58 protein-coding genes, 2 tRNA genes and 1 other annotated feature (2 of these 61 cut by a window edge) are annotated in these 57080 nt (G+C 41.6%); of the genes, 34 read left to right on the forward strand and 26 right to left on the reverse strand.

Annotated elements, in window-relative coordinates; all coding sequences use genetic code 11:
• Both AN390_RS14710 and AN390_RS14715 read left to right on the forward strand, forming a co-directional pair.
• Nucleotides 1-3168, forward strand: the 3' portion of a protein-coding gene (locus AN390_RS14710) for a translocation/assembly module TamB domain-containing protein (protein ID WP_055255225.1). Its footprint begins 516 nt before the window's first position; only the last 3168 of its 3684 coding nucleotides appear in the window; its start codon lies beyond the left edge, outside the window; it ends in the stop codon at nucleotides 3166-3168.
• 20 nt (nucleotides 3169-3188) lie between these two features.
• Nucleotides 3189-4070 carry a peptidylprolyl isomerase gene (locus AN390_RS14715; RefSeq protein ID WP_055255226.1) on the forward strand — a complete coding sequence of 294 codons (882 nt, stop codon included), beginning with the start codon at nucleotides 3189-3191 and terminating at the stop codon, nucleotides 4068-4070.
• A 65-nt stretch (nucleotides 4071-4135) separates the two neighbouring features.
• Here the strand turns inward: AN390_RS14715 and queF are convergent, their stop codons facing one another.
• The gene (gene queF, locus AN390_RS14720; RefSeq protein WP_055255227.1) at nucleotides 4136-4981 is read right to left on the reverse strand and encodes an NADPH-dependent 7-cyano-7-deazaguanine reductase QueF; all 846 of its coding nucleotides are present in this window, start codon (nucleotides 4979-4981) and stop codon (nucleotides 4136-4138) included.
• Between the two features lie 59 nt (nucleotides 4982-5040).
• Between queF and syd the strand changes: the two genes are divergently transcribed.
• Complete coding sequence (gene syd, locus AN390_RS14725; protein WP_055255228.1) at nucleotides 5041-5580, forward strand: SecY-interacting protein; 540 nt, start codon at nucleotides 5041-5043, stop codon at nucleotides 5578-5580.
• Nucleotides 5581-5805: 225 nt separating this feature from the next.
• Here the strand turns inward: syd and AN390_RS14730 are convergent, their stop codons facing one another.
• The 3 genes from AN390_RS14730 to AN390_RS14740 all read right to left on the reverse strand — a co-directional run bounded on the left by AN390_RS14730 (nucleotide 5806) and on the right by AN390_RS14740 (nucleotide 7367).
• A complete protein-coding gene (locus AN390_RS14730) occupies nucleotides 5806-6579 on the reverse strand; it encodes a Zn-ribbon-containing protein (RefSeq protein WP_004585968.1) in 774 nt (257 codons plus the stop codon).
• Between the two features lie 13 nt (nucleotides 6580-6592).
• Complete coding sequence (locus tag AN390_RS14735) at nucleotides 6593-6856, reverse strand: hypothetical protein (protein ID WP_004585969.1); 264 nt, start codon at nucleotides 6854-6856, stop codon at nucleotides 6593-6595.
• 271 nt (nucleotides 6857-7127) lie between these two features.
• Nucleotides 7128-7367: a DUF2789 domain-containing protein gene (locus AN390_RS14740; protein ID WP_055255229.1), complete on the reverse strand. Its 240-nt coding sequence runs from the start codon at nucleotides 7365-7367 to the stop codon at nucleotides 7128-7130.
• A gap of 211 nt (nucleotides 7368-7578) precedes the next feature.
• Here AN390_RS14740 and AN390_RS14745 point away from each other — a divergent pair, with 211 nt between their 5' ends.
• Nucleotides 7579-8223: a GNAT family N-acetyltransferase gene (locus tag AN390_RS14745; protein WP_055255230.1), complete on the forward strand. Its 645-nt coding sequence runs from the start codon at nucleotides 7579-7581 to the stop codon at nucleotides 8221-8223.
• Between the two features lie 741 nt (nucleotides 8224-8964).
• Here the strand turns inward: AN390_RS14745 and AN390_RS14750 are convergent.
• Together AN390_RS14750 and AN390_RS14755 are read right to left on the reverse strand one after the other, a co-directional pair.
• The gene (locus tag AN390_RS14750; RefSeq protein WP_004585972.1) at nucleotides 8965-9264 is read right to left on the reverse strand and encodes a DUF3301 domain-containing protein; all 300 of its coding nucleotides are present in this window, start codon (nucleotides 9262-9264) and stop codon (nucleotides 8965-8967) included.
• Entirely contained in the window at nucleotides 9264-10292 is a 1029-nt protein-coding gene (locus AN390_RS14755) for a DUF3549 family protein (protein ID WP_024033692.1), read from the reverse strand. The genes AN390_RS14750 and AN390_RS14755 overlap by 1 nt, the downstream gene beginning before the upstream one ends.
• A gap of 105 nt (nucleotides 10293-10397) precedes the next feature.
• Between AN390_RS14755 and AN390_RS14760 the strand changes: the two genes are divergently transcribed.
• The 3 genes from AN390_RS14760 to AN390_RS14770 are packed head-to-tail and all read left to right on the forward strand — an operon-like array spanning nucleotide 10398 to nucleotide 11924.
• Complete coding sequence (locus tag AN390_RS14760; RefSeq protein ID WP_004585974.1) at nucleotides 10398-10718, forward strand: YqcC family protein; 321 nt, start codon at nucleotides 10398-10400, stop codon at nucleotides 10716-10718.
• A complete protein-coding gene (gene truC, locus AN390_RS14765) occupies nucleotides 10711-11475 on the forward strand; it encodes a tRNA pseudouridine(65) synthase TruC (RefSeq protein ID WP_055255231.1) in 765 nt (254 codons plus the stop codon). Before AN390_RS14760 ends, truC begins: the two co-directional genes overlap by 8 nt.
• On the forward strand, nucleotides 11475-11924 hold the full coding sequence (locus tag AN390_RS14770; protein WP_024033689.1) for a flavodoxin: 450 nt from the start codon (nucleotides 11475-11477) through the stop codon (nucleotides 11922-11924). The genes truC and AN390_RS14770 overlap by 1 nt, the downstream gene beginning before the upstream one ends.
• A 274-nt stretch (nucleotides 11925-12198) precedes the next feature.
• Here AN390_RS14770 and AN390_RS14775 read toward each other — a convergent pair whose 3' ends face one another.
• Both AN390_RS14775 and gloB read right to left on the reverse strand, forming a co-directional pair.
• Nucleotides 12199-13776, reverse strand: a complete 1578-nt coding sequence (locus tag AN390_RS14775; protein WP_055255232.1) for a LysM peptidoglycan-binding domain-containing protein — start codon at nucleotides 13774-13776, stop codon at nucleotides 12199-12201.
• A gap of 184 nt (nucleotides 13777-13960) precedes the next feature.
• A complete protein-coding gene (gene gloB, locus AN390_RS14780) occupies nucleotides 13961-14734 on the reverse strand; it encodes a hydroxyacylglutathione hydrolase (protein ID WP_055255233.1) in 774 nt (257 codons plus the stop codon).
• A gap of 53 nt (nucleotides 14735-14787) precedes the next feature.
• On the opposite strand from gloB, the gene AN390_RS14785 reads away from it, so the two are divergent.
• Nucleotides 14788-15564, forward strand: coding sequence for a class I SAM-dependent methyltransferase (locus tag AN390_RS14785; RefSeq protein WP_055255234.1), 777 nt, complete (start codon nucleotides 14788-14790; stop codon nucleotides 15562-15564).
• Nucleotides 15565-15642: 78 nt separating this feature from the next.
• Here AN390_RS14785 and rnhA read toward each other — a convergent pair whose 3' ends face one another.
• Nucleotides 15643-16107, reverse strand: coding sequence for a ribonuclease HI (rnhA, locus tag AN390_RS14790; protein WP_004585980.1), 465 nt, complete (start codon nucleotides 16105-16107; stop codon nucleotides 15643-15645).
• Between the two features lie 68 nt (nucleotides 16108-16175).
• Between rnhA and dnaQ the strand changes: the two genes are divergently transcribed.
• The 6 genes from dnaQ to AN390_RS14815 all read left to right on the forward strand — a co-directional run bounded on the left by dnaQ (nucleotide 16176) and on the right by AN390_RS14815 (nucleotide 19791).
• Nucleotides 16176-16889, forward strand: a complete 714-nt coding sequence (gene dnaQ, locus AN390_RS14795) for a DNA polymerase III subunit epsilon (RefSeq protein ID WP_004585981.1) — start codon at nucleotides 16176-16178, stop codon at nucleotides 16887-16889.
• A gap of 8 nt (nucleotides 16890-16897) precedes the next feature.
• Nucleotides 16898-18268: a TIGR03503 family protein gene (locus tag AN390_RS14800; RefSeq protein WP_055255235.1), complete on the forward strand. Its 1371-nt coding sequence runs from the start codon at nucleotides 16898-16900 to the stop codon at nucleotides 18266-18268.
• 98 nt (nucleotides 18269-18366) lie between these two features.
• Nucleotides 18367-18447: transfer RNA gene (locus AN390_RS14805), tRNA-Asp, on the forward strand.
• Nucleotides 18448-18500: 53 nt separating this feature from the next.
• A tRNA-Asp gene (locus tag AN390_RS14810) sits at nucleotides 18501-18577 on the forward strand.
• 233 nt (nucleotides 18578-18810) lie between these two features.
• A complete protein-coding gene (locus AN390_RS19750; RefSeq protein WP_223230549.1) occupies nucleotides 18811-18957 on the forward strand; it encodes a helix-turn-helix domain-containing protein in 147 nt (48 codons plus the stop codon).
• A 267-nt stretch (nucleotides 18958-19224) separates the two neighbouring features.
• Nucleotides 19225-19791, forward strand: a complete 567-nt coding sequence (locus tag AN390_RS14815) for a transcriptional regulator (protein WP_236695111.1) — start codon at nucleotides 19225-19227, stop codon at nucleotides 19789-19791.
• Between the two features lie 68 nt (nucleotides 19792-19859).
• On the opposite strand, the gene AN390_RS14820 is transcribed toward AN390_RS14815, so the two are convergent.
• Nucleotides 19860-21782: a S9 family peptidase gene (locus AN390_RS14820; protein ID WP_055255236.1), complete on the reverse strand. Its 1923-nt coding sequence runs from the start codon at nucleotides 21780-21782 to the stop codon at nucleotides 19860-19862.
• A gap of 167 nt (nucleotides 21783-21949) precedes the next feature.
• Here AN390_RS14820 and AN390_RS14825 point away from each other — a divergent pair, with 167 nt between their 5' ends.
• Together AN390_RS14825 and AN390_RS14830 are read left to right on the forward strand one after the other, a co-directional pair.
• Nucleotides 21950-22540: an ATP-binding cassette domain-containing protein gene (locus AN390_RS14825; protein ID WP_055255237.1), complete on the forward strand. Its 591-nt coding sequence runs from the start codon at nucleotides 21950-21952 to the stop codon at nucleotides 22538-22540.
• Nucleotides 22537-23649, forward strand: coding sequence for a DUF6136 family protein (locus AN390_RS14830; RefSeq protein ID WP_055255238.1), 1113 nt, complete (start codon nucleotides 22537-22539; stop codon nucleotides 23647-23649). The genes AN390_RS14825 and AN390_RS14830 overlap by 4 nt, the downstream gene beginning before the upstream one ends.
• Before the next feature lie 4 nt (nucleotides 23650-23653).
• Here the strand turns inward: AN390_RS14830 and fadE are convergent, their stop codons facing one another.
• Nucleotides 23654-26110 (reverse strand): acyl-CoA dehydrogenase FadE, encoded by a 2457-nt coding sequence (gene fadE / locus AN390_RS14835; RefSeq protein ID WP_029772579.1) that lies wholly within the window; start codon nucleotides 26108-26110, stop codon nucleotides 23654-23656.
• Between the two features lie 297 nt (nucleotides 26111-26407).
• On the opposite strand from fadE, the gene AN390_RS14840 reads away from it, so the two are divergent.
• The gene (locus tag AN390_RS14840; protein WP_004587229.1) at nucleotides 26408-27172 is read left to right on the forward strand and encodes a class II glutamine amidotransferase; all 765 of its coding nucleotides are present in this window, start codon (nucleotides 26408-26410) and stop codon (nucleotides 27170-27172) included.
• A 73-nt stretch (nucleotides 27173-27245) separates the two neighbouring features.
• Here AN390_RS14840 and AN390_RS14845 read toward each other — a convergent pair whose 3' ends face one another.
• From AN390_RS14845 to cmoA, 5 genes are all read right to left on the reverse strand, one after another.
• On the reverse strand, nucleotides 27246-27983 hold the full coding sequence (locus AN390_RS14845; protein WP_055255258.1) for a DUF3108 domain-containing protein: 738 nt from the start codon (nucleotides 27981-27983) through the stop codon (nucleotides 27246-27248).
• Nucleotides 27984-27999: 16 nt separating this feature from the next.
• Nucleotides 28000-28647, reverse strand: a complete 648-nt coding sequence (gene purN / locus AN390_RS14850; protein ID WP_004588939.1) for a phosphoribosylglycinamide formyltransferase — start codon at nucleotides 28645-28647, stop codon at nucleotides 28000-28002.
• Complete coding sequence (purM, locus tag AN390_RS14855) at nucleotides 28647-29699, reverse strand: phosphoribosylformylglycinamidine cyclo-ligase (protein ID WP_029772582.1); 1053 nt, start codon at nucleotides 29697-29699, stop codon at nucleotides 28647-28649. Before purM ends, purN begins: the two co-directional genes overlap by 1 nt.
• Nucleotides 29700-29880: 181 nt before the next feature.
• Nucleotides 29881-30849 carry a tRNA 5-methoxyuridine(34)/uridine 5-oxyacetic acid(34) synthase CmoB gene (cmoB, locus tag AN390_RS14860; protein WP_054982276.1) on the reverse strand — a complete coding sequence of 323 codons (969 nt, stop codon included), beginning with the start codon at nucleotides 30847-30849 and terminating at the stop codon, nucleotides 29881-29883.
• A gap of 12 nt (nucleotides 30850-30861) precedes the next feature.
• Nucleotides 30862-31587: a carboxy-S-adenosyl-L-methionine synthase CmoA gene (gene cmoA / locus AN390_RS14865; RefSeq protein ID WP_055255239.1), complete on the reverse strand. Its 726-nt coding sequence runs from the start codon at nucleotides 31585-31587 to the stop codon at nucleotides 30862-30864.
• Between the two features lie 116 nt (nucleotides 31588-31703).
• Between cmoA and AN390_RS14870 the strand changes: the two genes are divergently transcribed.
• Entirely contained in the window at nucleotides 31704-32393 is a 690-nt protein-coding gene (locus tag AN390_RS14870) for a DUF3334 family protein (protein ID WP_004588943.1), read from the forward strand.
• A gap of 187 nt (nucleotides 32394-32580) precedes the next feature.
• On the opposite strand, the gene AN390_RS14875 is transcribed toward AN390_RS14870, so the two are convergent.
• Nucleotides 32581-33078, reverse strand: coding sequence for a M48 family metallopeptidase (locus tag AN390_RS14875; RefSeq protein WP_055255240.1), 498 nt, complete (start codon nucleotides 33076-33078; stop codon nucleotides 32581-32583).
• A 13-nt stretch (nucleotides 33079-33091) separates the two neighbouring features.
• Complete coding sequence (locus tag AN390_RS14880; RefSeq protein WP_055255241.1) at nucleotides 33092-33940, reverse strand: DUF72 domain-containing protein; 849 nt, start codon at nucleotides 33938-33940, stop codon at nucleotides 33092-33094.
• A gap of 247 nt (nucleotides 33941-34187) precedes the next feature.
• Between AN390_RS14880 and aspS the strand changes: the two genes are divergently transcribed.
• The 3 genes from aspS (at nucleotide 34188) to AN390_RS14895 (ending at nucleotide 37012) form a co-directional block, all read left to right on the forward strand.
• A complete protein-coding gene (gene aspS / locus AN390_RS14885) occupies nucleotides 34188-35966 on the forward strand; it encodes an aspartate--tRNA ligase (protein ID WP_029772588.1) in 1779 nt (592 codons plus the stop codon).
• Between the two features lie 189 nt (nucleotides 35967-36155).
• Complete coding sequence (locus AN390_RS14890) at nucleotides 36156-36386, forward strand: hypothetical protein (protein ID WP_024033669.1); 231 nt, start codon at nucleotides 36156-36158, stop codon at nucleotides 36384-36386.
• 29 nt (nucleotides 36387-36415) lie between these two features.
• Nucleotides 36416-37012, forward strand: a complete 597-nt coding sequence (locus AN390_RS14895; protein ID WP_055255242.1) for a pentapeptide repeat-containing protein — start codon at nucleotides 36416-36418, stop codon at nucleotides 37010-37012.
• Between the two features lie 90 nt (nucleotides 37013-37102).
• Here the strand turns inward: AN390_RS14895 and AN390_RS14900 are convergent, their stop codons facing one another.
• Nucleotides 37103-37426, reverse strand: a complete 324-nt coding sequence (locus AN390_RS14900) for a hypothetical protein (RefSeq protein WP_004588950.1) — start codon at nucleotides 37424-37426, stop codon at nucleotides 37103-37105.
• Between the two features lie 125 nt (nucleotides 37427-37551).
• Between AN390_RS14900 and AN390_RS14905 the strand changes: the two genes are divergently transcribed.
• Entirely contained in the window at nucleotides 37552-38319 is a 768-nt protein-coding gene (locus AN390_RS14905) for an alpha/beta hydrolase (RefSeq protein WP_055255259.1), read from the forward strand.
• A gap of 3 nt (nucleotides 38320-38322) precedes the next feature.
• Entirely contained in the window at nucleotides 38323-38541 is a 219-nt protein-coding gene (locus AN390_RS14910) for a hypothetical protein (RefSeq protein ID WP_055255243.1), read from the forward strand.
• Between the two features lies 1 nt (nucleotide 38542).
• Here AN390_RS14910 and AN390_RS14915 read toward each other — a convergent pair.
• Nucleotides 38543-39762, reverse strand: a protein-coding gene (locus AN390_RS14915) for an IS3 family transposase (protein WP_223230517.1) whose coding sequence is annotated in 2 segments (ribosomal slippage) — nucleotides 38543-39474 and nucleotides 39474-39762 — 1221 coding nt in all. Because the reading frame shifts where the segments join, the coding sequence is not laid out codon by codon here.
• Nucleotides 39368-39484 (reverse strand) — a sequence feature (AL1L pseudoknot). (Overlaps the previous gene by 117 nt.)
• A 124-nt stretch (nucleotides 39763-39886) precedes the next feature.
• Between AN390_RS14915 and AN390_RS14925 the strand changes: the two genes are divergently transcribed.
• Nucleotides 39887-40159, forward strand: a complete 273-nt coding sequence (locus tag AN390_RS14925; protein ID WP_055255244.1) for a hypothetical protein — start codon at nucleotides 39887-39889, stop codon at nucleotides 40157-40159.
• Between the two features lie 51 nt (nucleotides 40160-40210).
• On the opposite strand, the gene AN390_RS14930 is transcribed toward AN390_RS14925, so the two are convergent.
• Nucleotides 40211-41413 carry a bifunctional alpha/beta hydrolase/OsmC family protein gene (locus AN390_RS14930; protein ID WP_055255245.1) on the reverse strand — a complete coding sequence of 401 codons (1203 nt, stop codon included), beginning with the start codon at nucleotides 41411-41413 and terminating at the stop codon, nucleotides 40211-40213.
• Nucleotides 41414-41680: 267 nt separating this feature from the next.
• Between AN390_RS14930 and AN390_RS14935 the strand changes: the two genes are divergently transcribed.
• A complete protein-coding gene (locus tag AN390_RS14935) occupies nucleotides 41681-42520 on the forward strand; it encodes an isopenicillin N synthase family oxygenase (protein WP_004589526.1) in 840 nt (279 codons plus the stop codon).
• A gap of 273 nt (nucleotides 42521-42793) precedes the next feature.
• Here the strand turns inward: AN390_RS14935 and AN390_RS14940 are convergent, their stop codons facing one another.
• The gene (locus AN390_RS14940; RefSeq protein WP_054983884.1) at nucleotides 42794-43216 is read right to left on the reverse strand and encodes a DUF1801 domain-containing protein; all 423 of its coding nucleotides are present in this window, start codon (nucleotides 43214-43216) and stop codon (nucleotides 42794-42796) included.
• A gap of 136 nt (nucleotides 43217-43352) precedes the next feature.
• On the opposite strand from AN390_RS14940, the gene AN390_RS14945 reads away from it, so the two are divergent.
• Nucleotides 43353-44744 (forward strand): DEAD/DEAH box helicase, encoded by a 1392-nt coding sequence (locus tag AN390_RS14945; protein WP_055255246.1) that lies wholly within the window; start codon nucleotides 43353-43355, stop codon nucleotides 44742-44744.
• A gap of 103 nt (nucleotides 44745-44847) precedes the next feature.
• On the opposite strand, the gene AN390_RS14950 is transcribed toward AN390_RS14945, so the two are convergent.
• Nucleotides 44848-45591 (reverse strand): DUF3307 domain-containing protein, encoded by a 744-nt coding sequence (locus tag AN390_RS14950; RefSeq protein WP_055255247.1) that lies wholly within the window; start codon nucleotides 45589-45591, stop codon nucleotides 44848-44850.
• Nucleotides 45591-46214 (reverse strand): hypothetical protein, encoded by a 624-nt coding sequence (locus AN390_RS14955; protein WP_055255248.1) that lies wholly within the window; start codon nucleotides 46212-46214, stop codon nucleotides 45591-45593. Before AN390_RS14955 ends, AN390_RS14950 begins: the two co-directional genes overlap by 1 nt.
• 166 nt (nucleotides 46215-46380) lie before the next feature.
• On the opposite strand from AN390_RS14955, the gene AN390_RS14960 reads away from it, so the two are divergent.
• The 7 genes from AN390_RS14960 (at nucleotide 46381) to AN390_RS14990 (ending at nucleotide 52415) form a co-directional block, all read left to right on the forward strand.
• Nucleotides 46381-46884, forward strand: coding sequence for an NYN domain-containing protein (locus AN390_RS14960; RefSeq protein ID WP_004589523.1), 504 nt, complete (start codon nucleotides 46381-46383; stop codon nucleotides 46882-46884).
• 152 nt (nucleotides 46885-47036) lie between these two features.
• Nucleotides 47037-47960, forward strand: coding sequence for an NAD(+) diphosphatase (gene nudC / locus AN390_RS14965; protein ID WP_055255249.1), 924 nt, complete (start codon nucleotides 47037-47039; stop codon nucleotides 47958-47960).
• Between the two features lie 9 nt (nucleotides 47961-47969).
• On the forward strand, nucleotides 47970-49151 hold the full coding sequence (locus tag AN390_RS14970; protein ID WP_055255250.1) for a cystathionine beta-lyase: 1182 nt from the start codon (nucleotides 47970-47972) through the stop codon (nucleotides 49149-49151).
• A 163-nt stretch (nucleotides 49152-49314) separates the two neighbouring features.
• A complete protein-coding gene (locus AN390_RS14975) occupies nucleotides 49315-50142 on the forward strand; it encodes an ABC transporter permease (RefSeq protein ID WP_055255251.1) in 828 nt (275 codons plus the stop codon).
• Nucleotides 50139-51047: an ABC transporter ATP-binding protein gene (locus AN390_RS14980; protein ID WP_024033654.1), complete on the forward strand. Its 909-nt coding sequence runs from the start codon at nucleotides 50139-50141 to the stop codon at nucleotides 51045-51047. The genes AN390_RS14975 and AN390_RS14980 overlap by 4 nt, the downstream gene beginning before the upstream one ends.
• Entirely contained in the window at nucleotides 51047-51421 is a 375-nt protein-coding gene (locus AN390_RS14985; RefSeq protein ID WP_055255252.1) for a PH domain-containing protein, read from the forward strand. Before AN390_RS14980 ends, AN390_RS14985 begins: the two co-directional genes overlap by 1 nt.
• A 199-nt stretch (nucleotides 51422-51620) precedes the next feature.
• Nucleotides 51621-52415, forward strand: a complete 795-nt coding sequence (locus AN390_RS14990; RefSeq protein ID WP_055255253.1) for a putative porin — start codon at nucleotides 51621-51623, stop codon at nucleotides 52413-52415.
• Between the two features lie 89 nt (nucleotides 52416-52504).
• Here AN390_RS14990 and AN390_RS14995 read toward each other — a convergent pair whose 3' ends face one another.
• The gene (locus AN390_RS14995) at nucleotides 52505-54352 is read right to left on the reverse strand and encodes a M2 family metallopeptidase (protein WP_055255254.1); all 1848 of its coding nucleotides are present in this window, start codon (nucleotides 54350-54352) and stop codon (nucleotides 52505-52507) included.
• A gap of 167 nt (nucleotides 54353-54519) precedes the next feature.
• On the opposite strand from AN390_RS14995, the gene AN390_RS15000 reads away from it, so the two are divergent.
• A complete protein-coding gene (locus AN390_RS15000) occupies nucleotides 54520-56796 on the forward strand; it encodes an acyl-CoA dehydrogenase (protein ID WP_055255255.1) in 2277 nt (758 codons plus the stop codon).
• 66 nt (nucleotides 56797-56862) lie between these two features.
• On the opposite strand, the gene AN390_RS15005 is transcribed toward AN390_RS15000, so the two are convergent.
• Nucleotides 56863-57080 carry the 3' portion of a hypothetical protein gene (locus AN390_RS15005; RefSeq protein ID WP_029773124.1) on the reverse strand. It continues 217 nt past the right edge of the window, so 218 of the gene's 435 nt are visible here — the last part of the coding sequence; the start codon falls outside the window, past its right edge; it ends in the stop codon at nucleotides 56863-56865.

Below are 57080 nucleotides of genomic sequence, written 5' to 3' on the forward strand. Positions count from 1 at the left end.
TTGGTAAAGCTTAAAGAGCAACCCGCTTCATCTAATCAAGCAACGGCTAATCAAGGCCAGGCGCTAACAGCGCTGCCTGCGTTACCTGATATAGAATTTACATCGCCCCTTAATTTACGGGTAGAGCAGTTTGACGTTAAAAAGGTGGATATTGAGCAAGGTGAGCAAACTCACACAATCGAAAATATAGCGCTTGTATTAAATGTAGAAGATGAAAAAGTTAACTTACAAACGCTTAGCGCGCAGTACCAACAATGGCAATTAAATACAGAGTTAACTAGTGAGCTTGCAGGTAATTTACCAATAAACGCTAAAGTAGCGCTAAACAGCGACTTGCACCAAGCGAATTTAGCGTTAAGTGGTGACCTATCTGATTTAAATATAAATTTACACACGACTGGTCAGTACCCATTAAATTTAACGGCAACGGCTAATTTAAAACAAAAAAATTATCCGTTTGAACTTACCGGTAAAGTTGAGCAATGGTTGATTGACGCTCAAAGTAACGAGCTAAAAGTAAATAATGTTGATTTATCAGCCTCGGGTAATGCGGATGATTACACGCTAAGTTTAAAGGCGCATAGCCAATTAGGTGCCTATCCAGCTGTAGTACTAAACACGCAATTAAACGGCTCGCTTAGCCAAGCGCAGCTAAGTACCTTAAGCCTAAACGCAAACGATAGTAGTGCAATATTTAAAGGTAATGTTAATTGGCAAAAGGGCATACAAGCCGACTTTACCGGTTCGTTAAATAGCTTAAAAGCACAATACTTAACAGATGCGCTTACAAGTAATATCTCTGGCCAGCTAGAAGGGCGCTTTAACAGCGAAGGGCAAAACTGGCACTTGCAAATGGATAATACACAACTTGCAGGTAAACTGAACCAAACACCGCTTGAATTTGCCTCAAACTTTACACTTAACAATACGCTAAAAGCCAACATAGACAGCCTATATTTAAGTAGCGGTGCCAATAAATTAACCTTGAGCGGGCAAGTTGACGACACCTGGCAGGTTGACGGAAAAGTAACATTGACAGGAAATGAGCAAACTAATCTGCCATTCGTTGCAAACGGTAAGGCCGATTTAAAAGTTAGAGGACCCCGTTTAACCCCCGCCGTTGATTTATCGTTATTACTCGATAACTTTATGTATAACGACATAAACGTTAATAAACTCACCCTTAAAGGCCAGCTCGATACAGCCGCAGATTGGCAAACCGATGTGAGCTTAAACGTAGGCTCAGCAATGGTTGCTGATCAGGTAATTAATAGTGTTGAGCTAACTGCCACTGGCGATAAAACCGACCATCAGCTGGTTGCCGCCATAGATGCAGAGCAAGGCGCTGCTGAGCTTGAAGTAACCGGTAAGCTCAATAATGACGTGTGGAATGGCTCGCTCAGTAATATAACGCTAAGTGACAAAAAGCTCAGCTTTAGTAATAGTAAAAAAATTGCGGTGATGTTTAATACCCAAACCAGCGATTTTGATGTGAGTGCGCATTGCTGGCGCTCAAACAAAAGTGAGCTATGTATTAACACCCTTGCGCAAACTAAAAACTTGGGTCAATTTAATGCTACGTTGAGCAATTTAGCGCTTGAAGAGCTTAAACACTTTTTACCAGATAACATGCGTACGCGTGGCGATATAAGCGGCGACTTTGCTGCAAATTGGAACGAGGGCGCTTTAAAAACACTTCGCGCTAATTTAAATGCGCACGACCTTGTTGCTGTTCTTACCTCTGAGGAAGACCGGTTTAGATTACCCATCGAAACGCTAAAAGTTAGTGCCTACACTGACTCTCAAACGGGTAAGCTAGAGGCCGATTTACGTTCAAGTGTGCTAGGTAAAATAGCCACCGAAATTAATATTGATGGTATTCAAAATCAGCAAACATTAAACGGTCACCTTAATATAAATAAAATATTGCTATCAGACTTACATCCCTTTCTCGAAACCCTTGAGCAATTAAAAGGCGATATAACAGGAAACGTGGCAGTAGCCGGCACTTTGCAAGACCCTCTATTAAATGGTGAACTAAATGTCAGTGATATCAATTTAGAAGGTGAGCAGTTGCCGGTGGTGTTACAAAAATCTAACGTAAACATTTTATTTGATAAAACCACCGCCACAATTAAAGGTAATTTAAACGACACCCAAGGCGGTAAAATCAACCTAACCGGCGACGTAGATTGGCAAGGCGCCCAGCCTGAGGTAAATGTAAGCGTTAACGGCGAGCAGTTTTTTGTACGTGCGCAGCAAGGCGTGACGTTTAAAGTATCGCCTGATTTAACCATTGGACTTGCAAATAATGCATTAAAGCTGTCTGGCGAAGTGATTGTGCCTTATGGCAGGGTAATGATTGAAGAGCTGCCAGAGGGCGCCGTTCAAGTGAGCGACGATGAGATTATTGTTGATCAACAAACTGAAACGGCAGAAAACGTGCCGTTTGATTACGATGTAAATTTAAAAGTGATTGTTAAAAACGATGTAAAAATAGAATCGTTTGGTCTTGAGTCGAAAATAGCGGGCGATTTAGCCATCAAAATGAGCCAAGGTGCCCCTATAATTGCCACCGGCGAGCTAAATTTAATTGATGGTACGTATTTAGCTTTTGGCCAAGATTTAATTATTAGTACTGGGCAAATAGGGTTTAGTGGCTCAATTGAGCAACCATTTTTAAATATTAAAGCCATACGTAATCCAGACACCACAGCAAACGATGTTGTGGCAGGTGTTACGCTTACTGGTAACGTTGAACAACCTACCTTAAAAGTGTTTTCTGAGCCGGCAATGGATCAAGCACAAGCGCTGGCCTATTTACTTAATGGGCAGCCGCTAGGCGAGGGCGACAGTTCAAGCGATGCCATGCTTACTCAGTTATTGCTCTCACAAGGGGTGAGCCGCAGTGAAGGCGTTGTATCTAAAGTTGGCGAAACCATTGGTTTATCTGATGTAAGCTTAAGTTCAACGGGCTCTGGCGATAACACTAAGCTTGAAATATCTGGCTATGTAGCGCCTAGCTTACAAGTTAAATACAGCGTAGGGGTATTTGACTCGCTCAGCGAGGTCGCTATTCGCTATCAGCTGCTTTCGCAGTTTTATGTAGAGATCACCAGTGGTTTAAATCAAAATGTTGATTTACTCTATAAGTTTGATTGGGACTAAATAGGCAGTATAAGGATTATATGAAAGGACTATATTTAGCAGCACTAATAACAGGGTTAACTGGCTGCGCCCAATACACAGAGCAACACGCGGGCACTCAACAAACCCCAACCCGTAGCGCAAGCGAGGTAATAAAGCATGCTAAAGCGCACGAATGGCGAAATGTAGACAGGCAAAATGTTTTAAAAATTACGCTGCCTACAGGGGCGGCTTATGTTGAGCTTAACCCACAGCTTGCAGCTAAACATACTGCGCACATAAAACAACTTGCACGAGAAGGCTTTTATAAAAATACCCGTGTTTATCGTTTTGTTGAAGGGTTTGTGGCACAAGGAGGCGACAGCTCAGGCAATAAAGCAATTAAAACGGCTAATAAAACTGTGCCTGCAGAGTTTTACCATAGCACCGCACAGCCGCTTAAAATTACAGAGCTACAAGGCGATGGTTACGCGCCTGTAACGGGGTTTTTAAACGGTTTTGCTGTCGCACAAAACGCCTCTAATACACAAACTTGGCAGGTACATTGCCACGGTGTGTTTGCCATGGCGCGTGGCAATGAGATAAACAGTGCAAGCACTGAATTTTTTGTCACCATTGGCCAAGCTCCGCGCTACCTTGATAAAAATATTACCGTATTTGGAAGAGTGCTTGAAGGTATGCAGCACTTTAATCGTTTACAGCGTAAGCCTGTTGCTAATACGCCATTTAACCCAATTACAAACATTGAGGTATTAGCCGATATTAAGCGTGATAAAAGCACCTTTAATGTTATGAAAACAGACTCGCAATCATTTAGAGAATTGATTGAGGCGCGAAAAAATCATACCGAACCTTGGTTTGTATACGCCCATAATTATGTTGATGTGTGCGCTATGCCTATTCCGACTAAGCGCATTGATTAACTTATAACGGGTATAAAAAAGGAGCTTAAGCTCCTTTTTTATGGTGATATTTAAGTCGATTGGTATTACTGGCGATTAATTTTTACCGCAAAAGGCGTATCGTTATAGTGCGTTGAGCGATACGGATTTATATCCAGCCCACCGCGGCGTGTATAACGCGCATAGACTTCAAGCTCTTTAATGTTTAGCTGCGTGGTTAAATCACTATAAATACGCTCTACACATTGCTCATGAAACTCATTGTGGGTTCTAAATGAAATTAAATAACGCAAGAGTGCCTCATGGCATATTTGCTCACCAGTGTAACGAATAATTATACTGGCCCAATCTGGCTGCGAGGTAATTAAGCAGTTAGATTTAAGCAAATGGCTATGCAGGGTCTCAGTAACTAGGGTGTCACTTTTTGATTTAAGTGAGTAGGCGTCAATATCGTAGTTATCTATTTCAATATCTAAATCGTCAATACATTGCCCAGGTAATGGCGTGCAAGGTAAGCAGTTATAGTCATCAGGTGCGTATAACGTTACCGCTACATCGCTATTTACCGCATTTGATAAGTCTTCAATTAAATGCTGTTTTACCACCTCAATACTTTCAAAGCGGGTTTGATTAAAGCTATTTAAGTAAAGTTTAAACGACTTAGACTCAATAATATGGCTGCTTTGGCACGCAAAAGTAAACAGCGCCACGGCAACCTGCGGTTTACCTTTAGCGTTTAACCACGAAAGCTCATAACCTGTCCAAATATCTTGGCCTTTAAAGGGCAACTCGGCTTCGTCAATATTTAAAGCATCACGATTTAACTTGCGGGCAATAGGAAAAAGCAAGCTAGGCGAATATACATCTACATATTCAGTAGATTGTCCTAACACACTACCTTTAAGGTCTGGAGAATTGCTGTAATCTGTCATGTTTGCTCTTAAATAGTTACAATAGGGACATTATATCTAATTTAAATGAGTTTCGCAGTATGTCTGTTGCAATGCAAATGGCCCAACTTCACACGCAATTTTGTGAAAAAACCGTTAATAATACCGCTAAATATCCGCTTATGGCACACGATGAACAATGGCCTAGCCCTTGCGAGTTTGGCGAGGTAGACGCACAAGGCAATATTCAATGGAAAAGTGCTTTGCAAACCCCCGCAGGTTCATTATCAGATTTAGCTAGCGCGCTTGAGCTGAACTTCCCAGCAGGGGTTGATGAGTTTTATGGGCACATGTATGGCGGTAGCATTTTAGCCAGCATAGATGGTCATCGTGTGGAGTTATTACAAGCTTGGAATAAAGATGATTTTGACCTGCTGCAACAAAATATTACCGGTCATGTATTAATGAAACGAAAATTAAAGCAGCCAGAAACCCTATTCATTGGTTTAACTGAGCAAGATGACTTACTGGTTACCGTGCAGGTAAATACCGGTGAGGTATGTTTAGAGTACGTAGGTAAAAAGCCTCATCATGTACTTGCACCCAATATAGAATCTTTTTTAAAAGCGCTTGAGGTTTAGATTAATTAAACCAATGTGCAGTAATCGTTAATTATTGTGCAGGATAAGCCCTGTGCAAGATGCGTTAAAGGTTGCTTAGTTATTACAGCGAAAAGAGCGATATTGTAGCCTTACTCGCGGCCTTTACTTAATTTAATTGAGCATTAAAAAATCAGCTTAGTGCAATGCATTAAGCTGATTTTGTACAAGGTGTGTAACTTTATTTTGCAAAGTGCAGGCTTTTAGTTACTGAAAATCCCACGAAACATTAGATACCAACCCACATGGCTCACACCTAAAATCAAATAACCCAAACCAAGGCTCTGGCAATTTCCACTCACTATTGCAGCTAGGGCATTTACGCTCAAGTTCTGAGGCTTTATCTACACCGCCTACACGGTATAAATAATAATAAACCGGTTTTTGAGTTAAAAAGCGGATACGTTTAGCAATGTCTTTACCGCGGCGGTATAAGTCACTTTGTGTGCTTGATATTTCTTCAAGCGCTGGAAATTCACACCGAGTAGCGCCGTTAATTTGTATTTGATCGCAGGCTTGCCAATCTTCTTGCCATTTTATGAGTGTTTTATAATCCCCATTAGCAATGGCCGGAATAGTAAACAATGGCACGGGTAAAAAGTCATCACCACAATACAGTGGGCTACAGGTATGCACATAGGTTGTGTATAAAATATAGCTTGAAGGCGATTTACAGGTATCGGCACCGTTTGAGTGAATGTCTTGGCCGATAACTTTTATTTTAGGGGCGAGTAAACCTGCACTGTGCAGCTTCTCAATACTGTGTTTTACAAAAGGGCTATTATTTAATGGGTGCATGGCGTCTTCGGTTGGGCACATTACACGGGTAATAAAATAGCCATCTTTTAGTACAGTTGGGAATTCTTCACCCATAATTTGGCCGTTAAAACGCAGTGCATTAACTAATCGGTTAATGGCTTGCTCGGCGTGCTCTAGGGTGGTGTCTTGGTAGCAGTCAAACGTTAAATCAACAACGAACATTTATAGTCTCAAATTATTTTTGCTCTAACAGGGCTAGCAACCTATCGAGTTTTTTCTCAATGCGATCGAGTTGAGATGTTTTAGGCTCAACGATGCTCTGCTCAGGGTTTTTCATTAAATTATGAATTGAATCAGGGTTATTTTTATATTGGCTTACTGCGGCAATAATAACCGGCATAGGCACAGGTTGTGCTAAACGGCTTTTAGTTAGGGCAACAGTAGGGGTTTTGCCTTCATCAAGAAGGACTTTAATTGCATCAAATACAACTGCATTCATTAGATTTGTAACTCTTTAATATATAAGCGCAGCAAGTGTTTGCTGCGCGGGTGCTATAGTAGCAACAATACCAAGGCGCATAAAGCCTTGGTATAAGCAGAGGGGGGGATTATACCAATTCGCAATATTACTTAATCATTTTGCGGGGCTAAACGGGTCGCTACCTGTGTTAAAAATTTTACATTTAGAACAAGCAAATAGTTAATTTTTGCTTAGCTATAAACACGTTTATCGAGCCTCAAAATAGGTCGCATAATTAAGCAAATTAGTATTACTTACCTTCTTGGCGAAGCCTCACATCAAGTTCATCAATTACTTCACTCCACGCGCCATCTTCTGCTAGCGATTCTGCTAAAAAATGCTGCTGTGATTCATCCCAAAAAGGAGCTTGTTGTAAAAGCGTTGTGTCTTCTAGTGTGTGAGAAGCAATAAAATCGTCAATCTGTTGTTCTGAGCTAGGTAAACCCAATTGTGCAAACAACGTTTTCATATCGTGTTTTGTCGTATCCATATTATTACTCCATCTGATTAAATTAAACCAAGCTTAGAGCCAGACTATAGGCTTTGCTAGTTAAACTCTCGCTGAATTGACGGTATTTTTGCTTTAGGTATATAGTTAACTTGCAGTATAGATAAACATCTTCGCCATACAATTGCTAATTACTTTATATACGGTAAATAGTTTGGCAACGTTGAGGGTAGTAAAGCAAAAAGGATACACAATGACAGTCACCTCTAATGAGCACACATTAAGCGTACAATACCTTGCCCCTGAAGATATAAGCACTGCAGGGAGTTTAATCTATCAGGCCTATCATGATGATCCGCTACTTCAAAATTTATTAGGTTATGATCAACATAATATGGCTGCCTACGAGAAAAAATTACGCTCAGTGATACGCGAAGAGCTCAGTGCTTTTTGGCAAGAAAAACTGCCATTAATAGGCTTGTACCGCGATGATAAATTAAAAGCAGTGGCGTGTGTATTTGAGTCGAGCAGCCAATTACAACCAGAGCGTTATTGGCATTGGCGCTTAAAGTTAATGCTGAGCGCAGGGTATTTGCAAACCAACCAACTAATAGAAAAAGAGCAAACAATACGCACTGCGCTTAATGAGATTGGCGATTACTACTATTTAGCGTTTATTGCGGTAGACCCGCACGTGCAAGGCCACGGGCTTGGGCGATACCTGTTACGAGGCTTAGATGATTTAGCAACTCAAAACACAGGGGCTAAAGGGCTTGCCGTTTTTGTTACACGCCAAGAGCATAATACGTTTTTTAAATCAGAAGGATTTAGCACTTTTAAAGCACTTGCCTTTAATAAAGTATCCGGAGAGCTTCTTTTTAAACCATATGCAAAGTAAGTCTGTAAGCGATAAGCGCCATTACGGACATATGCCCGTGAGATATATCTTACATTGGCGTGCGCATTATCAGTTACGGTCGTTCACAAATGCAGCTTTAGAAGGGTAAGATTTTGTTTTATATGTGGTTTTATATTTTTTCATATATATTACGAAAAATTAATTTTGTTTACCTAGTAGGATGAAACCCAAACTCGCGTAGTATTTAACTTGTCAAGACGACATAGCTTAATGACTAAGCTACTGCCAAGGATACGGAATAGGCAACATAGCAGATGCTAGCAGGAAGCATAAAGGACAAGTTAAAAAGGACGCAAGGACGAACTAGGAAGTGCATGAAGCGCTTAGTAGTTGGAACTACTTAAGGATATTTACGGATGAGGCTACAGGAAGTAGCAGGAGCGTTAGTTTACGCAGGATGGCCAAGGCGGCAAGTGGAAAATGCAGGATGCATTTAAAGTGGCAGGAGCTACTTAAAAGGATGACCAAGGATGATGCTACAGCAAGTAGCCAAGCGTTAGTTTACGTGGGTTAGCCAGGATGGTTATGGATTTTGCAGGATGCAATGTTGAGGGTAAATAGGGTTGTTTACTCGTTCAGGGGATGATAATACGGATTTTGGGTCAAGGATAACAAGCAGGATGCTGTAAGAGTGGGGCGTAACTTTTGTTACGCCTTAGTTTTATGTATTAACTTATTTTAGTGGTTTCACTTTAACCCCACCGGTTTTAACGATTAAAGTTAAATTTTGTGTGGCGGCACAACAACGCTTTTTAGCATTTCATTTTCCATAATTAAAATACCTTGATAGGCATTTTCGCCATCACTTGAAAACTCAAACATAAATTCGCTTTTGATCCCCGGTTTGCCATTTTTTAAAATGCCAAAGCGGCGTTTTGTGCACGCTACGCTCATTAACTGAACCTGTAATTGCTCAGCTTGGCGCGCGGCATGACTGTTAGCAGCTTCTGCTACTTTTCGGTTTAGCCAAAATAAGTAAATTACAGCGCCAATGGCGATAAACGTCCACAAAGTAGCCATTAAGAGAACAACCTTCCAATTGCGCGAGCGAGCGTTTCGCTGCGGTTTTCTTTACGTAATAAGCCTAGTAAGTGTGGGCGTATAGTGGGTATTGCAACTAAATCAGCAAAGATACTGGGAAATAGCTCGGCAATTTGCTGGTGGTGCGCACAATTATCCATAAAAATATGTAAGCGTTCAGGCTCTTCTAGTTGAGAAAAGCATCGCCCTGCAATCGTTAAAAGTACATCTGAATCAGTGCCAACAGATGAGCTTAATGCAGCATCTACTAGTTGTGTACACAGCCCTTGGGCTTGGCCTTTTGAAAGCGAGCGCAGTGCGGCAGTTAGTGCAATTGTATCGTTATTTTCAATGGCAGTGTGGCCATAGGCGACTAAAAGCTCACTGAGTGATGGCGGTATTTCTACATGTTCAAGCATGGCGCTCAAAGGCTGCAATACCTCTAGTGGTAAATGCGGCCAAGCTTTTTGCAAGTTTGCTAAGTTGTTGTCGTTATTTAAGCGCAGTGCAAAATCGGCAATCCCTTGTAGCGCAACGCTTTGCCAATCATCAAAACCTAAAGCGCCACTAAAGTACAGCTGCGTGTGCTCGTAATATTTAGAGGCTGGTTGCTTTAACAATACTTTAAGTTGGGCGTTAAAAGCCGCTAATTTATTTGCATTAGGGGTAAACACATAAGGGTTATTATCTAGCTTACCATCGGCTTGCTCGCCGGTAATCTCGCTGCCTAGGGCTTCAATTACCATATTAGCGAAATGATCGCGGCTCGCGCTCACTAATTTACTTTGCTCATCAAGTGGAAACTTTAAAAACCATACATAAGGTTCTTTACTTGCTTTGCTATCCCAAAATTGAATAGCCAGCCATGCATGCCCCGCAAGCGGATAAGGATAAGGAACTTGCGCTTGCTCAATAGCTAAAAACTGTTTTTTATCAAGCTTAGTAATATGCCTACCAATATCAAAAGCACGCCATTGTGTACCGGCGCCATCTAAAAGTTGGCCAAGTGTCGCTATGTGTTCGCTCATCGTTATCTCAATTGTTTTTACTGCAAAATTACCTTAATTATACGCCATAGCAGGCATTGAGGGAACAGGGTATAATTGCCCTATAACGTAAAAAGAAGAGTGGTTATGTATCAGCAAACGCAGGCTTATTTAAACCAATTAAGCACACTTTTAAAAAAACATAAGCTGTGGCAAAGCACGCCAATAGAGGCGCATAAATTACAATCTCAAGTGCCTTTTTGTCACGATACCATGGCATTTGAGCAATGGTTACAGTTTGTATTTATTGAAAAAATGCAGCAATTAATAACGCTCAGCCAACCATTGCCGCAAAATTTTGCCATTGCGCCTATGGCAGAGATGGCGTTAGTGGATAAAACCGGCAGCGGCGAAATTATAACGCTACTTAGTGAACTTGATGCTTTTTTAGGTAAACCCCATGACTGAAAAGGGTGAACCTGTAGAGTACGGCGAGCTTAATATTCTTTACCAAGACGAATACTTTGTTGCCATAGATAAGCCCGCAGGCTTATTGGTTCATCGCTCTTTTTTAGATAAACACGAAACTCAATTTGCAATGCAGATGCTGCGCGACCAATTAGGGCAACATGTATTTCCGGTGCACAGGCTAGATAGACCAACATCAGGTGTGCTGCTATTTGCTTTAAGTTCAGAATCTGCCCGAGACATGAACAAGCTATTTATTGAAGGCACTATAACAAAACGTTATTTAGCGCTTGTACGTGGTTTTGCGCCTGAATCGGTGTTTTTAGATAAACCGTTAAAAGAAGAGCTTGATAAAATAGCTGACAAATTTGCCACGCAAGATAAAGCGCCACAAGCGGCGCAAACGAAATTTAATTGTCTGCATCAAGCCACGCTACCAATTCCTATTGGTAAATACCCCACGGTGCGTTACTCGCTCGTAGAGTGTTTCCCAAAAACGGGGCGAAAGCATCAAATTAGGCGCCACCTTAATCATTTATCAATACCTATTATTGGTGATGTAAACCATGGTGATAACCAGCATAATCAATTTTTTAGGGAGCATTTTGCACTGAGGCGGTTAATGCTATTTGCAACGCAGCTTAGTTTTGTGCACCCTTACACGCATAAACCCATCGTAATTAAAGCGCCACTAGGTGAAGACATGCTTTGTATATGTAAGCAACTAGGTTGGCCACAGCAAGAAAAGGATTATTAATGGCACATATTAGTATTTTTGTAGGCAGCGTTAACGGCGGTGCAGAACGTTTAAGCTACGACGTTGCAAATACAATTGAAAAAGCGGGGCACACTGCGAGCGTTATTAGTGAGGCCTCACTTGATGATATTAAAAACGCCTCACATATATTAGTTGTTACCTCTACCACAGGGCAAGGCGATGTACCTAGCAATTTAGCAGGGCTCTACTTTGCTATGAATAGCACATTTCCGATGCTAACTGATAAGCCATTTGGTGTTATAGCCATGGGCGATAGATGCTACGGCGATACGTTTTGCGGTGCAGGGCGCAGCTTTGATGAGCTACTTCGTGACTTGCAAGCTAAGCCAGTAGGAAACCGTTTAGAAATAGATGCCTGCGAAGACTTTGAGCCATGGCCTGTAGCAGAGCCGTGGTTAAAAGCATGGCTTGAAAAATTACCAGCTTAGTCACATCAATGCGCAATAATGCTTAATCATTTTGCGGGGTTAAACGTGTCGCTACCTGTGTTAAAAAATGCTCATTTACGACTGCATGGATGCAGAAGGTAGAGCCATGCAGGAGCAATTGCCGAGAACAACTAAATAGCGAATTTATTGCCTAGCTATTAACACCTTTTTCCGGCCTCAAAATAGAGCATTTAATTAAGCGAATTGGTATTAACTGCTTATATGTACAAAAAAAGGAGCGCATGCGCTCCTTTTTTAATTATTAAACCGTTGGTTAACTACTTCTTACATCAACCTTAAGCTTTAACTTTTGGCCTGGCTGTAAATACTTTTGGCCGGCTAAGTTATTCCACTTAATAATTTCGTTTACGGTTAAATTAAATTTAGACGCAATACGTGCAAGCGAGTCACCACGGCGTACTTTGTACGTAATGGTGCGATTAGTACTTGCAGTTGCTTGTGGTTTACTCGCTGATTTATAAACAATGAGCTTTTGATTTAAGCGCAATACTGAGTTTTTCTTCAGTTTATTCCACGAGGCCAGCTCATCCATGGTGACATCGTATTCGCGACTAATGTCCCACAGGGTGTCGCCACTTTTAACCGTGTGCGACAGCTTAGTACGGGTAGCTTTATTAGCAGCTAAACGCATTTGCTTAGGTAAATGTTCGCTATTAATTGCCCCATCGGTTAAGGGTACTAATAACTGTTGGCCAATACGTATGGTGTTTGACTTTAATTTATTAAGCGAGCGAATAGCACTGGTGCTGGTGGTAAACTTTTTAGCAATAACCGATAGGCTATCTCCGCGCGCTACAGTGTATTGCTGCCAGCGTAAGCGGTCTTTAACATCTGTTTGCGCCAGCTTTTGGCTGAATTGTTCCGCTTTATCGGTGGGTAATAGTAAAAAGTGCGGACCGTTAGGGTCGGTCGCCCAGCGGTTAAAGCCTGGGTTTAGCCTGTATAATTCAGTAAGAGTCATATCGGCCATATCTGCGGCCAGCGCTAGGTCAATTTGCGTGCCTACATCAACCACTTCTACAACTTGCGCGTTGATAACCGGTTTCCACTTTACATTAAACTCATCAGCGCGTTTTAATAAATCGGCAAGGGCTAAAAGCTTTGGTACATACGCGGTGGTTTCGCTTGGTAAGTCGAGAGACCAAAAGTCTGTTGGTAAATGCTTTTTACGATTTTTTTTAATCGCACGCATTAAACGCCCTTCGCCTGAATTATAAGCGGCAATGGCGTTTAACCAATCGCCTTCAAGGGTTTTGTGTAAATACGATAAGTAATCAAGGGCAGCACGCGTAGATTGCACTATGTCGCGTCGGCCGTCGTACCACCAGTTTTGTTTTAAATCAAAACGCTCGCCAGTGGCTGGCATAAATTGCCAAATACCCGAAGCACTGCGATTAGAGTAGCCAAATGGGTCAAATGCGCTTTCTACAATAGGTAAAAGGGCGATTTCGATAGGCATTTCGCGCTTTTCTACTTCTTCAACAATAAAATGTAAGTAAGGTTCTGCGCGTTTTGAAATGCGGTCTAAATAAGCTTGATGACGCGCATAGTAATTACGCTCGGTAACAACAGGGCGGTTTTGCGGTACATCAATAGACAGTTGGTAGCGAATGCGCTCCCACACATCATCAAAAACGGGGGCGTCTTCGCTCTGCTCAACGTGTTGATATTGGGCGTTTACCATTAATGCATTGTTAATATCGTTAGGGCTTGCGCCTTCTAAGCGCTTATTTGCTTGGGTAGCAGCTTGTGCGTCTGAATCTACGGTTGTTAATGTTTGACAACCACTTAGCGCAAGCGCCAAGGCAATTAATAGAGGAGATTTATTCATATATACCAATACATCAGGTAAAAAAACTCGGCGAATACTACCCGTTATGAGTCAACATTGCCACTTAACGACCAACTTTAACATGTTGATAAAACCATTCGCTATTTTTAAACCAATGGTTTTACCTAGGATATAGCTAACCACGATGCTGCAAAATTAATTACAACAGGTCAACATATCTTAACTAAAAGTTGTCTTTGAATCGTCTCAGACTTGCAAAGTTTTCCCATGGTTCATTGTTTTTTGTAACCAACACAAATTCTTTTGGAATTAATTCTGTAATAGTAGGTAGGTCGCTGCGCATAAACGGATTAACTTTAAGCTCTTGGCCTATTGTACTTGGCAGTGTAATTTCGCCCTTAGCACGCTGTGCATCTACTTTATCGCTGTATTGGAGTAGCTCAGGGTTACGCGGCTCAACGGCTTTTGCAAATGCTAAATTGGCTTGTGTATATTCATGCGTGCAATACACTTTGCAGGTTTTAGGTAGCTCACGCAGCTTATTAAACGACTCCCACATTTGCTCAGGCGTCCCTTCAAATAATCGCCCGCAGCCCCCACTAAAAAGGGTATCGCCTGTAAAAGCCAACTCTTCATGAATATAACAAATGTGATCAAGGGTATGGCCAGGGGTGGTAATAATGTTAAAACGCGTACCCAATACCTCAATGCTATCGCCATCAACCAGTGTATTGGTGATCCCCGCAAACGGACTGTTAATAGGACCGTACACTGCAATGTTTGAAAACTGTTTTACAAGCTCGGCTACGCCACCGGTATGATCGCTATGATGATGGGTAATTAAAATGCCACCAAGCTGTAAGTTATGCTCTGCTAAATGCGCTATAACGGGCTGGGCGTCGCCTGGGTCAACCACCCACGCTAGGTCGCTATTATGGGTAGTTAAACACCAAATATAATTGTCAGAAAATGCTTTAATTGCTTTAACTTGCACCATATTAATTTGCTCTATAAAGTGACGGGTAACACCTAGTATAACGAGCTATAAAAATGAAACCAGCCCTTAGTTTTCAAGAAGGACCCAAACCGCTGTCATGGCAGCAGTTCCCTCATGGGGATTATTTACGTGCTGACATTGAACAAAAAATGGATCAATGGCTGCCGCGTATGTTTGGTTACCATATGCTTAAATTAGGTAATTTAAGTGGCGAGCTTAATACCAGCATAAGCACTATAAAACACCAAGTATGTGTTGCCGAAGAGGGGCCTTACACAGGTGTAATAGCCGATATAGACGAACTGCCTTTTTATGAGCACAGTGTTGATGCGTGTATTTTAAGCCACTGCTTAGAGTATCACTCAGACCCACATCACATATTACGCGAGGCGCATCGCACACTTATACCCGGTGGTTACATTGTTATAACCGGATTTAATCCGTTTAGTTTATGTGGATTGGCACAAATGTTGCCCTTTAGCGGCCAAAAGCTGCCGTGGACGGGGCGTTTTTTTACGCCTGCGCGGGTAAAAGATTGGCTTAATTTATTGGGGTTTGAAATTATTAGCGATGAGCGCTTTATTTACTCATCTCTTGCGCGGGGTAACAGGCTTTCGCGGTTTGCATTTTGGCGCAGCTTTGCCAAACAGTATTTAAAACCTATGGGGAGTGTGTATATGCTGGTGGCGCGAAAACGCGTGGCTCCGCTTACGCCTATAAAACCTAAGTGGCATGCAAGGCCGCAGTTTTCACCTGTAAAAGGGGCAGGGCTTAGGCAAACCTCAAAGCAGCACTTTAAACAGTGTGAGCAAAAAAATAATAATAGTTAAAAAATGTAAGTAGGCACTTTTTAACCCAGCCATGAGCCTTACACTCATGGCATTAAAAAGTGCGAAAGCTTTAACGGGTTAAGGCTGATACCCTACATCATCAAGTAGGTTGCTACTGCCTGCAGCGTCACGTGCTAAATCGTCAACTATTTCGTTATATTTATGCCCGCTATGTCCCTTTACCCATTTCCATGTAACCGTGTGCTCGCTACAAGCGCTATCAAGTCGCTTCCATAAATCAACATTTTTAACCGGCTTTTTTGCTGATGTTTGCCAGCCCCTTTTTTTCCAATTTGCAATCCACGACTCAATACCCTGCTTAACATATTGGCTATCTGTGGTGAGGTTAACGGTGCAAGGGCGGGTGAGTGATTCAAGGGCAACAATGGCAGCGAGCATTTCCATACGGTTGTTTGTGGTGAGCTTATACCCTTGGCTTAATTTTTTTTCGTGGCCGTTATAAATCATAAAAATACCATAACCACCAGGGCCCGGATTACCTAAACATGAGCCATCGGTGTAAATCTCTACGGTTTTTTGCACTGTTTTACCTTGATATTATGTACAATAAAGTGATTATAGAAAGATACCAGAGTCAGGCTAAATTCGATATGGCACGTAGACAAATAGTTTTAGATACAGAAACCACCGGCATCGACCCCAAACAGGGGCACCGCATTATAGAAATTGGGTGTGTAGAATTAATAAACCGACGTTTAACCGGTAATAATTTTCATGTTTACATTAACCCACAACGCAGCATTGAAGAAGAAGCAATAGATGTTCACGGTATTACCAACGAGTTTTTACGTGATAAACCACTTTACCGCGATATAGCGCAAGAGTTTTTTGACTACATTAAAGGTGCAGAGCTTGTAATACATAACGCCCCGTTCGATGTGGGCCATATGGATAACGAGTTTGCGCTGCTTAACCAAGGCTACCCAAATACGCACGAGTACTGCCAAGTTCTCGACACCCTTAAAATGGCGCGTGACTTGCATCCTGGTCAAAAGAACAACCTAGATGCTTTGTGCCGCCGTTACGATATAGACAACGCAAAACGAACATTACACGGCGCATTACTGGATTCTGAAATTTTAGCCGATGTTTACCTAGCCATGACTGGCGGGCAAACCAAGCTAAACTTAAACCAAAATAAAGATGACGGCAGCGAGCAACAGACTGGTGGCATAAGACGCTTAAGTAGTGACCGAGCACCTTTAGTTGTATTGCGCGCAAACGACGCTGAGCAAAGCGCACACGAAGCACGACTCGATCTTGTAGACAAAGAAGGCGGCCACTGTTTATGGCGCGCTGAATAAGGCCAACTATGAAAACGATGTATTTTATAACTGTACTGTGCGCCACCTCGCTGTTTAGCGCCAGTGCGTTTGCCGTTAAGCAAGTAGAGCTACTTAAACGCGACGGCGAACAAAATGAAATACCGCTGCTAGATAACCGTTTTCGTATAGACAGCCAATTAGACGAAATAACCTTACTATTTTTTAGAAAGCCAGGTTCGCCCGCGGTTATTTTAGTCAGGCCCGATGGCAGCAAGTACTTTGCCACTAACGCCGTTAAAGATCCCAACCTCGATTGGTTTGATGAGCTTAGTTACGACTTAATCACCATAAAAAAACCGATGGCTGGTCCATGGCAAGTTATTGGCCGCATTTTGCCCGACAGCCGCATTGTGGTGTTAGGGGAAGTATCTTTAAAAGCACAGCCACTACCTCCTATGTTATTTAGAGGCGAGACAATAAAAATAACGGGCGAAATTTTAAATGATGATGAGCCTATCGATGCTAACTTATTCACAGATGTAGTTAGCCTAAACGTTGACTTTGTAAGTACCAACGATGAAAGCTATGCAAACTTTGGTGCAGGCACTCAAGAAGTTGCCGAATTTAAAGACGATGGCCGCGGCTTTGATGAACGCCCTAACGATGGAGTGTTTACTGGCGAATTTAAATTAGACTTTCCTGCAGGGCAGTGGACACCAGAACTCTATATAGCGACCCCCTTATTACAGCGACGCATTGTGCAAGACCCTATCATTGTGCATGAACCGCCATTCAAATCTGAGGTCGCACTGGCAGAGCTTGATACTGACGATCACCAGCTAACTATTAATATAGATAGCAACATAGTTAAACCCGAAACCGTTATTGTGCAGGGAAAAATTTATTACCCTAACAATGAAGAGCAAATGTTTACAATTGACGCGCAAGCGGGTGATACACGCCAACTAGCAATTAAAAACTATGATTGGGGAAGATACAGCGTTGAACTGTCTGTTTTTGGCACTAATATAAACGGTCGTGAGTTTATGGCCACAATACCAACATACAAATTTGAGATAGAAAGGCCAATAGAAGCAGTACCAGAAATAGACCCTGCTACGCTTATTGATCAAAATCTAGCCTTGGAAGCTGAGCCCGTTGAAGAAAAAATGGCCACTTCTACATTGGTGACTTTAATCGTGGGCTGTAATTTACTCATTTTATTGTTAGGGTGGTTAGCAATTCGTATTTTTGTACAGAAAAAGCCAATCAAATTTAACTTTAAACCGCCTTTTTTAAACAAAAAGAAAGTAAACGATGAGAGCAACGCCGATGCAGAAAAAAATCAAGTCGGCAAAAATGGCTCAAAAAGTGACAAATCAGGTGAAATTTTAAACCTTTCGATGTCAGATGACTAAAAAACCTGTAAAAAAACAAAAAAGCCCTTGACGAAGTAGGGGCTGATTCGTATCATTCACGCCGCTGCAAAGGGAGACCTAAGCAGAAACGAAAATGCGGAGTGGTAGTTCAGTTGGTTAGAATACCGGCCTGTCACGCCGGGGNGGGGTCGCGGGTTCGAGTCCCGTCCACTCCGCCATTTGATATCGTAACAAAATTAGTAAGTGCATTACCCCATGCACATACCACTGCGGAGTGGTAGTTCAGTTGGTTAGAATACCGGCCTGTCACGCCGGGGGTCGCGGGTTCGAGTCCCGTCCACTCCGCCACTTGTTATTTCCTCAATAGCAAGCTTATAAAATCCTTGGTTAAATAATTTTATAAATTACCCTTTGGCTATCAGCTATCAGCTATCAGCTATCAGCTATCAGCTATCAGCTATCAATAATCGACTACTTAATGCTAACCTGCTAATATTCCTGCCTATTCTTTAATATTCAGCTTCTTATATCTGCATGAATAGCCAAGAATCTAGTCTCACTTTAAAAAAGGAAGCACTAAAATGAGCACACTAGGTCAACAAGTAAAGCAGCTAAGAAATAATAAAAAATTGAGCCAACCTGAATTTGCCCAGCAAGTAGGGATAGAGCAAAATCATACCCAAACTACCTCAAGATGCGAGTTTCAGTTGGAATTAAAAGCGATTTAGGCAAGGCATTGATAGCAATTAATAGTGGTTCTATTGTTAAAATCAATAACGCAGTATCAATCGCTTTTAAACCAACCCTTTGGGCGTTTCACAGGCACTTACTCTCATCGTTGTTACTTCTTAAAAGGGACTGCCATTGTTGCAAAGTAACGCCTTGATATTAAGCCCCTGTGAGACGCTGAATTCTGCATCTTGAGGTGGTTTGGGTATATATCAAAACTTGAAAACGATAAATCAATTCCCTCGAATGAAATATTTAGAGCCTTATTGATAGCATTAGATCTTTCAATTGATGAGTTTATGAAGCCGCTTGTATCAAGTCATGATAAAGCCAGGCTTATGCAGATACCGGATGTTGAGCAGTGGTATAAAAATAAAGCTGTGAGCACTTCAGTAACTCAGCGTAAATTGATTTATTTAGCAATGTTTTTAATTTCGTTTGGGTGTGCACTATTTTATGCAGGCCATAAAAATTATGTGTTTAACGAACATTTTTATGAGTATCGCTCAATTGGAATTATTAAAAATGATGAACCACTCAATGTTTTCAATCATTGGAAAGATTATATAATAGATCCCAGTGCTGAAAAGCGTACAGCAAAACTTAAAGAGATGCTTGCAAGGCGTGTTGAACTTTTTAAATTAATGGATGAGTATATCGGTGAATCATTTGTCGAAGAAGTAACGGGTGGTAAACGTGTTTATACAACAAATGCTGTCCCACGCTACATATCACATGCAGGTAATACCTGGCTTGAGTTTATTGGATTATTTGCAGCTGTTTTAGGTTTAGCTCTGGCGGTATTAGAACCAAAACTAACGCGTCACGCATAAAAAGCTGTATGCGAACAAGCACACAGCTTTTATCTTAAATTTAGCCCATAGTTGTATGGGCTTAAGCGCTATTTTAGATAGGTATCTAAAAAGTTTAAGTAAGCGTTAGAGGCTGTTATACGGTTTTCTTTTTTAGTAAAACCATGCCCTTCATCATCAAACAATACATACTCTACTGGCACGCCATTGGCTTTGACTGCGGCAACGAGCTCATCGCTTTCAACTTGTAAAACACGTGGATCGTTAGCGCCTTGTATTACCATTAAAGGTTTAGTGATATTTTTAGCATGAAATAGTGGCGATATAGCCCGATGACGCTCACCATCTGTTGCAGGGTCGCCCATTTCATCGTACAACGCCTTTTTAAAACTCTCCCACCAGGGTGGAATTGAGTTTAGCGTTCTTACCCAGTTAGTAACCCCAAAAATATTAATACCGACTTTGAATTCTTCCGGCTCAAAAGCAAGGGCTGCAGCAGTCATAAAGCCGCCGTAGCTGCCCCCTATGATGCCAATTTTATCGGCATCAACCCACTCTAAACTCTGCAGGTGCTTTTTACCGTACACAATATCTTGTAAGTCGTCAGTGCCGTGCTTTTTATCGTCCAAATGAAAAAATGTTTTGCCATACCCTGAACTCCCCCGGTTGTTAACTGCAAAAATAGCATAGCCATGATTAACTAAATGTTGTTGCATTGCTCTGTAACCAGTACGGCTTTGCCCACCAGGGCCACCATGCACCCACACCAGCGCAGGTACTTTATTGTTTCTGTTGGCTTGTTTTGGTTTATACAACACGCCTGGTATTTCTAGAGTATCAAAACTTTTAAAGCGTACAATGGTGCTCTCTACTAAGTCGTTTTGATCTATGTCTTTACTTAATGTGTTAGTAAGCTGCTTAGCTTTATTACTACCGACTTGCCAAACAAATAAATTGCTTGGTGAGGTGTCTGAGTTTAAATAAAACGCCATGGTTTTCTCGTCACTTGAGAAATTCACACCGTGTAAATTACCATTGGGTAGGGCGGGCATAGCAACTTGTTTACCTGTCAGAGTATCTAAAATAGACACTTTGGTACTGGCATCGGCATTGACACCACTTACTTGGTAGCGACCAGATTTAGAAAAATAGATAAAGGTTACATCCCACTCATCTTCTAAGGCCGGCGTGTGTTTACCTGTGGCTAACTCATAGCGCCACATTTGTGAAAACTCGCCTTTTGCGTCTGTAGAGTAATATAAATATTTACCATCAGCAGAGAAGGTTTCAGGCGTATATTGTGCGGGATCATCATGCTGGGATATAAGTTGTGGCTTGAGGGTTTTTTTATAAGTGTCGAGAATGTATGTATCACTGTCTTTATTGCTATTATTTTTAGATAAAGCAATAAAGTGTCCATCGGGGCTAATGGCGCCAACATCTAATCCGAGCTCATTTTGATAAACAGGAGACACTTTATAGGTTTCACTATCTACACGATATAAATCCATAAATTTGGCATCACGCTGATTACTTGAGATAAAAAACTGGCTGCCGTCTTTTGTAAAGCCTGCAAAGCCAGCTCGTGTTTCATCGCCAGGGGTTAAATCTTTGATTGAACCGTCAACTTCACGCACGTAAACATGGTACCGTTCGTTACCGCCTGAGTCTTTGGTAAACAATATACGCTCATCATTAGGGAAATAGCGCACTGGGTAAGTACTGTCTTCAAAATTAGTTAAGCGGGTTTTACTACCGGTTTTAACATCGACTTCGTATAAGCTGTAAATGCCGCTTTCATCGCTACTGACTAACACTTTATCACCACTTGGTGAAAAACTACTGCCCATAATAGAGGTGGTGTCAAAAAAAGTTTTTGCGTCGTAGGTTTTTACTTGTTGTGTTTGCTCAGTTTTTACAGCGCTAGAGCCTAAACTATTAGATTGATTGCAACCCGCTAATGCAAGAGATACAGCACAGGTAATACAGGCAAGTTTGAGGGCTTTTTTCATAGGTACATTCCTTGGTTTATAGTTATGTTTTCATTTAGAAGTGTTGACCTAACGTTTTTCAAACGCAAGTATTTCTGATATGCAAACAGTAATAAAGTGTTACAAACCATAAATCGTTTTTATATAAGTAATCGCTATAATGATAACTCTTTGAAAAGTGAGTATTTATGATAGAAGTCATTGGGTTACATAAACAGTTTGCTGAAAACATATTGTACAATGGTTATAACGTGCGATTCTGTGCACCTAAAATATGCATCGAAGCACCTAATGGCCAAGGGAAAACAACTCTATTGATGATGTTAGCGGGGCTTGAAACTTACGAAAGTGGTGAGTTTTTGTTTTCTGGAAACGCGTTAACCAACCCACATAAGCAAGTTGCTATTGCCTCTGACAGTATTGCTTTACCCGACTTTTTAACAGCAAAGCAAATAATTAACTTATCCTCAAATACATTTGGCTGTTGTTGGCCAACAGCTATAGTCGATGGGTTTAATTTTAATGAATTTCTAAATACGCGCTTTGACGCTCTATCATCAGGGAACCAAAAGAAGTGTCAGTTAATTTTAGCGCTTATGCGTGATGCACCGTATTTACTGTTAGATGAACCCAGTGCAGCGCTTGATCAAGCGAGTATTGAGTATTTACTAATTTTACTTGATGAATATTTAGTAAATAAGCCACAAGGTCAAATAATTATCACCTGCCACGAGCCCGAGCCTTTTTTACTGCATGGCTTTGAGTGTATGCCTTTATGATTGCAAATTTAAAACAATCAATTGACCAATACCGCTCTTTTATGGATTATCGTTTTCTGGCATACAAGACTGAACTTACACAATTATTATTCCAACTGAAAAGCTTTGGGGTGTTATTTTTAGTGGTGTTAGGCTCGTCAGTGTTGGGTTTGATATTGCTACTTTTTTTAGGGCTTGGAAAAATTATTGATAGTAGTGATGCACCTCAATATGGTGCGAAAATGGCTTGGCTGTATTTGCTGCTACAAAGTGTAATGTTGAGCGCAATGAAGTCCGCAATAAAAAACTCAGCCCAACGAGCGTTTCAACAGACATTGGTAAAGCGGTATTGGCTTGGTTTGGTGGATATAAAGCTTTTGCTGTTAAGTAATGGCTGGTTGATTGCAAGCCTTGTTATCGCGATTGACCTGAGCATAAACCAGTGGCTTAGGGTGCCGCATTTTTTGGTGTTTTTACTATTACAATTTACGCTCGGCATTTTATGCTTATACAAGCCAATTGCGCTTGTTTATGGATTTTTGTTATCTGCAATGTGGCTAATGTTACCGTTTGATGTAAGTCCACTGACTTATCAGTATGTCTTTGTGCTGTTATTTGCCTTAAGCACCTTAATGGTACCTTTTAATTTTGCAGCTAAGTTAGATCTAAGCTCACTTACAGGCTTTTGGCTAATGTTTTTTATACACAACAGCTGGACTTTGATTTGGCGAGGTACTTTATTGTTGTGCGTATTTATGGCATTTGAGGTACTACTACAAGAGCGCGCTAATTTAGCTGATATATTTAGTATTTTGTCACTAGCTTTTGTGGTGTTGTTTAGTAGTTCATTACAATTTGATTGTAGTCATCTACATCAACAATATAGTGTGTTTTTTAAAATGCAGAATAAGCAAACAGCATTTTTTATTGGCCAATTTGTTCCTAGTTTAATTGTGCTCTTACTTTCGCTTATTGGTTATTTTGCTTTATTCAACCAAGCAAGTGGCTTGTTGCTATTAACTGGCATTATTTGGTGCGCACTCCAACAAGCTATCGTGCAAAAAAAACCAGCGCATTACGCGCTGGTTTGGATGATCACAACAGGCGGACTGTTGGCTGCGTTAACCTAACGGGTTAAGCTGCATCTGCTTTGCTGTCTTCACTTTTACGTGCGGCTTTGCCTGCTAATAAATCAGCTGGGTCAAAGTCATCAACGTTAATTACGTCTAAGCGGGCTTTTTCAACAGCGGCTAATTTATCAGCTTCTGCTTGGCTTAATATGCCAGCTTCAAGGCCCATTTGCGCTACTTTATCAAGTTGGAAGAATGGCAGTTTAAGGCCTTTTTCTTTACATACTCGTTCAAATAACGGCTCTACAGCCAGTACGTCTTTAAGTGTTTGCTCTTGACGGCCAACTAGGTTTAGTGGCTCATCTTTTAAGTAAACATAGCTTGCTAAACGGTTACGCGTTTCGCTAGGTACTTGAAGTAGTTGTGCTAGTTTATGCTCAAGTTTGTCGGTAGGTTTACGAACCGGGCGACCAAACGGGAATAACAATACTTTTAATACGCCACGTAATGGGGCAGAGGGCATGTTATTGATTAAATCAGCAAGGGCACGTTGGCAGTGGTAAAGATGATCCTGACAGCTCCATTTTACTAGGGCTAAATCTTCTTGTTTACGGCCTTCATCGTTATAACGCTTAAGCGTTGCAGACACCAAATATAAGTAGCTTAGTAAGTCACCTAAACGTGCTGAAATACGTTCTTTACGTTTAAGCGAGCCACCAAATACCGCCATGCTAATGTCAGACATAAGCGCAAGCGATGCACTAAAGCGTGATGCTATACGGTAAAACTCTGCGGTGTCGTCTTTGTACGGTACGCTAGTAAAACGTGCACCACTAAGCGCAAGCCACTTAGTACGTACAAGGTTCGACATTGTAAAGCCAATGTGGCCCATTAGCGCTTTATCAAATACGTTAAGCGCTTCTTCGCGGTCTTCAATTTCACAAGCACCAAGCTCGGTTAGTACAAATGGATGACAGCGAATTGCACCTTGACCATAAATAATCATATTACGGGTCAAGATGTTGGCACCTTCTACTGTTATAGCAATAGGGGCACCTTGATAGCCACGACCTAGATAGTTATTTGGCCCAAGCATAATCCCTTTACCGCCAAGTACGTCCATTGCATGAATGGTCGACTCGCGCATTTGCTCGGTTAGGTGGTATTTAATAATAGCTGAAACAACCGATGGCTTTTCACCTAAATCTACCGCACCCGTTGACATACTAACGGCTGCATCTGAGCTGTAAGCGTAACCTGCAAGTTTAGCCAGTGACTCTTCAACACCTTCCATTTTACCAATAGGTAAACGGAACTGACGACGAATACGGCTGTATGCACCTGTTGCTACGGCAATTGTTTTAATGCCACCGGCAGAGTTTGATGGCAATGTAATTGCACGGCCAACCGATAAACATTCAACCAGCATGCGCCAGCCTTGGCCAGCCATTTCTGGGCCACCAATAATGTAATCAAGGGGTACAAAAATATCTTTACCGCGAGTCGGGCCATTTTGAAATGGTACGTTAAGCGGGAAGTGGCGACGACCAATTTCAACACCTGGCGTGTTAGTTGGAATAAGTGCACAGGTAATGCCTGGCTCTTTGTTGTCGCTTAGTAAACCATCTGGATCTTGTAGTTTAAAGGCAAGACCAAGTACTGTAGCCACTGGTGCAAGAGTAATGTAACGCTTGTTCCAGGTAAGGCTGATACCTACTACTTCTTCACCGTTCCATTGCCCTTTACACACAACACCGTAATCAGGAATTGAGCTTGCGTCAGACCCTGCTTCTGGCGAAGTTAATGCAAAACATGGAATTTCTTGGCCTTGGGCTAAGCGCGGTAAATAATGATTTTTTTGATCTTCAGTACCGTAGTGCTGTAGTAATTCACCTGGGCCTAACGAGTTAGGTACACCTACAATTGACGATAGTAAGGTCGATTTACTGGTTAACTTTTGCAGAACACATGATTGTGCAAACGCAGAAAACTCTAAACCGCCGTATTCTTTTTTGATGATCATGGCAAAGAATTTATTATCTTTTAGATATTGCCATACATCTTGCGGTAAATCGGTAAGCTCGTGTGTTGCTTCCCAATCATCTAGCATGCTACATACTACTTCTACAGGGCCATCAATAAAGGCTTGCTCTTCAATAGTCAGCTTTGGTACTGGGTATTGGTGTAGCTTTTTCCAATCTGGGTTACCACAAAATAAATCAGCTTCCCACCACGTAGTACCGGCATCGATTGCTGACTTTTCAGTGTCAGACATGCTTGGCGTTACTTTTTTAAAGGTAGTAAAAATCGGCTTGATTATATATTGCTGACGAATGCCAGTAACAGAAAGAGGAACTGCGATGATCAAAAAGATCAACCAGCTAATTAAACCAAAAGCACCTGCAAAGGTACCAATTAGTAATGTTGCGGCAGAAACACCAAGTGCTGTGTTCCAACTCGCTCTGTGGTAAACCGCGATGCTGAGCAGTGCGATTAAACCGAGTGTAAATATGAGTGTCATTGCTTATTCCTTAATAGAGGTCAGACCACCTCAGTTAGAGTAGCGCTAGTGAGCGTAAGTTTCAAGTACATTACAGCGTTAAATTAACGACAAACTAGCCATTATGCTTATCATCATTCCCTTTATAAGGAACAAGCATGCACCACTGCTGTGTTTAATTCAATCACAGCGATTATTTAAGCGCTAAAAATCAGTAAATCAGCTAGCCAAAAAAGTTTTTTTAAGTAAGTATGTCTGTTGTAGCGCACAGTAAAGTACAGCGCTATTTATACGTATTTTTTAAGGGTTAGTTTATTAATGTGTGAATTACTTGGCATGTCAGCCAACGTACCTACGGATATTTGTTTTAGTTTTTCAGGTTTGTTAGAGCGCGGTGGTAATACTGGCCCGCATAAAGATGGCTGGGGTATAACGTTTTATGAGGGTAAAGGGTGTAGAACCTTTAAAGATCCTGAGCCAAGCTATCAATCAGAAATCGCCAAGCTAGTAAAAGCTTACCCCATTAAAAGCGTGTCGGTAATTAGCCATATTCGCCAAGGCAACCGTGGTCGAGTGTGCCTTGAAAATACCCACCCGTTTACTCGTGAGCTTTGGGGGCGCGAAATTACCTATGCACATAATGGCCAGTTATCTAACTATCACGATTTAAAACCACAATATTATCGCCCTGTGGGTAACACCGACAGTGAGCTGGCGTTTTGTTGGTTGCTAGATAAAATTCGTGAAAAATACCCAAAACGTCCCTCTAATATGGCCTCTGTATTTAGATATGCGGCTAAGCTTTCACATACGTTACGTGAAAAGGGCGTATTTAATATGTTATTGACCGATGGCGTATTTGTATTGGCTTACTGCACGAATAACTTACACTACATAACGCGCCGAGCGCCATTTGGTAAAGCAACGTTAATTGATGCCGATATGGTGGTTGATTTTAACGAAGAAACCACCCCAAACGATGTAGTAACAGTAATAGCTACACGGCCATTAACCAACGACGAACGCTGGCAAAAAATGCAGCCAGGGGAGTTTGCGTTATTTAAAATGGGCGAACTAATTTAGTTAATTAGCCTAAAAGCAAACACAAAAAAACGCGATATAAAATCGCGTTTTTTTGTGTTTGCTATCACCGTGTTTACGGCGCTTCTGATCTTACTTCGCTGCTCTCACTTACAGGAGTAGAAACAGGCTGGGTAACGGTAAATGAATTCATTTGTACTTCAAACTGCTCCATGCCTTTTTCGCCTTTCCACATACGTACTAGCATGTAGTCCATTTCTGGTGCAAACCAGGCAAGGGCTTGGCGTTTATCGTTATCGTATAAACGTTTTACTTTTATAGCTTCTACGTTACCAATTGGCAGCGAAATCATTTCTTTGCCAACCACTTCAAAGTTGTAGTCGCGGCGATTGCCTTTTTTATCAATAAGCGGAAACGAAAAATAAGTTTCGCCTTTTTTTAAGCCTTCGCGTACTTGTACTTGATACGAAATAGCATCTTGAAATTCGTCAGTCCATTCGCACTTTAGCGGGTATTCGCTAGTACTACTGGTGACCACTTTATTTTGTGTATCAAAGTCTATTTTATAATCTTTATCTGGGCCGGTGCCGGTACGCACCATATTGTAATGATGAGGAGTGACTTTGTTATTTAAAAAAGTAAATACTGAGGTTTCTTCTCGCTTGTCAGAGAAAATCATCCACTCAATATTGCTGTGATAAGTAAGTTGATACGTTTGCTCGCCAACTTTTTTAAGTTCGCGTACTGCCTCGCCATGATTTTTACCTTTGCGTAAAATATCGTAGCTGGCTTGATACTCTGTTAGTTCGCCTGCAATTAGGCTAGTAGGAAGTAAAGCGCCCACACATAACAGCAGGGCACTTATTTTTTTATTGTGGGTAGTGCGCGCCGTGTGCAGGAAGTTGTTTTTCGTCAAGAACTGCATAATCTGCTTCCATAGTAAGTCTGTGTTCACTGAACCACTTGACCACCAAAGGATAAATTATATGCTCTTGTTCGTGCACGCGTTTAGCTAATGTTTCTGCTGTATCATCCTTGAGTACAGGTATTTGCGCCTGAAGAATAACGGGACCGCCGTCTAACTCTTCAGTTACAAAATGAACACTTACGCCATGAACATCGTCTTTTGCATCAATTGCTCTTTGGTGGGTATTCAGCCCCTGATACTTAGGCAACAAAGATGGATGAATGTTCAACATTTTTCCAACATATTTTTGCACTAAGCTAGGAGTAAGAATACGCATAAACCCAGCTAATACAACTAGATTTGGCATAAAAGAGTCAATAACGTTCATTAATTGCGCATCATAGGCCTCGCGCGAGTCAAAATCTTTGTGACTGAGCACTTTTGTAGCAATACCTGCTTGTTTTGCACGCTCAAGGCCGTAAGCGTCTGCTTTGTTACTTATAACAGCCGCTATGTGTCCGTTTATTTCGCCGCGTTCGCAGGCATCAATAATGGCTTGTAAATTAGAACCACTACCCGATATTAATACCACTAAGCGAATGGGTGCCATTACTTAGCACCACCTACAATTTCTACTTGCTCTTCGCCGGCAACAGCATCTTGAATTTCACCAAGGTGCCATGCGTTTTCGCCAAGCTCTTTTAAAATGCTTAAGCTTTGCTCTAGCGCATCGCCTGGTACTACTAATACCATGCCTACACCACAGTTAAATGTACGGTACATTTCGTGCGTAGTAATATTGCCGTTTTCTTGTAACCAGTTAAAAACGGTTGGCCACTGCCAGCTATCGCCTTTAACTACTGCTTTTGCAGAATCAGGTAATACACGCGGAATGTTTTCCCAAAAGCCGCCGCCAGTAATATGCGATAGGGCATGCACGTCTACTTGCTTAAATAGCTCAAGTAAAGGTTTAACGTAAATACGGGTTGGCTCTAGTAAGTGCTCGCCTAGTGTTTTGCCGTCAATAACTTGGTTCGTATCGGCGTTTGATACTTCAAGCACTTTACGAATTAAAGAAAAGCCGTTTGAGTGCGGACCGCTAGAGGCAAGGGCAATAAGTTGATCGCCGGCTGCTACTTTTGTGCCATCAATAATTTTAGATTTTTCTACTACACCGGTACAAAAACCGGCCATGTCGTAGTCTTCACCATCGTACATACCTGGCATTTCAGCTGTTTCGCCGCCAATCAGGGCACAGCCAGAAATCTCACAGCCTTTACCAATACCGGTTACTACATCGGCCGCTGTGTCTACATCTAGTTTACCTGTTGCATAGTAATCTAGAAAAAACAGGGGTTCAGCGCCTTGTACTATTAAATCGTTTACACACATTGCAACTAAGTCAATACCTACAGTGTCGTGTTTTTTTAAGTCGATAGCTAAACGTAGTTTAGTACCTACACCGTCAGTACCTGCTACTAGTACTGGCTGTTTGTAACCTTCTGGAATTTCGCAAAGAGCGCCAAAACCACCAATTCCGCCCATTACTTCTGGACGACGCGTTTTTTTAACTACGCCTTTAATACGCTCAACAAGTGCATTACCAGCGTCGATATCTACGCCCGCGTCTTTATAGCTTAATGACTGTTTTTGTTCGCTCACAGGTTTTCCTCAAATAATTGCTTGGGGTTGCTTTTCGATAGCTTAGAAACGCGCGTATTTTACAACAATTGCAACTGCGCGGCTAGCTCAAATATAGTTTTGAAATAATTAACAAGGATACTTGTCCGCTATTAGTTTGTTAATTGCACAAAAAAAGCACCCTAGGGTGCTTTTTAGTTATTTATGCTTTGGCAGTTAGTATCGCTCTAAGTGGAGCAGGGTAACCTTCAATGGTTTTACTGGTATCGTTTGGGTCTAAAAAATCAACTAACGATTCGTTTTCCATCCAGTCGGTCCTGCGTTGCTCATCAAGCGTGGTAATTGCGCAATCTTTTATTTGCACATCTTTAAAGCCAACGCGCTCCATCCACAGTTTTAGTGCAGCAGTACTTGGAATAAACCAAACGTTGCGCATTTTTGCGTAGCGGTCGGTAGGTACCAGTACGGTGTTTTCATCGCCTTCAATTACTAACGTTTCTAGTACGAGTTCGCCACCTGGGCGAAGCTGCGCTTTTAACTGCGCTAAAAAATCGATAGGCGAGCGGCGGTGATACAGCACCCCCATAGAAAACACCGTATCAAACGCTTTAAGCTCGGGTAGTGCTTCTACACCTAATGGTAATAAATGCACGTTTTCGTCTGGGTTGTAATGTTTAATGGCCTGAAACTGACACAAAAATAAATCAGAAGGGTCAATACCCACTACAAATTCAGCGCCTTCACCGCGCATACGCCATAAGTGATAGCCAGAGCCACAGCCTATATCTAATACTGTGCGGCCTTTTAATGGCTCAATATGAGGAAGTAGGCGGTCCCACTTCCAATCGCTGCGCCACTCAGTGTTTATTTCAATACCGTGTACAGTAAAGGGGCCTTTGCGCCATGGCATCATGCGTTTTAATAAATGCGTGGCTTGTTTTTGCTCGCCTTCGCTCATCTCCCCCGGTGCGCCAATTTCTACTTTAGTGGCGATATCAACGTGGGTTGTTTTTACTTCTGGCAGATTTTTAAGTACTTTTTGCCATTTTGGTAAATCGCCATGGCTTGCCTCGTTTTGCCAATGCTTTAATTGAGCGGGCAGGGTTTCTAGCCAGTGGCTAAGCGGGCTTTGTGCAATTGCTGCGTAAAATTGGTTAAACCATTGAGACATAAGTCACTCTCTTTATTTAATTGCTACCATTGAGCAAAAATTAAAACATTGATACCACACCTGCGTTTGGCTAAAACCAATGTCGCTTAAACGATTAAAGTGAGTGCTTAGCGTATCGGGGCGCATCACGTTTTCAATGGCAGTACGTTTTTGGCTTATTTCAAGCTCTGAGTAGCCATTGTGGCGTTTAAAGTCGTGGTGCAAATCAATTAACAAATTATCGCACTGCTCGTTTTCGGCTTTAATTTTTTCGCTAAGGAGCAGTACGCCACCGGGTTTTAAGTTAGCGTAAATTTTTTCAAGCACGGCTTGGCGCTTTAAAGGCGGAATAAATTGCAAGGTAAAATTCATGGCCACTACCGACGCATTTTGAATCTCAAGCTCGTTAATATCACCTAAAGTTACTGTAACAGGCACGTCTGATTTAAAGCCTTGTAAATGAACCTTACAACGTTCAACCATAGCTTGTGAGTTATCTACAGCAATAATATGGCAGTTATCGGTGCGAATATTACGGCGCATACTTAGGGTAACCGCACCAAGCGAGCAGCCTAAATCGTAAAGGTTTGAATTACTTTGCGCATATTCACCGGCCAATTTACCCATAGTGCTTACAATGGTGGCATACCCAGGCACAGAGCGCTGGATCATATCCGGAAAAACCTCAACCACATTTTGGTCAAAGCTAAAATCTTTTACTTGTTGCTCAGAGGCGTAAATACTGTCTTTTATACTCACTAAGGCAGTCTCTTTAAAAATAATGGCACTATTTTAACATTTTATACTGGATAGTCAGTGATAAATTCAGTAGCTTGGCTAGAATTATGAATAATAAGTATAAAAGAGAACGTTAAATGAGCAAAAGTAAGGTAATTAGCACAGACGATATATTAGCAACCCTATGTCATTCAGTGACGGGTGTTCTGTCATCAGCCAGCGGTAACGAAATTAGCTACTCGGCTATGGTGCAAAAAATAACGCGCACCTGTATGCGTCCAGACATTGGCTGTTTTGTATTATTTGATGGTGGCTTTACAGGGCTGGTAGTCACTAATTTTACAGCGCAAGCGGCAATGGAAATTTACGGCGATTACATGCGCAATATGGGCATGCCTGAAGAAGAAATTGCCCACAGTCATTTATCAGATGACGTTTCAAATGTAATGGGCGAGCTGATGAACCAAATTGTTGGTGACTTCACTTCTAAAGTGCGTGAGCAGCTGCATACCTCTATTACGCAAAACCAGCCAAAAATGATGGCGATTAATAAACAAGTGCAAATATCGGTTGATACCACAATGGATCGCCCACAAGCACGCCGCGTGACCTTTACTACGCGCAACCAAAATATTTTTTACCTAGAGCTGGCAATGGATAAAACAGAGTTTATTAAACTACATGACTTTGACATTGTAGAAGCGATAGACCCTGATGACATTATCGAAAACGAAGCTAAGCAAAAGGCCGAAAAAGCAAAAGCTAAGTCAAAAGAAGCAGAACAAGATGATGCCGATGATGACTTTATGGCTGAGCTAGGGCTGTAATGTAGGTTGGGTTGAGCGAAGCGAAACCCAACGTGCTTTTGAGCTGTCAGTTTTAAGCTATCAGCGGTCAGTAGAAAAATTACTAAAGAGAACGCGATTTTAAATCGCGTTTTTTTATTGAGAACTTTGATTACGAGTTAGGTTGTATTTATTTTTCGCTGGCCGCTGGCCGCTGGCCGCTGACCGTTCATGAATAAGGATTCTCTCCCATTGCCACCACCACACAAAAAATCCGTAAATCTAACTCTAACTGATGGTATTGCGGCTCCATGTGGCAGCACAGTTTATAAAAGCTTTTGTTGTGATCTTTTTCTTTAAAGTGGGCGAGTTCGTGTACGACTAGTGCTTTTAACAGTGGCTCGGGTGCGCGCAGTAAATCGCTGTTTATGGCTAAATCGTGCTTACGGGTTTTACCCTGCATGCGGTAGGTGTGAGTACCGAGTGCGTTGGTAACCATATCACCTTGTTTTTTAAATGCAGCGCGGCCAAACGGTGGGGCGTTTTTTAAATACTGCTTTTTTAAATCAGTGGCGTAGCTGTAAAGTAGTTTGTCGGTGGTGATGGTGTGCGCATGTGGGTATTTTTTAAGTAAGTAGTCACATACCTTGTTGTTATTTATAAGGCTTAATACTTGCTCAACAATGTTAGCTGGGTAGCCGGTAAAGTAACGTGCGTATTCACTCATTTTTATTCTCTATTTAAAAAAGCGTTGGCTGGTGGGCTTCTTTTTCGCCGCTGAATGGATTTAATACCGGGTGATTATACCCTAGGTCTTCACAAAACTGCCTAGCAAGGAGCGGAGATTCTCGGTTATCGGCAGTATGAAAAAACACATACGGGGTTTTTCCCTCATCAAGCCATTGTTTTACTTTATTGAGCCAGGGTTTATAAAAGGGTTTATAGTCGTTTTGTAAATCGGCTATTACAAAGCGTGCCATCGGCTGCGAGCCAGTAGCTATTGCATGTACCGGTAAGTGGGGCTTTTTTTGTTGTGCATCTATTAAAGCCTCTGTGGTGGGCTTTACTGCAAAAAGCGCACGGGTATCCATAGAAATACGGTTTATATTATTTGCCATTAATAGCTGATTAAGGGCAATTTCGGCCTCACCTTTTTTAAAAAAACCACTATGGCGTACTTCTACGCCGTAATTTAGCTCTTTGGGGAGCAAGCTAATAAATTGCGTTAATTTAGGTAAATCGCTTGGACCAAACGCTTTGGGTAATTGCAGCATTATTTGCCCTGTTTTTTCAAGTATTGGGGCAAATAACGTAAGCCAGTCATTAAGTTCTGTTTGAACATTACTAAGCGCAAGCTCGTGGCTAAAGCGACGATGAAACTTAAACGTGAATTTAAAGTCCTCGGGTACGCTTTGAGCCCAGCGTAAAACAGTGCTTGGCGCTGGGTCTGCGTAAAAGCTGGTATTGCCTTCAACTGAATTAAAATGCTGGGCATATTGGCTTAGCATATCGGCATTTTTACATTGGCGGGTAAATAAGTTGCCTTTCCAGGCGCTGCTCGACCACTGAGGGCATCCAATATATAACATAAAAAGGGTGGCTTAATGACTTCGTGGCGTAAGTGTACCAAATACATACGGTGCTTGCTGCAAATTCAACCACCAACGTTCAACACGCCCTAGCATCTTGATACTACTTGGGTATAATGCAGGGCTTAATTTGATTATTTTTAGATTGCTAGCGGCTTTATTTGTATTGTGGTGACCAGTTTTTTAAATCACACGCCTTAAAACAAATAAATATAACCGTTTAAGCCTTTTATCTGACAGGAAAACTATGCGCTCTATATATTGCGGACAGCTAAATAAAACTCACGTAGATCAAGAAGTTGAACTATGTGGCTGGATCAACAAACGACGTGACCTTGGTGGACTTATCTTTGTCGATTTACGCGATAGAGAAGGGTTAGTACAAGTTGTATTCGATCCAGAGGTTGAAGGACTAATGGATAACGCTAACAAACTTCGCCAAGAGTTTTGTGTGCAGTTAAAAGGTGTTGTACGTGCGCGCCCAGAAAGCCAAGTCAATAAAGACATGGCAACAGGCGAAGTGGAAATTTTAGGTACTGAGCTAACTATTATTAATCGCTCTGAGCCGCTTCCGCTTGATTTTAATCAAACCAACTCTGAAGAGCGCCGTTTAAAGTACCGCTACTTAGATTTACGTCGCCTTGAAATGAGCGACCGTATTAAACTGCGCGCTAAAGCAAGCAGCTTTGTTCGTCGCTTTTTAGATGACAATGGCTTTTTAGACATTGAAACACCTGTACTTACAAAAGCAACACCAGAAGGTGCACGCGATTACTTAGTACCGAGTCGTGTTCATAAAGGTAGCTTTTATGCATTACCACAGTCGCCACAGTTGTTTAAGCAATTGTTGATGATGTCGGGTTTTGACCGTTACTACCAAATTGTTAAATGTTTCCGTGACGAAGATTTACGTGCCGATCGTCAACCTGAATTTACCCAAATAGATTTAGAAACCTCGTTCATGAGCTCTGATCAAGTACGTGGTATGACTGAAAAAATGATCCGTGAAATGTGGCAATCATTACTAAACGTTGATTTAGGCGATTTCCCAATTATGCCTTACAGCGAGGCAATGAGCCTTTACGGTTCTGATAAGCCAGACTTACGTAACCCAATGAAGCTTGTTGATGTAGCTGATTTAGTAAAAGACGTAGAGTTTAACGTATTTTCAGGCCCAGCTAATGACGAAAAAGGCCGCGTTGCTGTATTAACAGTACCGGGTGGCGCTAAGCTTTCGCGTAAGCAACTTGACGATTACACTAAGTTTATTGGCATTTACGGCGCTAAAGGTATGGCGTGGATGAAAGTAAACGACCGTGATGCAGGCGCTGAAGGCGTTCAATCTCCAGTTGCTAAGTTTTTAAACGAAGAGGTAATTACCCAGTTACTTGAGCGTACTAACGCACAAACGGGCGACATTATTTTATTCGGTGCCGATAAACGCAACGTTGTAAACGAAGCAATGGGCGCGCTTCGCTTGAAGATTGGTGTTGATTTAGAAATCACTAACCTTGATAGCTGGGCGCCACTTTGGGTTGTTGACTTCCCAATGTTTGAAGAAGATGACGAAGGCACGTTACATGCTGTGCATCATCCATTCACAGCACCAAAAGATATTAGCGCAGAAGAGCTTGAAGCAAACCCAGCAGCGGCTATTTCAGATGCTTACGACATGGTATTAAACGGCTACGAAGTAGGTGGTGGTTCGGTACGTATTCATAATGCTGATATGCAAGAAGCAGCATTTAGAATTTTAGGGATTGATGCGCAAGAGCAACAAGACAAGTTTGGCTTCTTACTTGATGCCCTTAAATACGGCACACCACCACATGCTGGTTTAGCCTTTGGTCTTGACCGTTTAGTTATGCTTTTATGTGGTACCGATAACATTCGTGACGTTATTGCATTCCCTAAAACCACTCAAGCATCGTGCTTATTAACCGATGCACCTAGCAAAGCTAATAGCGACTCGTTAACTGAGCTTGCAATCAGTGTGGTAGAAAAAGCAATTCCTAGCGAAGAGTAATACCGCGCGCAACAAATGCGCTTAGCTAGATTTAAAAACCCTTAGGAGTATGCCTAGGGGTTTTTTTATGGTTAAATTTAAACCAGTTCATACCAATCGTGTTAAGTTATTAGTCTATTTAGCACGCTAGAATAGTTAAATATTTAAGTCGATTGGTATCAAATATTATTCAATAGAGAGGGAGTTCTTATGTCGTTTAATCTCACATTATTTGGTGAATTTTTAGCTTTTTTTATTTTGTTTTGCATTCCAATTTTTGCGCTTATTAGCTACAAAATAGGTAAACGCAAAAGCACCATGCCGGGCGTTTTAGCTTTTGTGGGCGGATGCTTAGCGGTATTTCCGCTCTTTGGCTTAATTTTTATCGCCTTATTAGCGCTTAAACAAGACTTGCCAAAAACAAGCCCTTATGCCCATTAAACAACCCTAAATACGGACACGTAGTCACAGTGCCAATTTCTAATAATAGCTATTATTGCGATCAGCAATTTAGTGCCTTACAGCTAGCAAAACACACACTCGAAAACACAGAGTTTGAAGCGTGTACGTTTATAGATTGCGACTTATCTCAGGGGCAATTTAAAACGTGTCGATTTATAGAGTGCAGCTTTGAGCGTTGCAATTTATCGAGCATTGATTGGGGATACAGCTCGCTTGAAAATGTAAGCTTTAGCCATTGTAAGTTAAACAGCGTGCAATGGAGCAATGCTGATTGGGGAGCGCTAAGTATTGATGCGCCGGTGAGCTTTAATAGCTGTGAACTTAGTAACAGCTCTTTTTATGAATTAACTTTAAAATCACTAAAATTAATACACTGCTTTGCAAAAAATGTTGATTTTAGACATGCCAATTTAAAGCAAAGTACATTTACAGGAAGTAATTTTCGCGATAGTGAGTTTTTTCAAACCACTTTAACTGAGTGTGACTTTGTAGGGGCTACAGAATTTAATATAGATTTAAACAGTAATGCGTTAGCGGGTGCTAAGTTTGAGCGCTTTGAAGCCCTTAATTTACTTACAAGCCTTAATATTGAGCTTTGCGATTAATATGTGAGGAGCGTTTAGAAGCTGCATATTGCAAGCCTCTAAACAATGAATAACCTTTAATAAGATTAAACAGTAGCCTGTAGCTTGGTATTAACAGCTAGGGCCATTTTTATTACGTGCGTTTGCCAATGTGCGGGCAATTTCAAGCAGTGCAGGGGTGATGTCATCAGCGCCGTCTTTAATTAATTTGGTTACATCGCCTGATGAATATAAGCTATCGCGCGGCGACTTAATACCAAGTTCGCGCACAAAGTCTTTTGTTTTACCTGTGCTGCCTGTTTCAATAAATTTAAATATAATACGCTCGTTGTTACTTTTTGGCTCGGCCTGTAACACGGCAATTTCTTCTTTATAGGCTTCTATTCGACTTTGCAAAATGTCGATACGTTGTTCAATAGTGCTGTATGATTTCATGGGGTACTTTTCTAAATTAACTAAAAATAATACCCGTATTATCGCATACATTAGCAATGGCGCGCGCTAACCTTTATAGTAAAAGTTATTTTTATTTAAAAACAATAATTTATATAAGTTACAACATGCATAAAACAATAAAAAAGTTACTCACATTAAGTGCATTTAGCCTAACCGCGAGTTTAATATCACCATTAAGCTTTGCTGATGATGATGTAATAGTGGATCAAAGCCGCAATCGAACCATCCCTATAAATATCACATACCCCAATGAGAGTAATCAATGCAGCGTACACGCAAAGTGCCCTGTAGCATTTGTAAATGCAGGCTACGGCATTAGCCACAATGACTACACGTTTGCGAGTAAGCTATTTAATGCACAGGGTTATTTAAGCATTGCAGTCGCGCATGAGCTAAAAACCGACCCTGCGATTAATCGCATACAGCCTTATTTAACCACCCGCATGGAAAACTGGCATCGCGGTGTAGTTACCCTTAAATTTTTAGTTAATCAGCTAAGTGCTCAATACCCTGAGTATAACTTTTCTCAGCTCACGTTATTTGGCCACTCAAACGGCGGCGATATATCTGCTTTATATGCTTCGATTTACCCAAATGAAGTAAGCCAAATGATTACCCTCGATCACCGCCGCATGTTGATCCCACGTAATAAAAACATACGCGTGCTTACACTGCGTGGTAGTGATTACCCAGCCGATGCGAATGTTTTATTAAATGAAACAGAGCTAAAAAGCTTCCCTGTAAGCCAAGTATTGATTGAAAAATCGCGCCATAACGATATGTACGACGGCGGGCCAAAATGGCTGGTGGATAGAATGAGTAAAGAAATGACCGTATTTATAAGTAGTAATCAGCTAAACTTCTTGGACTAAAAGATGGAATTATATGAGCAAGTAGGTCGGGAATTTGTTAATGGTAATTATACTTGTGATTTAAATAAATTAACTTGGACACAAGCTTTTACATTTATATTAAGAGAATACCACGACTTAGATATTCAAAAAGATAAAGTCCATCTTCTATGGACAGAAAACGGCGGTCACTTAAGGCGTAAACTGAATCGCCCCGAGTTCATCGGAGACCAGTTTGTTTAAGTCAGGCCACTTTACCTGACTCGTTTAAATTATCATAGTAGTCTGTTTCATATTGAGCTGGTGAAATATACCCAATTGAAGATAATAAGCGTTGATTATTAAACCAATTGACCCACTCTAACGTTGCGTATTCAACAGCATCAACATTCTTCCACGGGCCATTTCTGCGAATAATCTCTGTTTTAAATAATCCATTTATTGTTTCAGCCAATGCATTGTCATAAGAGTCACCCACACTGCCTACAGACGCTTGAATTCCAGCTTCAGCAAGTCGCTCAGTGTATCGTATAGACAAATATTGGCTGCCTCTGTCGCTGTGGTGAATTAACCCTTCGGGGTTGCCACGATGCCAAATAGCTTGCTCTAACGCATCAAGAATAAGCTCTGTGTGCATTGTCGTTGATACACGCCAACCTACAATGTATCGTGAAAAAACATCTATCACGAAAGCGACATAAACAAACCCACTCCATGTGGCAACATAGGTGATGTCAGCTACCCAAAGTTGATTTGGCTGCTCAGCAGTAAATTGACGATTAACTAAATCAAGTGGCTTATCTTGTTGCTCGTCAGGTATCGTTGTCTTATGTGCTTTACCCCGACGAACACCTTGAATTCCCATAACTCGCATCAATCGTTCGACTGTACAGCGGGCGACTTGATGGTCGTCAAGCTGTAGCTGCTTCCATATTTTTCTTGCACCATAAACTGACATATTATCCTCCCACACTTCGCGAATGAGTATTATCAGCTCAGCATCACGCTTTTTGCGGTTAGACAGTCGCTCAGGCTCTCTTTGTATCTGTTTATGAGAATAATACGTTGATGGTGCAATCGGCAATTCCTTGCAAATTGACTCGACACCGTAATGCTCTCTGCAAGCATCAATAAAATCCACTATTACTTCTGTTTGCGGTCGAGCTCCGCTTGGGCGAAAAAAGCGGCAGCTTGCCTCAGGATATCATTCGTTCGCTTGAGCTCTTTATTCTCGCGCTCTAAGACGGCAAGGCGTTCTTCAGTTGATTGCGTATTAGAAGAGGGTTTAGACGGTTGAGCTTGAGATTTCTTGACCCATGCTCTAAGTGTTTCTGGGGTACATCCCAGTTTATCTGAAATCGATACTAGCGCAGCCCAAAGAGAAGGGTATTCATGCTGTTGTGTGGTAACAAGCCTAATTGCACGTTCACGAAATTCTGATGTATAGCGATTTGATTTTTTCATAGTTCCAGTTTCTCAAGTTATTGAGTCTCTGGCAAACACGGGGCGATTCAAACTTTCAAATGATAAACTTTTACTGAATGTATTAAAGTTAACTCTGCCAACCTACAGTGGAAATGGATTGGTTTTGTATCGAGGTGAATGTCATTTTTTATACCAACAAAATAAAATAGGTTTTTGTTGGACTCCTCTTCAAAGTGTTGCAGAAGCTTTTGCCAGTGGTCTAAATGCTATTGAGTCAGGTGGCGTCCTTTTAAAAGCTTATGCCCCAACGCCTGCGATTTTATCCGCTCCAAATAAGCATAGCTCTGACCAAATGGGGGAGTTTGAGTATACTTGTGATCCTAACTTGTTAGAGAATATTAAGACCGTTCAATTTTTTAAAAAAATTGAATCTTAGTTATTGCTTTTCGTATATAGCGCAGCCACAGCTGCGCTATTTTTGTTTTAGTTACTCAACTAATTCACTTACTACAATTGGGCTGTTATGCAGGGTTTTATGCACTGGGCATTTGTCGGCTATTTCTAGCAGACGCTGGCGCTGTGCTTCGGTTAAGTCGCCGCGTAGGGTAATTTTACGGGTAATGGCCTCTAGGTTTTGGGTACATTCGCCGTTGTCGCAATCTTTGTAATAGTCGCGGGTGTGTTCAAGCTCTACTTTTATATGATCAAGCGGCAGCTTTTTTAAGGTTGCATACATACGCAATGTCATTGAGGTACACGCGCCTAGGCCTGCGAGTATATGGTCGTAAGGATCGGGGCCTAAATTACTGCCACCTACTTTTAATGGCTCATCGGCAAGCCATGTATGATCTTTAGTACTTACGTGCTGAGTAAATATATGATCTTTTTCTTCAACCAGTACTTTGCCGTTTTCTAATTTTGCGCTGTAGTTGCTTTGCTCGTATTTAACGTAGCGGTTTGCCCAATTAGCAATTAGCGTAGCAGCGTACTCGGCATCGTTTTTATTACTTAGTAAGTGGTCGGCGTTATCGAGGCTAATAAAGCTTTTTGGGTGTTTGGCTGATGCGTAAATTTTCTCGGCTTCTGAAATATTAACCGTGGCATCAACAGGGGAATGCATAACTAAAAGTGCGCGTTTTAATTTGCCTATATGGCTACGGTCGTACTTTGCAATATCCTCTACAAATTGTTTTTTTATGGTAAATTCGCGCCCAGCTAAGCTAACTTTAGCTTCACCTGCGGCGTTTATTTCGTCTAAATGGGCTTCAAAGTTATGTGCAACGTGTTGTGCATCTGAAGGAGCGCCAATTGTTGTAATAGCCGATACCTCAGGAATATGCGCTGCAGCAGCCAGTACGGCAGCGCCGCCTAAGCTGTGGCCAATTAATAACTGCGGCGCATCAAAGTGCGTACGCAGGTGATCGGCTGCGGCCACTAAATCTTGAATATTTGATGAGAAGTTACTGTTTGCAAAGTCGCCGTCGCTATTGCCAAGGCCGGTAAAGTCAAAGCGCAGTACGGCAATACCCTGTTGGGTAAGGGCGCGGCTTATGCGCGTAGCGGCAGCAATATCTTTACCACAGGTAAAGCAGTGTGCAAATAAAGCATAAAACTTTACATCGCCGGCTGGGCGTTCAAGCTGGCCTGCAAGTTCTAAATCGCCGCTTTTAAAAGATACTTTTTGTCGCATAGAAGAGCCTTAGTGTTTCATTAAATTACGTTACAATAATAGATAAGATATAAGCACTAACTAGTGTAATTTCAATGTTTATTATGCTTTGATCTTGATCAAGCAAACTGCTTACTATTTCATCGTGAGGACATTTGTCCTTATGTTTTTTGGGTGGTTTGTCTATCCTCGCACAGCGCTATAATGAAGGTTTTGCTACTTTATATTGGCTAATTAGCTATATTTTAAAGCAGCTCACTTCTAACAACCTATTCACTGGAACGTACAATGCAATTACCTACTGTTGATTATAAAGCTCCCGATGCGGCTGCTCACTTTGTTGAATCGTTAAGAAACACCGGTTTTGGTGTATTAAAAAATCACCCAATCCCGCAATCTTTAGTTGAGTCTATTTACGAAAAATGGCAAGACTTTTTTAATTCAGAGCAAAAGCACGACTTTTTATTTTCTAAAGAAACGCAAGACGGTTATTTCCCGCCTTCTGTATCTGAGGTAGCTAAAGGCTTTACGGTAAAAGACATTAAAGAGTACTTTCATGTTTACCCTAAAGGTCGCGTGCCTGCAGAGCTTGAAGCCGACGTACGTGAGTACTACCGCTTAGCTAACGAATTTGCAGCAACGCTTTTAAGCTGGGTTCAAGCAGAGGCACCAGCCGATGTACGTGCTAAGTTTTCTATCGATTTAAAAGACATGATTGCTGATTCTGAGCAGACATTGTTACGCATTTTACATTACCCGCCAATGACAGGTGATGAAGAGCCAGGTGCAATTCGCGCTGCGGCACATGGTGATATTAACTTATTAACTGTGTTACCTGCATCGAACGAGCCAGGTCTGCAAGTACAAAAAACAGATGGCGGTTGGTTAGATGTGCCATGTGACTTTGGTAGCTTAATTATTAATATTGGTGACATGCTACAAGAAGCGTCGGGCGGGTACTTCCCATCGACTATTCACCGTGTAATAAACCCAACGGGTAAAGCGTCGACTAAGTCGCGTATTTCTTTACCGCTGTTTTTACACCCACGTCCTGATGTTGTGCTTTCTGAGCGTTACACGGCAGACAGCTACCTACAAGAGCGATTACGCGAGCTAGGTGTTAAATAACGTTATATTTATTGAGTTAAATATAAACCAAAAGCGGCTTTTAGCCGCTTTTGTTGTTTTTAAGCAAGGTTATACCAATCCGCAATAATGTTGAATCATTTTTAGGGGCTAAACGTGTCGCTATCTGCGTTAAAAAATTCTCATTTANATGGATGCAGAAGGTAGAGCAATGCAGGAGCAATTGCCGAGAACAACTAAATAACGAATTTATTGTCTAGCTATCAACACGTTTATCTATTCTCAAAATAGATCACTTAATTAAGCGGATTGGTATTAATTTTTTGGGTAAGTTTGTTTCATTATTAAAACCGACTCAGCAATTATTTGCTCAAGTATAGCTAAATCGATATTTTCCAATTTTGTCACGTACAAACAGCTTTTACCTAGGCTATGTTTACCAAGCTTATTTAATAATGCCGCTATTTTGGGGTGATCAAAGCCAGGCATAATATAAATAGAAAGCTTAGTTTTGCGTGGTGAAAACCCTGTGATTGGCCATTCACCTGTGCGGCCGGAGTCGTACTTATAGCTGTATTGGTCAAACCCTATAATATCTTTACCCCATACAACAGGCTTTGCCCCTGTGACTTTTTCAAACAGGGTTAGTAAGGTTTGTGTGTCTTCAATACGCTTTGAATCTATACTTTCTAGGCATTGCTTAAGTGTTATTTGGTTTGCTTTAGTTTTTAATGTCATAGCGTTGATTTGTATTGTTATTAGCTACTCTAAGGTTAGCACTTAATTTGCTAAGTGAATATTTCCATGCATTTCTAAGTTAGTTGCGTATAATGCGCCCTTGGCCGGTTTGGCCTTTATTTTATTGAGAGATTTTATGAGTTTTGATGGTTTAGGTTTATCACAGTCTTTAGTTAACGCGGTTTTAGAAAAGGGCTATGAAACGCCAACGCCTATTCAGGCTCAAGCAATTCCTGCAATTATTGAACGTCGCGATGTGATGGCGGCTGCACAAACAGGCACAGGTAAAACCGCCGGTTTTACGTTACCGCTTATTGAACGTTTATCGTCAGGCCCTAAAGCTAAAAGTAACCACGTACGTGCCCTTATTTTAGCGCCTACGCGTGAGCTGGCTTTGCAGGTAAGCGAAAACGTTGAAGAATACGCTAAGCACTCTGATGTAAGTTCGTTTGTAGTGTACGGCGGCGTAAAAATAAACCCACAAATGCAGCGCCTTCGTAAAGGGGTTGATATTTTAGTGGCCACGCCTGGGCGTTTAATCGATTTACATAATCAAAACGCTGTTAAGTTTGATAATGTTGAAGTGCTGGTACTTGATGAAGCGGACCGCATGCTTGATATGGGCTTTATTCACGACATTAAACGCCTGATTGCTAAAATGCCGCCTAAACGCCAAAACTTAATGTTTTCGGCAACGTTTTCAGATGATATACGTGCATTAGCAAAAGGGTTAATTAACGACCCTGTTGAAATATCAGTTGCGGCAAAAAACACCACTGCTAAAAGCGTAACGCAAAGCGTTTACGCTGTTGATAAATCGCGTAAAACCGCATTACTTAGCCATTTAATTCGTAGCAACGATTGGCAACAAGTATTAGTGTTTAGTCGTACCAAGCACGGTGCAAACCGTTTAGTTAAACAGCTTGAGCGCGACGACATAGTAGGCGCCGCTATTCATGGTAATAAATCACAAGGTGCCCGTGTTAAAGCATTAGATGGCTTTAAAAGCGGTGAAGTACGCGTACTTGTAGCCACTGATATTGTGGCACGTGGCCTTGATATTGTTGAGCTTCCGCATGTGGTTAACTACGACTTACCAAACGTATACGAAGATTACGTTCACCGTATTGGCCGTACAGGCCGTGCTGGTGCATCAGGGCATGCTATTTCGTTTGTAACAGCCGATGATGCCGCTGATTTATACGGTATTGAACGTTTTATAGGTGAGCTAATTCCTCGCGCTGAAGAGCCTGGATTTGAACCAACTAGCCCAGTACCTGAGCGCGCATTAGATGCTCGCCCAATTAAACCTAAAAAGCCTAAAAAAGCAAAGCAGCCGTTTAACAAGCCTAAGTCTGATAAGCCGAACAGCAAAAAACCAAACAATGGGGGAAGCGGTACCGGCCCTCGTCGTGGTGGTTCTAAAAAACCAGCAGCCAAAACCGATGACAACGCACAAAGCCCATGGGCAAAGCGTCAATCGGTAGGTGGTAATGGCCAGCGCCGTCGTCGCCCAAATAACGATTAATCATTATTAAAAGATTGTATTGGCCTTTAATTAAACGCCAATACAAAAAACGCGCTACCTTTTTAATAGAAGTAGCGCGTTTTTTATTATCTGTAATTTATACTTACCTGATCAACGAATTAACGCCTAATCCTACAAACAAGGTAACGCTAACGCTTAATAAGGTGCCTAGCATAACGTACTCGGTGAGCTTTTTATCTTTACTGGCACTTAAATCGCCAAACCTAAATACCGACTTGGCAGCTAGCAAAAAGCCAAGCCCAGCAAATTGATCAAGTAATATAAAGCTCAGCATAAGTACTCGCTCTATCATGCCAATGCTTTGTCCGGCCAACGGTAAGCTGCCCTCACTTGAAAAGTTAGCGGTGAGCCTTTCAAGCATCATTCTTATAAATACGGCACTTGGGCTTAATATAATTAAATATCCGCATACAACCCAAAGCACTTTAGGGTTTGTGGCAAGTGCGCTTACGTACGCGATTAAACTTTGGTTATCAGTTATATAAATACACAGCGCTATTATTACGGCTATATGCGCTATTTGGTCGAGTAAAAAGGGCACAACCCCTTTATTTGAATACGACTTAGCAATATCTATTAGGTAGTGGCTAAGCATAATTGCAGCTGTTGAAAGTAACACGGTGCTTAGTTGTTGCCAGCCATAGCTATATTCCCAAAGCGCTAAAATAACGGCGCTAACCACACCGTGTACTAATACATGCAGGTAGAGCTTTTTAGCTTTAAAGTGGTGGGTGTTTCTATCGTTTACCCAGCTCATTGGTTGTAAAAAAAAGTCACTGACTAGGTGGCCTATAATTAATGTCACTAATAATAACGAAAACCCCATTACTCACTTCCTTTTGCAATCGTTGTTATGACCTGTTTAGCGTGTACTATAAATCGCTCTATAAGCTGATAATTTGCTAAATTAAGCAATTTAGTGACATTTTCGCGACTGGTGTTAAGCTCTTTTGCCAGTGCTGCATGACTGTTATCGGCCTGGGTTAAATACACGTAAAGCGCATTGGCTTGTTTTTGCGTTATTTTGCTAAGCAAGGTATCGACAAAGGCAAGGTTAAGGCTAAAACTTTCATCTAGGGCGTGCTTTGCTACCTGTAAGGTAAAGCGTTGGTTGGCTATTTTATCAAGGCCTTGCCCTGAGAGCACAAAGGCCGAGCCGGTGGCTGTTTTTATATCGCTGCGTAGGTTGTCTACCTCACCTAAGGCCATACTTTGGCGTAGCTCGTAACCTGCCGACTTTAAATGCAAATAAATGATAATAGCGGTTTTAATTAACTGCTCGCTTTGATTTATTTGTAACTGAAAAGCATCACCTCGGTATATGGTCCACAGTGAGGTATTATTACTAATTGCACGCAAACTTTGATCTAGCTGATAAAGCATGGCATCGTATTGCTGCTTAGGTATTTTTTGCGATTTAATTATATCGCCGCTGATCACACCAATCATAGAAATCCAAAAAGTAACTTAATGCAGTTACATAGAATCAGGTAACCAAATTTGGTTACATTTAGTTAAGTAACCAATTTAGGTTACTTAAAACAAAATTGCAAGGTTCACTCGTTAATGGCGTTTTATTTCAGCTGCGCTGAGCTGTGAGCACTTAAGGAAACAAATGACTTTACAAAACGATCAGCAAATCAGTAAGCCACGTGTCGGTATTTTTGTTGATGTACAAAACATTTATTACACGTGCCGCGAAAGTTACCGTAAAAACTTTGACTACAATGCATTTTGGGCGCACATGAAGCAGCAGTATTCTATAGATTGTGCATTTGCGTATGCCATTCACCGCGGTGATGAAAAACAAAACCAGTTTCAAAATATTTTGCGTGCTATTGGCTTTGAGGTAAAACTAAAGCCGTTTATTCAGCGCCGAGACGGCAGCGCAAAAGGGGATTGGGATGTAGGCATAACAATAGATATGCTAGAGCAAGGCAAAAACCTCGATAAAGTTATTTTGCTCTCTGGTGATGGCGATTTTGCGTTATTGCTAGGGCATTTAAAAAATCAATACAATGTACCGTGCGATGTCTACGGCGCCGATAAGTTAACCGCAGAGGTGCTTAAACAAAGTGCAGAACAGTTTCATTTAATTGATGATAGCTTGCTACTCTAAAGCATAAAATATAGCAGCTAAGTGCCTGCAACATGAGAGTTTTTAATAAAGAGCCTATATAGCTAATATAGGCTTTTTTTATTGCTGTAATAAATTGGGTTTACTCAGCGGTTATGGTAATTTTACGCCATACCATGTTATTGAGGACTCACATGCTTTATTACAGCGACATGCCATTAGACCGCGGGTCTAATTTTCGTAAAAACGCGGCGTGGTTAAACGCGCAAATGTCGGCACAAAGTAAGTGGCTTTTGGTGAATAATAACCACACTTTGTTTTATAAAGACGCAGCTCAAGTGTGCTACTTAACGTATCCGCAAATTGCCCATTTAGATTTATCAAACGCTATTTATTTAGGCTCAAATACTGAGCAACAGGGTGTGTTTGCGTTAGATGTTTCAGCCATACACGATGACGAACTCAAGTGCGTTATAGGCGACGCACAGTTTTTTGATATACGCCAATATGGCCCTCACGTTGATATACAAGATGGCTCTATCGCCGCTCTTGCCCGTGGCTTATGTTATTGGCATGCAACGCATAGTTTTTGTGGGCGTTGTGGCAGTAAAAATACATTAATAGAAGCAGGGCATTCTCGCCTATGTGAAAACGAGCACTGCAAGCACCCTACATTTCCACGCACTGACCCTGCAGTAATTATGGTGGTTACTAAAGTATTTGAAGATGGAATAGAGCGTTGTTTATTGGGTCGCCAAGCAATATGGCAACAAGGTATGTATTCGTCATTGGCAGGCTTTGTAGACCCAGGTGAAACACTAGAGCAAGCTGTAGCGCGCGAAGTTAAAGAAGAAGCCGGTATTGACGTTGATAATGTACGTTATATTGCCTCGCAACCTTGGCCATTTCCTTCCTCTATTATGTTGGGTTTTATTGCACAGGCTAAAACTGAGCAAATAAACGTAGATAAAGATGAATTAGACGATGCCAAATGGTTTACGCGCGAAGAAGTTAAGGCGTTTGGCAATATGGGCGATGAAGGCGATCATTATAAACTCCCTCGGGTCGATTCAATTTCGCGTTTTTTAATTGAACAATGGCTTTCAAATAAGGCTTAAGGATTGGTAATGGCGACAAGCAAAAATAAAAATACCCAGTTAGTATCAACGGGGCGTAAAAAAGTCTACACCCATGGTGTGGTAAATCCCGTAGTACAGCGCGCTTCTACAATTGTATTTGACAGCGTGGCCGAATTAAAAGAAGCCGCTAAAACCCGCGGAGATAAAACATTATTTTATGGCCGCCGTGGCACAACTACACATTTTGCACTGCAAGAGGCGATAACCGAGCTTGAAGGCGGCGAAGGCTGCGCACTTTACCCATGCGGCGCTGCGGCAATAAGCCAAGCGTTATTGTCGTTTGTAAAAGCGGGCGATCATATTTTAATGGTTGATAACGTGTATGAACCTACGCGTGATTTTTGCGATAAAATTTTAGCGGGGTTAGGTGTTACCACCACTTATTACCCACCCACGATTGGCGCAGGTATTGAGGCGTATATTCAGCCAAACACAAAAGTGCTGTTTTTAGAATCGCCTGGCTCTATAACCATGGAAATACAAGATGTACCTGCCATGGTTAAAGTAGCCAATGAGCATAATATTATGACCATGCTTGATAACACCTACGGCAATGGCTTGCATTACCGCCCACTTGAACACGGTGTAGATATTAGTATTCAAGCAGCAACTAAGTATATTGTTGGCCACTCTGATGTAATGATGGGTGTAGCAGTGGCAAATAAAAAGTACTGGCCAACCCTGCGTGAGCAATCGTACTTATTAGGGCAATGCACCAGCGCAGATGATGCCTATTTAGCGCTTAGAGGCTTACGCACTATGGCAGTGCGTTTAAATCAGCACGAAAAGGCGGCTATAGAGGTGGCAAAATGGCTTGAGCAACATGAGTTAGTTGATCATATTCGCCATCCTGCATTTGCAAGCTGCCCTGGACATGAATTTTTTAAGCGCGACTTTGATGGCAGCAATGGGTTGTTTTCATTTGTAATGAAAACCGGTAACCAAAAAGCTATTGATGCGTTTTTAGATAGCCTTGAGCACATTAAAATGGGTTTTTCGTGGGGCGGCTTTGAAAGTTTAGTCACCGCCAATTTGACCATGAAAGGTTTACGTTCGAACACCGGTTGGGATTTAGGCCCTGTTATTCGCTTGCATATTGGCCTTGAAGACATTGATGATTTAATTAATGACTTAAGCCAAGCACTTGAGGTATACCAACAGCATTTATAAAAATAGGCTAAATAAACAAAGTTTGGCCTGTTACATTTAAACGGTTTGTTACAAAGCTCACGTATTGTGAGCTTTTTTTTGCTGGTAATTCAAGGTGTTTACACTTACTGTTGTTACATTACGCTTTATTTTAAAGCATGAGCAACGTCATTAAGGAAAGCCAATGGCAACATCATCATTAGTGAACATAGGGCGATTAACCCAAATAGCGGGTTTTGAGCTAATACGTATGTTTTTAACCAAGCGCGGCTTAATTGCTATGGCCGCCTTTGCCCTTGTGTGGTTACTTATTTTACGCTACCCGATAGGCCAAGCCGTCAGCATTATTAGTGCCCCCAATTTTGAACAAATGGCACGCGATATTTCAGGCAGTATTGGTTTAAGTAAGTTGCTTGATTGGCCTGAGGCCGAATTTGCTATGTACTGGCTAGTCGCTTTGTATAGCTTTCCGCTGTTTGCTATTTTTATATCAAGCGATCAAACCGTTGGCGATAGAGAGCGCGGCACATTACGGTTTTTATCATTGCGCTCTACACGGTTTGAAATTTTATTTGGCCGTTTTTTAGGTCAGCTTGGCGTGTTAGCGTGTTTATTAGCTATTACCCTAGTGGCAACCCTTGGCGTACTTGGTTACAGAGAGCCTAGCCTATTAATGGGTGGGTTAAGCCGTGCGGTTTCTATATTTATAATAATGGTGGTGGTACTTAGCCCGTTTGTGGCATTAATGAGTTTGATTAACACGTTTGCTCGCTCGTCGCGTTTAGCAATTGTATTAGCCATTTTATATTTTGCTGGTGGCGGCATTATTGTGGGTATATTGGCGTGGCAAGTACCGGCTCTAAATGCGCTCGATTACCTTTTCCCTGGGGTTAATTCTGAGCTTTTAGCTGGGCAAAACCTACCTTTATTGAGTGCCTTAGGTGTGCCGCTTATTCAAAGCGCTGTATTTATAGCGATTGCGCATCGAATATTTACAAGGAGTTCGCTATGAGCGTATTAATAAAAGCCAGCGGCTTGAGTAAATCGTATGGCGCAAAGCAAGCACTTAACAACGTAAGCTTTGAAATTCAAAAAGGCGCACCTGTGGCGTTAGTGGGCCCTAATGGCGCCGGTAAAACCACATTATTTAGTTTATTGTGCGGCTATATTAACCCAAGCCACGGTGAGCTCAGTATTTTAGGGCATAAGCCTGGTAGTGCAGCGTTGTTCAACCAAGTGAGTGCATTACCGCAAGATGCGCAGTTAGATCCGCGTTTTAATATAGATAAGCAACTGGCGTTTTATGGCAAGCTTCAAGGCATGGGCGCTAAACAAAGCCACAATGAAGCGCTGCGCGTACTTGATTTGGTAGGCTTAAAAGAAGTCGCTAAACAGCGTGCGGGCGATTTATCTCACGGTATGCGCAAACGGGTTACGATAGCGCAAGCGCTGATTGGCTCGCCGAAAATAGTGATGCTTGATGAAGCCACAGCAGGGCTTGACCCTATTCATGCCAGAGAGGTGCGAGAGCTGGTATCGAGTTTAAGCGATGAAGCCACCTTTATTTTAAGTTCGCACGATTTAACCGAACTTGAGCGATTATGCTCCCAAGTGCTCCACCTAGATAAGGGCATTTTGAGCGAGCACCAAACAAAAGACAACAATACGCATACTCACTTTTATACCTTAATGCTCAACGAGGCGTATCAAAATGTGGAGCAGCAACTGCAGGCGTTAGCAGGTGTAAGCCGTGTGTATATGAGCCAACATAAAGAATACGTGATTGAGTACCAGCCAACTGGTGAGCCACTTGATATTGCTTTATTAAACTTTTGCCATCAACAAAACTGGCAATATAGGCAGTTAGTAAATGGTCACACCTTAGAAAATCAAATATTTACACAGGAGAAAGCATAATGGGACTACTCAGTGGTTTAATCGGAAATGCAAGCGAAGTAGATGATTCTGATTTAGAAAAAGTACTTGCCAATACCCTAATAGATGGCGAACAAGTAGAAAAAGCCTATAAGGTGATTCGCGATATGTTTATTTTTACTAATAAGCGTTTAATTTTAATTGATAAGCAAGGTATGACCGGCTCTAAAATGGAAATGGTGAGTATTGCTTATTCTAAAATTACTAAGTTCAGTAAAGAAAGTGCAGGGCACTTTGATTTAGATGCCGAGCTTAAAATTTGGATTGGTTCAGACCCAACGCCTATTAGTAAAGAGTTTAAATCGGGCGATAATATTAACGAAGTTTATCGTGTAATAAGTCAGCATGCGCTTTAGTTTGCTGAACATGTTTTAAGTAGTTGTTGACTATATGTTGCAACTACTTTAAATTTACAGTTTCTTACACCTACTTACAATTAACTTAATAAATACAACTGCTTAATTAAGTTTTCATTCAGTTTCTCAGCGTTAGCATGTCCCCACTTTAGTCAATGAGCTAAAGCATAAAAAGCAATGCACAAAGGGAAGTCTTACAATGAAAAAATTAGCAGTTATTATTTCAAGCATTTTATTATCTAGCACTGCGGCTGCTGCAGACAGCTACAATTCAATCAGTAATTTAAGCTACAAAGATAGCGATAACAACGACACCGTTGCTGTAGATTCTATTTATTACCTATCTCCTAAAAAAACATTAGGTCCGTACGATCAGTTTGAGTACATTAATAAACAAACTAACGTTTACGGCAGTTATGCTGATGACGACTTTGGCGATGTTACTAACATTGGTGGCGAATACTTTATTAATGAATTTGTTGTTGGCGCATCTTACGAAAACCTTGACCCAGATTCGGGCTCTAACGGTGAGCTTTACAAGCTAACTGGTGGCTACTTCTTTAACCCTGATTTATTAGCAAAAGTAACGCTTGTTGAAAACAAAGACGGCGATGACTTTGCTTTGTTTGATTTAGCATACAACCACATGCTAAACAGCACAGACTACGTAGGTGTAACACTTACATCTGATGACGACTTTGATTACCGCGCTGTTGCAGCTAAGTACTTTATTGACTTACAGCAAGGTAACTTTTTAACGTTTGAAGGTAAATACGAGAGCATTGAAGATGCAGAAAACCAGTGGGTAGCAGAAACTAACTACTACTTCTCAAAAGCAACCTCGGTATTTGCTAACTACAACAAGCAAGATACATACAGCTTTGGTGCTCAGCACTTCATCAATAAAAACATTGGTCTTAAAGTAGGTTACGAGAACAATGCAGATGACTCTGATAACGATGCATACTTTGCAAACATGCGTTTTCAGTTTTAATTAAGCCCTGTACTTAATTAAAAGCATAAAAAGCCCGCTACTGTAGCGGGCTTTGATGTTTTTAACTTAAATTAACCGTGGTAAACGTTTTACCAGCCGCAATTACGGTCTTTGTTCTGCTCATCTAAATAGCGTTGCAGCGGTGCAAAGTAATCAAGCATAGCGGTTGCATCCATTTGCGGCTTGCCAGTGATGGTTTCAAGGGCTTCTTGCCATGGACGAGAAGAGCCCATTTCTAGCATAGCGTTTAGCTTATCCCCCGCTTCTTTTGAATTATAAATAGAGCAGCGGTGAATAGCTTTATCGTTACCGGCTATTTCACATAAGCTACGGTGAAATTCAAACTGTAAAATATGCGCTAAAAAGTAACGTGTATAAGGGGTGTTGCCCGGTACGTGGTATTTAGCACCTGGATCAAAGTCATCTTCGCTACGTGCAATAGGCGCTTTAACACCTTGGTATTTTTCACGTAGCTCCCACCACGCTTTATTATAATCTTGTGGCTTTACTTGGCCCGAAAATACCTGCCAGCGCCATTGATCAACCATTAAGCTAAAGGGCACAAAGGCGACTTTATCTAGCGCCATTTTCATTAGTAAGCCAATGTCTTTTGACTCATCAGGTACTTGCTCAAGTAAACCAATCTCTTTTAAGTAACCGGGTGTAACCGATAAAGCAATGGTGTCGCCAATGGCTTCGTGAAAACCATCGTTGGCACTTTCTTGATAAAATAAAGGCTGTTTATTATAAGCGCGCTGATAAAAGTTGTGGCCTAGCTCATGGTGAATAACAGAAAATTCTTCGCCGGTGCGTTGAATACACATTTTAATGCGTAAGTCGTCTTTGCTATCTATATTCCAAGCAGAGGCATGACACTGTACGTCTCTGTCTTTTGGTTTTACAAATAACGAACGCTCGTAAAAGGTCTCTGGCAATGGCTCAAACCCCATTGAGGTAAAAAAGGTTTCAGCACCTTTAATCATTTTTAGCTCGTCGTAATTATTTTTAGCTAATAGCTCGGTCACATCGTAACCCGGATCGGCGTTTTCTGGCGCGACCACATCGTAAATATTACCCCACGCTTGCGCCCACATGTTTCCTAATAAGTGCGCAGGAATAGGCTCATCTTGCACTACTTTGTCGGTGCCGTATTTTTCGCCTAATTTAGCGCGTACATGACAATGCAGTGAGTTATAAAGTGGCTTTACTTGCCCCCAAATGCGGTCAAGCTCGGTTGTAAAGTCATCGGCTGGCATATCATACTTGCTGCGCCACATTGCGCCGGTATCAGCATAACCTAGCTCTTTAGCCCCTTCGTTTGTTAGGGTTACTTGCTGCTCGTAAAGTGGGCGCATTGGCTTTGAAATTTGACGCCACCCTTGCCATAAATCAAGTAGCTCGTTGTAATCACGGCTGGTGGCCATTTTTGCGGTCATATCACCAAGGCTTAAACAGCTGCCATCGTCTTTACAGTATTTACCTTTACCGTATAAACCACCTAGCTCTGCCACAATAGTTGAAAGTTGGGCTGTTTTTTCGGCGTCCTGAGGAGCGGGTAAAGTAAGCGCAAGTTTAAGTTTATTAAGCTTGCGGCGTGCATCGTAATCAAGCGCTAAGTCGTCAAATTGGGCTGCCTGATTGGCTAAACGTACGACCGACTCGGTCATTTTACGATTAACCTCGGCAGATAACGCCGAGGTGTCGTGTGTTATAAAATTTGCGTAAATCCACTCAGCGCGGCTCGACTCTAGGTAAAGCTCGCTTAGCTCTTGCTCGGCTTTGGCAATAAATGCATTGGCATCTTGTTTTGTAAGGGGCTTCTCGGTCTGTGCTGAATCGGTAGTGTCTATGGCTATTTCTGCTTCGCAGGCGGTTAGTGCTAATGTACTTGCGACTATGAGGGCGCTCATACTTAATTTAAAGCGTGGCGTGTTCATTGTATTCCTTTGGTTTATTGTTATTAAGAAAGTGATAATAGCAGCGATGTTTAAAACAATAAAATTAATACGTTAAGGCGTGTGGTGCATCGCGCAATGATTGTATTTAAACTAAGATGGGTCATAATTAAGTTACTATTTTCATTCAATGTAAAAGGAATGTGCTCATGTCAGTATTTATAATATTGCTGGTCGTGGTGGTGGTTATTTTTGCAGTCAAAGATATTCGCCTCAACCTGATCAGCCGTCCTACGTTTAAAATGTTTAAAAAGGTACTTCCGCCGCTCTCGCAAACTGAGCGAGAGGCAATGGAAGCCGGCGATGTATGGTGGGATGGTGAGCTATTTAGTGGTAATCCAGATTGGCAAAAACTGCATAACTTTCCAAGGCCTGAACTTAGCGATAAAGAAAATGACTTTATGGATAATCAGGTTAACACGCTACTGGCGATGCTAGATGATTACCAAATTGTACAAAAAGATAAAGACTTGCCAAAAGAAGTCTGGGATTACTTAAAAACAGAGGGCTTTTTTGCGCTGATCATTCCTGAAAAATTTGGTGGACGTGAGTTCTCTGCCATTGCTAATTCAACCATAGTGTCAAAAATTGCCACAAAAAGCTTAACTGCGGCGGTTACAGTTATGGTGCCTAATAGCTTAGGCCCAGGCGAGCTGTTACTGCATTATGGCACAAAAGAGCAACAAGACCGTTGGTTGCCAAGCCTTGCAAGTGGTAAAGATGTACCGTGTTTTGCACTTACAGGCCCAGAAGCAGGCTCTGATGCCGGCAGTATTCCCGACTCAGGCGTAGTGTGTAAAGGGCAGCATAATGGTGAAGAAGTTATAGGCCTGCGTTTAAATTGGTCTAAGCGTTATATTACGCTTGCGCCGGTTGCAACCGTACTTGGCCTTGCCTTTAAAATGTATGACCCAGATGGGTTATTAGGCGATGAAAAAGAGCTAGGTATTACCTGTGCGCTAATTCCTACAGATCACGAAGGGGTAGAAACGGGTGAGCGCCATTATCCATTAAACATGGCATTTATGAACGGGACTACCTACGGTAAAGATGTTTTTATTCCGCTAGAGTGGATTATTGGTGGTGAGCAGGGCGCAGGACGAGGCTGGCGCATGTTGGTTGAGTGTTTAAGTGCTGGACGCGGTATTTCTTTACCTGCACTAAGCACCGCAACAGGGCATTTAGCCTCTAAAATGACCTCTGCTTACTCTGTGGTACGCCAACAGTTTGGTGTATCAATTGGCCAATTTGAAGGTGTACAAGAAGCCTTAGCCCGTATTGGCGGGTTAACGTATACGTTAGAGTCTGCGCGTTTAATGACCGCAGGCGCAATAGATTTAAAACTGAGCCCATCGGTTGTTACCGCCATTGCAAAATACCATATGACCGAAATGGGGCGTACGGTAATGAACGATGCAATGGACATTCATTCTGGTAAAGGTATTCAAGTTGGGCCTAATAACTATTTAGCCCATGGTTATATGGGGATCCCGGTATCGATTACCGTTGAAGGGGCAAACATTTTAACCCGCAACTTAATGATTTTTGGCCAAGGTGCCACCCGTTGTCATCCGTTTGTGTTAAAGGAAATGGAAGCTGCCGCAATGGAAGACGATGATGCAGCACTTGATCAATTTGATAGTTTATTGATGAAGCACATTTTATTTGCTGCCAGTAACGCCGGCATGGCTTTTGTGCATGGTCTTACGCGAAGCTGTTTGGCAAAAGCGCCCGTGTGCGGTGCAACCGCAGTGTATTACAAACAGCTAAGCAGAATGAGCCGAGGGCTTGCTTTTACTACAGATGTAGCCATGTTGGTACTTGGTGGCGAGTTAAAGCGTAAAGAGATGATTTCGGCGCGTTTAGGCGATGTGCTTAGCCATTTATATTTAGCGTCTACTGTATTAAAGCGCTTTGAAGATGAAGGGCGCCAACAGGCTGATTTACCTTTTGTGAAATACGCTATTGAAAATTCTCTTTATGAGATAGGCCAAGCGTTTGATGGTTTTTTCAAAAACTTTTCAAATCCGGTGGTTAACTTTTTACTTAAACGCATTGTGTTTCCGCTGGGGAATCACTACCACAAGCCAAGTGATGAAACAGCCCAAAGTATTTGCGAGCATATGACGCAACCTGGGGTGTTTAGAAACCGCTTAACGCACTTATGTTATGTAGATGAAAATGCGGGCACTGGCGTGATGGAAAATGCATTTTTAGCTATGCACGATATGCAAACACAGTTTAAAGAGTTAAAAAACTGGCAACGCAGTGGTAAGGTCCCTGCAACGCTCGACATAGAAGGCGCAATAAATTACGCACTAGAGAATGAGCTCCTTGCGCAAGCAGATGCCGATGCAATGCACCATACCAATAAACTAAGAAAACAAGCAATTGCCGTTGATAACTTTAAACCCGGTGAATTATAACGCTTAAGATAAGCGCTAAACGTAAAAAGGCCTTACATGTGTAAGGCCTTTTTTGTGGTGTATAAGTTAGCGTGCGTAAGGGTCTGCAACTATTTTATCTATATACCATTTCCCTTTTTTACGAAGCATTTTAACGCTGCGCATATCATCGACTTTATCGCCATTAAAGTAGCCTGTAAAAATGAGGTTTATTTTAGCGTTATCGCCATATTGTTCGCGTACACTCATGTTGGTCATATCGACTTCAATTACTACTTCATCGTATTGCAGGTTTACTAAGTTGC

The organism is Pseudoalteromonas sp. P1-11 (assembly GCF_001399995.1).
GTDB lineage: Bacteria > Pseudomonadota > Gammaproteobacteria > Enterobacterales > Alteromonadaceae > Pseudoalteromonas > Pseudoalteromonas atlantica.

Excerpts from the sequence above, each read along its gene's own strand:
- nudC (WP_055255249.1), top strand. The coding sequence starts at position 47,037 with ATGCTTTATTACAGCGACATGCCATTAGACCGCGGGTCTAATTTTCGT.
- AN390_RS14985 (WP_055255252.1), top strand. The coding sequence starts at position 51,047 with ATGGGACTACTCAGTGGTTTAATCGGAAATGCAAGCGAAGTAGATGAT.
- AN390_RS14730 (WP_004585968.1), bottom strand. The coding sequence starts at position 6,579 with ATGTTCGTTGTTGATTTAACGTTTGACTGCTACCAAGACACCACCCTA.
- AN390_RS14935 (WP_004589526.1), top strand. The coding sequence starts at position 41,681 with ATGCAATTACCTACTGTTGATTATAAAGCTCCCGATGCGGCTGCTCAC.
- AN390_RS14900 (WP_004588950.1), bottom strand. The coding sequence starts at position 37,426 with ATGAAATCATACAGCACTATTGAACAACGTATCGACATTTTGCAAAGT.
- AN390_RS14970 (WP_055255250.1), top strand. The coding sequence starts at position 47,970 with ATGGCGACAAGCAAAAATAAAAATACCCAGTTAGTATCAACGGGGCGT.
- AN390_RS14930 (WP_055255245.1), bottom strand. The coding sequence starts at position 41,413 with ATGCGACAAAAAGTATCTTTTAAAAGCGGCGATTTAGAACTTGCAGGC.
- AN390_RS14905 (WP_055255259.1), top strand. The coding sequence starts at position 37,552 with ATGCATAAAACAATAAAAAAGTTACTCACATTAAGTGCATTTAGCCTA.
- AN390_RS14715 (WP_055255226.1), top strand. The coding sequence starts at position 3,189 with ATGAAAGGACTATATTTAGCAGCACTAATAACAGGGTTAACTGGCTGC.
- AN390_RS14770 (WP_024033689.1), top strand. The coding sequence starts at position 11,475 with ATGGCACATATTAGTATTTTTGTAGGCAGCGTTAACGGCGGTGCAGAA.
- AN390_RS14745 (WP_055255230.1), top strand. The coding sequence starts at position 7,579 with ATGACAGTCACCTCTAATGAGCACACATTAAGCGTACAATACCTTGCC.
- AN390_RS14830 (WP_055255238.1), top strand. The coding sequence starts at position 22,537 with ATGATTGCAAATTTAAAACAATCAATTGACCAATACCGCTCTTTTATG.
- AN390_RS14740 (WP_055255229.1), bottom strand. The coding sequence starts at position 7,367 with ATGGATACGACAAAACACGATATGAAAACGTTGTTTGCACAATTGGGT.
- AN390_RS14975 (WP_055255251.1), top strand. The coding sequence starts at position 49,315 with ATGGCAACATCATCATTAGTGAACATAGGGCGATTAACCCAAATAGCG.
- AN390_RS14990 (WP_055255253.1), top strand. The coding sequence starts at position 51,621 with ATGAAAAAATTAGCAGTTATTATTTCAAGCATTTTATTATCTAGCACT.
- AN390_RS14995 (WP_055255254.1), bottom strand. The coding sequence starts at position 54,352 with ATGAACACGCCACGCTTTAAATTAAGTATGAGCGCCCTCATAGTCGCA.
- AN390_RS14820 (WP_055255236.1), bottom strand. The coding sequence starts at position 21,782 with ATGAAAAAAGCCCTCAAACTTGCCTGTATTACCTGTGCTGTATCTCTT.
- AN390_RS14840 (WP_004587229.1), top strand. The coding sequence starts at position 26,408 with ATGTGTGAATTACTTGGCATGTCAGCCAACGTACCTACGGATATTTGT.
- aspS (WP_029772588.1), top strand. The coding sequence starts at position 34,188 with ATGCGCTCTATATATTGCGGACAGCTAAATAAAACTCACGTAGATCAA.
- queF (WP_055255227.1), bottom strand. The coding sequence starts at position 4,981 with ATGACAGATTACAGCAATTCTCCAGACCTTAAAGGTAGTGTGTTAGGA.
- AN390_RS14735 (WP_004585969.1), bottom strand. The coding sequence starts at position 6,856 with ATGAATGCAGTTGTATTTGATGCAATTAAAGTCCTTCTTGATGAAGGC.
- AN390_RS14755 (WP_024033692.1), bottom strand. The coding sequence starts at position 10,292 with ATGAGCGAACACATAGCGACACTTGGCCAACTTTTAGATGGCGCCGGT.
- AN390_RS14875 (WP_055255240.1), bottom strand. The coding sequence starts at position 33,078 with ATGAGTGAATACGCACGTTACTTTACCGGCTACCCAGCTAACATTGTT.
- AN390_RS14870 (WP_004588943.1), top strand. The coding sequence starts at position 31,704 with ATGAGCAAAAGTAAGGTAATTAGCACAGACGATATATTAGCAACCCTA.
- AN390_RS14800 (WP_055255235.1), top strand. The coding sequence starts at position 16,898 with ATGAAAACGATGTATTTTATAACTGTACTGTGCGCCACCTCGCTGTTT.
- gloB (WP_055255233.1), bottom strand. The coding sequence starts at position 14,734 with ATGGTGCAAGTTAAAGCAATTAAAGCATTTTCTGACAATTATATTTGG.
- AN390_RS14955 (WP_055255248.1), bottom strand. The coding sequence starts at position 46,214 with ATGATTGGTGTGATCAGCGGCGATATAATTAAATCGCAAAAAATACCT.
- AN390_RS14760 (WP_004585974.1), top strand. The coding sequence starts at position 10,398 with ATGTATCAGCAAACGCAGGCTTATTTAAACCAATTAAGCACACTTTTA.
- syd (WP_055255228.1), top strand. The coding sequence starts at position 5,041 with ATGTCTGTTGCAATGCAAATGGCCCAACTTCACACGCAATTTTGTGAA.
- AN390_RS14825 (WP_055255237.1), top strand. The coding sequence starts at position 21,950 with ATGATAGAAGTCATTGGGTTACATAAACAGTTTGCTGAAAACATATTG.
- AN390_RS14750 (WP_004585972.1), bottom strand. The coding sequence starts at position 9,264 with ATGGCTACTTTGTGGACGTTTATCGCCATTGGCGCTGTAATTTACTTA.
- truC (WP_055255231.1), top strand. The coding sequence starts at position 10,711 with ATGACTGAAAAGGGTGAACCTGTAGAGTACGGCGAGCTTAATATTCTT.
- AN390_RS14980 (WP_024033654.1), top strand. The coding sequence starts at position 50,139 with ATGAGCGTATTAATAAAAGCCAGCGGCTTGAGTAAATCGTATGGCGCA.
- AN390_RS14960 (WP_004589523.1), top strand. The coding sequence starts at position 46,381 with ATGACTTTACAAAACGATCAGCAAATCAGTAAGCCACGTGTCGGTATT.
- cmoB (WP_054982276.1), bottom strand. The coding sequence starts at position 30,849 with ATGTCTCAATGGTTTAACCAATTTTACGCAGCAATTGCACAAAGCCCG.
- AN390_RS14890 (WP_024033669.1), top strand. The coding sequence starts at position 36,156 with ATGTCGTTTAATCTCACATTATTTGGTGAATTTTTAGCTTTTTTTATT.
- AN390_RS14785 (WP_055255234.1), top strand. The coding sequence starts at position 14,788 with ATGAAACCAGCCCTTAGTTTTCAAGAAGGACCCAAACCGCTGTCATGG.
- AN390_RS14775 (WP_055255232.1), bottom strand. The coding sequence starts at position 13,776 with ATGAATAAATCTCCTCTATTAATTGCCTTGGCGCTTGCGCTAAGTGGT.
- fadE (WP_029772579.1), bottom strand. The coding sequence starts at position 26,110 with ATGACACTCATATTTACACTCGGTTTAATCGCACTGCTCAGCATCGCG.
- AN390_RS14880 (WP_055255241.1), bottom strand. The coding sequence starts at position 33,940 with ATGTTATATATTGGATGCCCTCAGTGGTCGAGCAGCGCCTGGAAAGGC.
- purN (WP_004588939.1), bottom strand. The coding sequence starts at position 28,647 with ATGGCACCCATTCGCTTAGTGGTATTAATATCGGGTAGTGGTTCTAAT.
- AN390_RS14910 (WP_055255243.1), top strand. The coding sequence starts at position 38,323 with ATGGAATTATATGAGCAAGTAGGTCGGGAATTTGTTAATGGTAATTAT.
- AN390_RS19750 (WP_223230549.1), top strand. The coding sequence starts at position 18,811 with ATGAGCACACTAGGTCAACAAGTAAAGCAGCTAAGAAATAATAAAAAA.
- AN390_RS14950 (WP_055255247.1), bottom strand. The coding sequence starts at position 45,591 with ATGGGGTTTTCGTTATTATTAGTGACATTAATTATAGGCCACCTAGTC.
- AN390_RS14945 (WP_055255246.1), top strand. The coding sequence starts at position 43,353 with ATGAGTTTTGATGGTTTAGGTTTATCACAGTCTTTAGTTAACGCGGTT.
- AN390_RS14940 (WP_054983884.1), bottom strand. The coding sequence starts at position 43,216 with ATGACATTAAAAACTAAAGCAAACCAAATAACACTTAAGCAATGCCTA.
- dnaQ (WP_004585981.1), top strand. The coding sequence starts at position 16,176 with ATGGCACGTAGACAAATAGTTTTAGATACAGAAACCACCGGCATCGAC.
- AN390_RS15000 (WP_055255255.1), top strand. The coding sequence starts at position 54,520 with ATGTCAGTATTTATAATATTGCTGGTCGTGGTGGTGGTTATTTTTGCA.